57 protein-coding genes, 2 tRNA genes and 3 pseudogenes (1 of these 62 cut by a window edge) are annotated in these 56092 nt (G+C 59.5%); 39 read left to right on the top strand and 23 right to left on the bottom strand.

The genetic code is table 11. The features are described from left to right. On the top strand, positions 1-674 hold the 3' portion of the coding sequence (locus FBY04_RS33295) for a methyl-accepting chemotaxis protein (protein ID WP_371927835.1). It extends 169 nt beyond the left edge of the window; only the last 674 of its 843 coding nucleotides appear in the window; its start codon lies beyond the left edge, outside the window; its stop codon occupies positions 672-674. A gap of 97 nt (positions 675-771) precedes the next feature. On the opposite strand, the gene FBY04_RS20270 is transcribed toward FBY04_RS33295, so the two are convergent. From FBY04_RS20270 to FBY04_RS20260, 3 genes are read right to left on the bottom strand one after another with little or no spacing between them, the layout of a single operon-like run. Further along, positions 772-1395 (bottom strand): SOS response-associated peptidase, encoded by a 624-nt coding sequence (locus FBY04_RS20270; RefSeq protein ID WP_145316534.1) that lies wholly within the window; start codon positions 1393-1395, stop codon positions 772-774. A gap of 35 nt (positions 1396-1430) precedes the next feature. Further along, the gene (locus FBY04_RS20265; protein WP_084320444.1) at positions 1431-1694 is read right to left on the bottom strand and encodes a putative signal transducing protein; all 264 of its coding nucleotides are present in this window, start codon (positions 1692-1694) and stop codon (positions 1431-1433) included. An 8-nt stretch (positions 1695-1702) separates the two neighbouring features. Further along, positions 1703-1885 carry a CPXCG motif-containing cysteine-rich protein gene (locus tag FBY04_RS20260; protein WP_084320443.1) on the bottom strand — a complete coding sequence of 61 codons (183 nt, stop codon included), beginning with the start codon at positions 1883-1885 and terminating at the stop codon, positions 1703-1705. A gap of 142 nt (positions 1886-2027) precedes the next feature. Between FBY04_RS20260 and FBY04_RS20255 the strand changes: the two genes are divergently transcribed. Then, on the top strand, positions 2028-3191 hold the full coding sequence (locus FBY04_RS20255; protein ID WP_178118300.1) for a 1-acyl-sn-glycerol-3-phosphate acyltransferase: 1164 nt from the start codon (positions 2028-2030) through the stop codon (positions 3189-3191). A gap of 71 nt (positions 3192-3262) precedes the next feature. Here FBY04_RS20255 and FBY04_RS20250 read toward each other — a convergent pair whose 3' ends face one another. After that, positions 3263-3541 carry a hypothetical protein gene (locus FBY04_RS20250; RefSeq protein ID WP_084320441.1) on the bottom strand — a complete coding sequence of 93 codons (279 nt, stop codon included), beginning with the start codon at positions 3539-3541 and terminating at the stop codon, positions 3263-3265. A 195-nt stretch (positions 3542-3736) separates the two neighbouring features. On the opposite strand from FBY04_RS20250, the gene FBY04_RS20245 reads away from it, so the two are divergent. Next, positions 3737-3943: a hypothetical protein gene (locus FBY04_RS20245; RefSeq protein WP_084320502.1), complete on the top strand. Its 207-nt coding sequence runs from the start codon at positions 3737-3739 to the stop codon at positions 3941-3943. Positions 3944-4134: 191 nt separating this feature from the next. On the opposite strand, the gene FBY04_RS20240 is transcribed toward FBY04_RS20245, so the two are convergent. Further along, positions 4135-4719 (bottom strand): YajG family lipoprotein, encoded by a 585-nt coding sequence (locus FBY04_RS20240; protein WP_084320440.1) that lies wholly within the window; start codon positions 4717-4719, stop codon positions 4135-4137. Positions 4720-4925: 206 nt separating this feature from the next. Here FBY04_RS20240 and FBY04_RS20235 point away from each other — a divergent pair, with 206 nt between their 5' ends. Next, positions 4926-5159, top strand: a complete 234-nt coding sequence (locus FBY04_RS20235; protein WP_084320439.1) for a hypothetical protein — start codon at positions 4926-4928, stop codon at positions 5157-5159. Positions 5160-5896: 737 nt separating this feature from the next. Continuing rightward, positions 5897-7405: a malate dehydrogenase (quinone) gene (mqo, locus tag FBY04_RS20230; RefSeq protein ID WP_084320438.1), complete on the top strand. Its 1509-nt coding sequence runs from the start codon at positions 5897-5899 to the stop codon at positions 7403-7405. A 197-nt stretch (positions 7406-7602) separates the two neighbouring features. Here mqo and FBY04_RS20225 read toward each other — a convergent pair whose 3' ends face one another. Then, positions 7603-7890, bottom strand: coding sequence for a PA4642 family protein (locus FBY04_RS20225; protein ID WP_084320437.1), 288 nt, complete (start codon positions 7888-7890; stop codon positions 7603-7605). Positions 7891-7953: 63 nt separating this feature from the next. Then, positions 7954-8439, bottom strand: a complete 486-nt coding sequence (locus FBY04_RS20220; protein ID WP_145316530.1) for a hypothetical protein — start codon at positions 8437-8439, stop codon at positions 7954-7956. 150 nt (positions 8440-8589) lie between these two features. On the opposite strand from FBY04_RS20220, the gene dauA reads away from it, so the two are divergent. Then, the gene (dauA, locus tag FBY04_RS20215) at positions 8590-10311 is read left to right on the top strand and encodes a C4-dicarboxylic acid transporter DauA (RefSeq protein WP_145316528.1); all 1722 of its coding nucleotides are present in this window, start codon (positions 8590-8592) and stop codon (positions 10309-10311) included. Positions 10312-10318: 7 nt separating this feature from the next. On the opposite strand, the gene FBY04_RS20210 is transcribed toward dauA, so the two are convergent. Further along, the gene (locus tag FBY04_RS20210) at positions 10319-10792 is read right to left on the bottom strand and encodes a WbuC family cupin fold metalloprotein (protein ID WP_145316526.1); all 474 of its coding nucleotides are present in this window, start codon (positions 10790-10792) and stop codon (positions 10319-10321) included. A gap of 3 nt (positions 10793-10795) precedes the next feature. Continuing rightward, positions 10796-11353 carry a hypoxanthine-guanine phosphoribosyltransferase gene (locus FBY04_RS20205; protein ID WP_084320433.1) on the bottom strand — a complete coding sequence of 186 codons (558 nt, stop codon included), beginning with the start codon at positions 11351-11353 and terminating at the stop codon, positions 10796-10798. Between the two features lie 176 nt (positions 11354-11529). Here FBY04_RS20205 and upp point away from each other — a divergent pair, with 176 nt between their 5' ends. Both upp and FBY04_RS20195 read left to right on the top strand, forming a co-directional pair. Next, complete coding sequence (gene upp / locus FBY04_RS20200) at positions 11530-12168, top strand: uracil phosphoribosyltransferase (RefSeq protein WP_017340734.1); 639 nt, start codon at positions 11530-11532, stop codon at positions 12166-12168. Positions 12169-12170: 2 nt separating this feature from the next. After that, complete coding sequence (locus FBY04_RS20195; RefSeq protein ID WP_084320432.1) at positions 12171-13445, top strand: uracil-xanthine permease family protein; 1275 nt, start codon at positions 12171-12173, stop codon at positions 13443-13445. 122 nt (positions 13446-13567) lie between these two features. Here FBY04_RS20195 and hemH read toward each other — a convergent pair whose 3' ends face one another. Both hemH and FBY04_RS20185 read right to left on the bottom strand, forming a co-directional pair. Beyond that, a complete protein-coding gene (hemH, locus tag FBY04_RS20190) occupies positions 13568-14593 on the bottom strand; it encodes a ferrochelatase (protein ID WP_145316524.1) in 1026 nt (341 codons plus the stop codon). A gap of 13 nt (positions 14594-14606) precedes the next feature. Continuing rightward, positions 14607-15509: a TIGR01777 family oxidoreductase gene (locus FBY04_RS20185; RefSeq protein WP_145316522.1), complete on the bottom strand. Its 903-nt coding sequence runs from the start codon at positions 15507-15509 to the stop codon at positions 14607-14609. A gap of 196 nt (positions 15510-15705) precedes the next feature. On the opposite strand from FBY04_RS20185, the gene FBY04_RS20180 reads away from it, so the two are divergent. The 12 genes from FBY04_RS20180 to FBY04_RS20125 all read left to right on the top strand — a co-directional run bounded on the left by FBY04_RS20180 (position 15706) and on the right by FBY04_RS20125 (position 25852). Beyond that, positions 15706-16692 (top strand): NAD(P)/FAD-dependent oxidoreductase, encoded by a 987-nt coding sequence (locus FBY04_RS20180; RefSeq protein WP_145316520.1) that lies wholly within the window; start codon positions 15706-15708, stop codon positions 16690-16692. Further along, entirely contained in the window at positions 16689-16904 is a 216-nt protein-coding gene (locus tag FBY04_RS20175) for a TIGR02450 family Trp-rich protein (protein WP_084320428.1), read from the top strand. Before FBY04_RS20180 ends, FBY04_RS20175 begins: the two co-directional genes overlap by 4 nt. 217 nt (positions 16905-17121) lie before the next feature. Then, positions 17122-18081 carry a DUF523 and DUF1722 domain-containing protein gene (locus tag FBY04_RS20170; RefSeq protein ID WP_145316518.1) on the top strand — a complete coding sequence of 320 codons (960 nt, stop codon included), beginning with the start codon at positions 17122-17124 and terminating at the stop codon, positions 18079-18081. Further along, entirely contained in the window at positions 18081-19022 is a 942-nt protein-coding gene (locus FBY04_RS20165; protein ID WP_145316516.1) for a MerR family transcriptional regulator, read from the top strand. Before FBY04_RS20170 ends, FBY04_RS20165 begins: the two co-directional genes overlap by 1 nt. 18 nt (positions 19023-19040) lie before the next feature. Further along, positions 19041-20486, top strand: coding sequence for a deoxyribodipyrimidine photo-lyase (gene phrB / locus FBY04_RS20160; protein WP_178118299.1), 1446 nt, complete (start codon positions 19041-19043; stop codon positions 20484-20486). Continuing rightward, positions 20479-20901: a nuclear transport factor 2 family protein gene (locus FBY04_RS20155; RefSeq protein ID WP_145316512.1), complete on the top strand. Its 423-nt coding sequence runs from the start codon at positions 20479-20481 to the stop codon at positions 20899-20901. Before phrB ends, FBY04_RS20155 begins: the two co-directional genes overlap by 8 nt. Beyond that, complete coding sequence (locus tag FBY04_RS20150; protein WP_084320423.1) at positions 20898-21680, top strand: SDR family oxidoreductase; 783 nt, start codon at positions 20898-20900, stop codon at positions 21678-21680. The genes FBY04_RS20155 and FBY04_RS20150 overlap by 4 nt, the downstream gene beginning before the upstream one ends. Then, on the top strand, positions 21677-22924 hold the full coding sequence (locus tag FBY04_RS20145) for an NAD(P)/FAD-dependent oxidoreductase (protein WP_145316510.1): 1248 nt from the start codon (positions 21677-21679) through the stop codon (positions 22922-22924). The genes FBY04_RS20150 and FBY04_RS20145 overlap by 4 nt, the downstream gene beginning before the upstream one ends. Continuing rightward, positions 22921-23736, top strand: a complete 816-nt coding sequence (locus FBY04_RS20140; RefSeq protein ID WP_084320421.1) for a DUF1365 domain-containing protein — start codon at positions 22921-22923, stop codon at positions 23734-23736. The genes FBY04_RS20145 and FBY04_RS20140 overlap by 4 nt, the downstream gene beginning before the upstream one ends. Beyond that, positions 23723-24994, top strand: a complete 1272-nt coding sequence (locus FBY04_RS20135) for a cyclopropane-fatty-acyl-phospholipid synthase family protein (protein WP_145316508.1) — start codon at positions 23723-23725, stop codon at positions 24992-24994. The genes FBY04_RS20140 and FBY04_RS20135 overlap by 14 nt, the downstream gene beginning before the upstream one ends. Then, on the top strand, positions 24987-25493 hold the full coding sequence (locus tag FBY04_RS20130; protein ID WP_084320419.1) for a DUF2878 domain-containing protein: 507 nt from the start codon (positions 24987-24989) through the stop codon (positions 25491-25493). Before FBY04_RS20135 ends, FBY04_RS20130 begins: the two co-directional genes overlap by 8 nt. A 53-nt stretch (positions 25494-25546) precedes the next feature. Then, a complete protein-coding gene (locus FBY04_RS20125; RefSeq protein ID WP_084320418.1) occupies positions 25547-25852 on the top strand; it encodes a YkgJ family cysteine cluster protein in 306 nt (101 codons plus the stop codon). Positions 25853-25982: 130 nt separating this feature from the next. On the opposite strand, the gene FBY04_RS20120 is transcribed toward FBY04_RS20125, so the two are convergent. The 6 genes from FBY04_RS20120 to hemA form a co-directional block, all read right to left on the bottom strand. Further along, a complete protein-coding gene (locus FBY04_RS20120) occupies positions 25983-26501 on the bottom strand; it encodes an acyloxyacyl hydrolase (protein WP_145316506.1) in 519 nt (172 codons plus the stop codon). A gap of 113 nt (positions 26502-26614) precedes the next feature. Beyond that, positions 26615-27406 (bottom strand): glutamate racemase, encoded by a 792-nt coding sequence (murI, locus tag FBY04_RS20115; RefSeq protein WP_145316504.1) that lies wholly within the window; start codon positions 27404-27406, stop codon positions 26615-26617. Beyond that, complete coding sequence (locus tag FBY04_RS20110) at positions 27399-28154, bottom strand: molybdopterin-synthase adenylyltransferase MoeB (RefSeq protein WP_084320415.1); 756 nt, start codon at positions 28152-28154, stop codon at positions 27399-27401. Before FBY04_RS20110 ends, murI begins: the two co-directional genes overlap by 8 nt. Further along, entirely contained in the window at positions 28148-28978 is an 831-nt protein-coding gene (gene prmC, locus FBY04_RS20105) for a peptide chain release factor N(5)-glutamine methyltransferase (RefSeq protein ID WP_145316502.1), read from the bottom strand. The genes FBY04_RS20110 and prmC overlap by 7 nt, the downstream gene beginning before the upstream one ends. After that, positions 28975-30054 carry a peptide chain release factor 1 gene (gene prfA, locus FBY04_RS20100; protein ID WP_017340754.1) on the bottom strand — a complete coding sequence of 360 codons (1080 nt, stop codon included), beginning with the start codon at positions 30052-30054 and terminating at the stop codon, positions 28975-28977. The genes prmC and prfA overlap by 4 nt, the downstream gene beginning before the upstream one ends. Next, the gene (gene hemA, locus FBY04_RS20095) at positions 30051-31340 is read right to left on the bottom strand and encodes a glutamyl-tRNA reductase (protein ID WP_084320413.1); all 1290 of its coding nucleotides are present in this window, start codon (positions 31338-31340) and stop codon (positions 30051-30053) included. The genes prfA and hemA overlap by 4 nt, the downstream gene beginning before the upstream one ends. 326 nt (positions 31341-31666) lie before the next feature. On the opposite strand from hemA, the gene FBY04_RS20090 reads away from it, so the two are divergent. From FBY04_RS20090 to ychF, 8 genes are all read left to right on the top strand, one after another. Next, a complete protein-coding gene (locus tag FBY04_RS20090; RefSeq protein ID WP_145316501.1) occupies positions 31667-33391 on the top strand; it encodes a tetratricopeptide repeat protein in 1725 nt (574 codons plus the stop codon). A gap of 4 nt (positions 33392-33395) precedes the next feature. Further along, entirely contained in the window at positions 33396-34013 is a 618-nt protein-coding gene (gene lolB, locus FBY04_RS20085) for a lipoprotein insertase outer membrane protein LolB (RefSeq protein WP_084320410.1), read from the top strand. 1 nt (position 34014) lies between these two features. After that, complete coding sequence (ispE, locus tag FBY04_RS20080) at positions 34015-34866, top strand: 4-(cytidine 5'-diphospho)-2-C-methyl-D-erythritol kinase (RefSeq protein WP_145316499.1); 852 nt, start codon at positions 34015-34017, stop codon at positions 34864-34866. 36 nt (positions 34867-34902) lie between these two features. After that, a tRNA-Gln gene (locus FBY04_RS20075) sits at positions 34903-34977 on the top strand. Between the two features lie 46 nt (positions 34978-35023). Further along, entirely contained in the window at positions 35024-35965 is a 942-nt protein-coding gene (locus FBY04_RS20070; RefSeq protein ID WP_003171603.1) for a ribose-phosphate pyrophosphokinase, read from the top strand. Positions 35966-36106: 141 nt separating this feature from the next. Next, positions 36107-36709 carry a 50S ribosomal protein L25/general stress protein Ctc gene (locus tag FBY04_RS20065; protein ID WP_084320407.1) on the top strand — a complete coding sequence of 201 codons (603 nt, stop codon included), beginning with the start codon at positions 36107-36109 and terminating at the stop codon, positions 36707-36709. Between the two features lie 172 nt (positions 36710-36881). Next, a complete protein-coding gene (gene pth, locus FBY04_RS20060) occupies positions 36882-37466 on the top strand; it encodes an aminoacyl-tRNA hydrolase (protein ID WP_008037207.1) in 585 nt (194 codons plus the stop codon). A 23-nt stretch (positions 37467-37489) separates the two neighbouring features. Then, positions 37490-38590: a redox-regulated ATPase YchF gene (gene ychF, locus FBY04_RS20055; protein ID WP_017340760.1), complete on the top strand. Its 1101-nt coding sequence runs from the start codon at positions 37490-37492 to the stop codon at positions 38588-38590. Positions 38591-38755: 165 nt separating this feature from the next. On the opposite strand, the gene FBY04_RS20050 is transcribed toward ychF, so the two are convergent. Continuing rightward, the gene (locus FBY04_RS20050) at positions 38756-39973 is read right to left on the bottom strand and encodes an MFS transporter (RefSeq protein WP_084320406.1); all 1218 of its coding nucleotides are present in this window, start codon (positions 39971-39973) and stop codon (positions 38756-38758) included. Between the two features lie 441 nt (positions 39974-40414). Here FBY04_RS20050 and FBY04_RS33290 point away from each other — a divergent pair. The 3 genes and pseudogenes from FBY04_RS33290 to FBY04_RS32395 all read left to right on the top strand — a co-directional run. Next, positions 40415-41611 (top strand): annotated as a pseudogene (locus FBY04_RS33290) (methyl-accepting chemotaxis protein); the annotation flags it as partial. Next, positions 41609-42475 carry a methyl-accepting chemotaxis protein gene (locus FBY04_RS33285; protein ID WP_371927834.1) on the top strand — a complete coding sequence of 289 codons (867 nt, stop codon included), beginning with the start codon at positions 41609-41611 and terminating at the stop codon, positions 42473-42475. The pseudogene FBY04_RS33290 and the gene FBY04_RS33285, both read left to right, overlap by 3 nt. Then, positions 42468-42635, top strand: a complete 168-nt coding sequence (locus tag FBY04_RS32395) for a hypothetical protein (protein ID WP_178118298.1) — start codon at positions 42468-42470, stop codon at positions 42633-42635. Before FBY04_RS33285 ends, FBY04_RS32395 begins: the two co-directional genes overlap by 8 nt. 444 nt (positions 42636-43079) lie before the next feature. Here FBY04_RS32395 and FBY04_RS20035 read toward each other — a convergent pair whose 3' ends face one another. Then, positions 43080-43985, bottom strand: coding sequence for a LysR substrate-binding domain-containing protein (locus tag FBY04_RS20035; RefSeq protein ID WP_145316493.1), 906 nt, complete (start codon positions 43983-43985; stop codon positions 43080-43082). 227 nt (positions 43986-44212) lie between these two features. Here FBY04_RS20035 and FBY04_RS20030 point away from each other — a divergent pair, with 227 nt between their 5' ends. The 6 genes from FBY04_RS20030 (at position 44213) to FBY04_RS20005 (ending at position 49814) form a co-directional block, all read left to right on the top strand. Then, the gene (locus FBY04_RS20030; protein WP_145316491.1) at positions 44213-45331 is read left to right on the top strand and encodes an ABC transporter ATP-binding protein; all 1119 of its coding nucleotides are present in this window, start codon (positions 44213-44215) and stop codon (positions 45329-45331) included. A gap of 15 nt (positions 45332-45346) precedes the next feature. Next, positions 45347-46267 carry an ABC transporter permease gene (locus FBY04_RS20025; protein ID WP_145316489.1) on the top strand — a complete coding sequence of 307 codons (921 nt, stop codon included), beginning with the start codon at positions 45347-45349 and terminating at the stop codon, positions 46265-46267. Further along, complete coding sequence (locus tag FBY04_RS20020) at positions 46264-47073, top strand: ABC transporter permease (RefSeq protein ID WP_084320399.1); 810 nt, start codon at positions 46264-46266, stop codon at positions 47071-47073. Before FBY04_RS20025 ends, FBY04_RS20020 begins: the two co-directional genes overlap by 4 nt. A gap of 27 nt (positions 47074-47100) precedes the next feature. After that, complete coding sequence (locus FBY04_RS20015; protein WP_084320398.1) at positions 47101-48135, top strand: extracellular solute-binding protein; 1035 nt, start codon at positions 47101-47103, stop codon at positions 48133-48135. A 61-nt stretch (positions 48136-48196) separates the two neighbouring features. Beyond that, positions 48197-49657, top strand: a complete 1461-nt coding sequence (locus FBY04_RS20010; RefSeq protein ID WP_145316487.1) for an amidase — start codon at positions 48197-48199, stop codon at positions 49655-49657. Between the two features lie 80 nt (positions 49658-49737). Then, positions 49738-49814, top strand: a tRNA-Met gene (locus FBY04_RS20005). Positions 49815-50057: 243 nt separating this feature from the next. Here the strand turns inward: FBY04_RS20005 and FBY04_RS20000 are convergent. From FBY04_RS20000 to FBY04_RS19985, 4 genes and pseudogenes are all read right to left on the bottom strand, one after another. Beyond that, on the bottom strand, positions 50058-50381 hold the full coding sequence (locus tag FBY04_RS20000) for a hypothetical protein (RefSeq protein ID WP_084320395.1): 324 nt from the start codon (positions 50379-50381) through the stop codon (positions 50058-50060). Positions 50382-50873: 492 nt separating this feature from the next. Next, positions 50874-51284, bottom strand: coding sequence for a hypothetical protein (locus FBY04_RS19995; RefSeq protein WP_145316485.1), 411 nt, complete (start codon positions 51282-51284; stop codon positions 50874-50876). 44 nt (positions 51285-51328) lie between these two features. Next, positions 51329-51766, bottom strand: a pseudogene (locus FBY04_RS19990) (hypothetical protein); the annotation flags it as partial. Between the two features lie 278 nt (positions 51767-52044). Then, positions 52045-53154: a DUF2817 domain-containing protein gene (locus FBY04_RS19985; RefSeq protein ID WP_145316483.1), complete on the bottom strand. Its 1110-nt coding sequence runs from the start codon at positions 53152-53154 to the stop codon at positions 52045-52047. Between the two features lie 151 nt (positions 53155-53305). Here FBY04_RS19985 and ggt point away from each other — a divergent pair, with 151 nt between their 5' ends. Together ggt and FBY04_RS19975 are read left to right on the top strand one after the other, a co-directional pair. Continuing rightward, a complete protein-coding gene (gene ggt / locus FBY04_RS19980) occupies positions 53306-55138 on the top strand; it encodes a gamma-glutamyltransferase (RefSeq protein ID WP_145316481.1) in 1833 nt (610 codons plus the stop codon). A gap of 189 nt (positions 55139-55327) precedes the next feature. Then, a pseudogene (locus tag FBY04_RS19975) lies at positions 55328-56002 on the top strand (Fic family protein); the annotation flags it as partial. Between the last annotated feature and the right edge of the window lie 90 nt (positions 56003-56092).

Below are 56092 nucleotides of genomic sequence, written 5' to 3'. Positions count from 1 at the left end.
ACGCGACCCAGGCAGCGCAAGCGGCCAGCCATGCGGATCAGGCGGCGGCGCAGGGCAAACAGATCGTGCGCGACACCTCGAATTCGATCGGTGTGCTGGCGGTGGAAATCGGCAAGGCTGTGGGCGTGGTGCAAAACCTGGCCAAGGACAGCGAGAACATCAACGCGATCCTCACGGCCATTCGCGGGATTGCCGAGCAGACCAACCTGCTGGCCTTGAACGCGGCCATCGAAGCGGCACGCGCCGGCGAACAGGGCCGTGGCTTTGCAGTGGTGGCGGATGAAGTGCGCAACCTGGCGCAGAAAACCCAGCAGGCCACCGAAGAAATCCAGACCATGATCCAGCAGCTGCAACAAGGCACGCGCGATGTGGTGCGGGTGATGGAGGACAGCCAGAACCGTACCGATGAAAGCGTGCAACATGCGGCGAAAGCGGCTGAAGCGCTGGATGCGATCACTCAGGCGGTGTCGGTGATCAACGACATGAACACGCAGATTGCCAGCGCGGCCGAAGAGCAGAGCGCGGTGGCGGATGACATCAACCGTAACGTGATCAACATCGGACAGGTGGCCAATGAAGTGGCCGGTGGCGCGGATGAGTCCAGTGCGGCGAGTGCGGACCTGACCAAGCTGGCGGAACAGCAGCGGCGGTTGATCAATCAGTTCAAGGTGTGATCCAGAGGCCCCATCGCGAGCAAGCCCGCTCCCACAGTTGATCGCATTCGATTGTGGGAGCGGGCTTGCTCGCGAAGGGGCCGGTACAAACAACGCATCAACCGGGGGTCAAACACTCTGGCCCATTCAACTTCGGATCATTCACCAGATTCGCCAACACCCGCTCGCGCAACGCAGCGGGCTCACTGGCCAGCAACCCCTGCAACACATGCAAAGGCGTCTCGGGATCGAGCCATGCCTGCTGCCCCGCCGCATCCAGAATCAACGGCCGACGCTGACTCGCCGCCGGTTGCGTGATCACTGCCGTGCTCAACCACACCTGCTCCTGCACCGGATACGCTTCCCAGATCGCCGCAAAATACAGCGTCGAGCCCTCCCCCGGCGTCAGCCAGTAAGGCCGCTTGCGCGTCGTGCCGCGCCACTCGTAAAAACCGTTGGCCGGCAGCAGGCACCGGCGCTCGCGCAGGGCCTGACGGAACATCGGTTGCTCAGCCACGGTTTCGGCCCGGGCATGGGCCGGCGTGCGGGACAGATCGGTCAGCCACGGCGGCGTCAAACCCCAGCGCGCGCGGGCCAACTCTCGCTGGCTGTCGGCACCGGCACGCAGCATCAATACCGAATCGTTTGGGGAAATATTCCACTGGGCCTGCTGGTCGGCGGGAAAGCCAGGCAGGGCCGCGAAGGCGGGGTTCCAGCGAAACAGGGCATAACGTCCACACATGGGGCAACACGACTCTTGATAAAACGAACGTCAGCCTAACAGACCAGCGTGCCGGGAAAGCTGTCCGGTTGTTCATCGCCGGGCATTGGCAGCGCTGCATTGTACGCGGTGATCAACTCGCGGGCGTATTCGGCCTGGTCGTTATCCACCGCCAACCCGAGCAAGCCGAAAATCGGCAATTCGCCCGTGCCGCCCACCAGATCCCGGCCCACCAGATGCGCTTCGATGCCCTCGCTGGCCAGCATGCCTTGCAGCAACTCGCCCTCCATCAGGTTTTCCGGCTCGTAGATTCGCTGCATGGACGCCCTCACTCATTCTCGCTGAACACTTCGAGATGCCATTCCTCTCCATGAACCTGCAACACAAACGTAATGGGCCGACAACACACCTGACAGTCCTCGATATAGGTCTGATCGCCTGCCGATAAATCCACAGTCGTCTCGACCTCTTCACCACAATACGGACATTCGTAGCGCTCGGTTTCCAGCATCGCGGTCTCCCGGGTGACTTGTGCGTATAATCGCCGGTCTATTTGCAGGGCTATTTTTGTCTGGCTACCTTTTCAGACCGTGCCCCGTTGGTTTTCGATCAAAACCTTTACTTACCCTAGCCGTTTCTAACAAGAGAGCATGATGGGCGAATTCGATGCCATCCGACCTTACGACGACAGCGAAGTCCCAGCGGTACTGAACCGGCTGCTCGGCGACAAGGCGTTTCTAGATATCCTCATCCACTTCCGCTTCCCGCGTTATGCCGGTGCCTTCGGCTGGATGCTCAAACCCCTTATAGCCCATCGGCTGCGCCGTGAGTTCGCCGGTGTCCATTCGGTAGCGACGTTGCAGGACAAAGTCGAGGTGTACGTTGACCACACCATCGAGCGCGCCACGGACGGTGTGACGTACACCGGCGTCGAGCAATTCAAGTCCGGCAGCGCTTACCTGTTCATCGCCAACCACCGCGACATCGTGATGGACCCGGCCTTCGTCAACTATGCCGTGTACCACGCCGGCCTGCCGACACCGCGCATAGCGATTGGCGACAACCTGCTGCAGAAACCCTTCGTCAGCGACCTGATGCGCCTGAACAAGAGCTTCATCGTGCACCGCTCGATCACTGGTCGCCGGGAAAAAATGGCGGCATATCAACTGCTGTCCGCCTACATCAACCACTCGATCCGCAACGATTGCGCCTCGATCTGGATCGCTCAGGCCGAAGGCCGGGCCAAGGACGGCGACGACCGCACCGAGTCGGCGATCCTCAAGATGTTCCACATGAGCCGCAAGGATGAGCCGTTCGGCGAAGTCATCCGCTCGCTGAACGTCACCCCGGTTTCGATCAGCTACGAATATGATCCGTGCGACCAGGCCAAGGCGCGTGAGCTCTACATTCGCGCCACCACCGGCAGCTACACCAAAGTGCCGGGCGAGGACGATGTGAGCATCGCCAAGGGCATCACCGGCTACAAGGGCCGCGTCCACGTGAACTTCGCCGCGCCGATCACCGAGCTCTACGAAGACACCAAGCAATTGGCGATCGAAATTGACAGGCAGATCCTCGGCGGCTACCGCTTGTTCCCGGTGCACTATCTGGCATACGCACAGTGGAAGGACGCTGATCCGCAGTTGCAGGTGCCGAAAGCGGCTGAAGTGTTTGCGGCCGACGAACTGGCGAAGGCCCAGGAAGAATGGCAACGGCGTCTGGACGCTTGCCCGGAAGAACATCGCCCGTTCCTGGTGCTGCAATACGCCACGCCGGTGCGGAATCAGTACCGCGTGAAAGCCGGGTTGCCGCTGTAGGTTTTTACAGCAAGATCAAAAGATCGTCCGAAGGCTCGGGCCGCGTTCGGACGATTTTTTGCTTCAAGGGATCAAACGCGAGTGCTGATCCACGACACCAGCAACGCCACCCCCAGGCAGGCAAAACCGAAACGATAGAAAAACCGGTTCATGCGCAAGGTCGCCCAATCCAGCACGGGCTCTTCACTGGGACGGCTCTGACGCTGCGCTGCCAGACTGGCCTGCGCGCGTTGTTCGCGGCGACGCGTTGCATGCAGCAACCAACTGCCCGGGAAGGCAAACAGCAAGGCGAGCAGGTTGATCAATTTGGCGGGATGGGCGGTAAACAGCGTCATCAAATGCAGCGACATCACAAACCTCAGTCAAAACAGGTGTGGCGAACGCCGGACCGACGACCGCGGCGCGGATTCTACCGAAAGCCGTCCCTCCTGCCCGCCGTTTTACGACAAATAACTCGCCATCTGGCAGATTCCTGCCCTGCGTCACGGCTTCGTCATCTGAATGCGCCAGTCTCTCGGCCCATCGAAACCGACATGGAAACCGTCATGCTGCACGCCGAAAACCAGGATCGCCTCTACCTCATCGCTCAAAGCGACGAACAACAAGCCTTAGTCGGCAGCCTTGCCTTCAACGTTCAGGATCGCCATTGGCTGGTGTATTGCGCACTGGGCGGGCATCAACATGCGGATTTGCCGGAGACGGATTTGTTGACGGGCGTGAGTGTGCTGGATTTTTATTCGCAGGCCGCGTGACAACACCGCTGATCCGCTGTGGGAGCGGGCTTGCTCGCGAAAGCGGTGGGTCAGCTTCATTGATGTTGACTGACACTCCGCCTTCGCGAGCAAGCCCGCTCCCACAGGGGGATGGGTATATCCAAAAAATCAGCGGCACAAAAAAGCCCGGCGCCATCACTGGTGCCGGGCTTTTTGATGTCAGCGAAAACTTACTCGCCGAGAATCTGACCCACGGTCGGGTCCTTGAACAGACGCGTCAACGCGTCACTCAACACATCGCTGACCAGCTTGGTGTTGGTTTCCTGATTCGGCGCCATGCCGAAGCGCTGATCCAGCGACGCGCCGTAACGACCGCTGTAGCGGCGGTTGGCGTTCTGTACATCGGAGCGGAAGGTCGCGCCAATGGTCGCCTCGGTCACGTACATGCCTTCTTTCGGCGATTGATACTTCAGCTCGGCCAGTGTCACCGTCAGTTGCGGTGCGTTCATCGCATTGGATGTCGGGGTAAAGCCCAGCAAGCGCACGGCCGCTTCGGCCTGGGCCTGCAACTTCGGCAGGATCTGCGCGCCCTGGACCGTGATCGCACTGGTCTCCGGATACAGACCGCCACGGGTGCCCAGGGTTGGCGACGGACGACCGTCCACCACACGCACCACCACTGGCTGACCATGGCCGACCGGCGCCAGCTGAGCCGTCAGCTTCGGCTCCGGGTTCAGTTGTTGCGGGCTGTGGGCGCAGCCAACCAGGGTCAAACTGGTCACAGTGATCAAACCGAACAACAGGCGTTGCAACATGCTCTTCTCTCCAGAATCAGGCACAAACAGGCCGGCAGTATAGCGGTGGGCCACTGCGGGTAACCAGCGCCTCGCAGTGAATACTGAAATGTCTGACAAACCCTTGGGAAGCCGGTTCCTGTCACACAGATGTCACCGCCCATACACGTGCATGTCACGGCGCTCTGACAACCTTCTCGGCAGTCACCCCTTCAAGGTACTTTGCCATGCGCTACCTGATCTCGCTGTTCGCGCCACGCCCATTGCATCGCTGCTTCGCCCTGCTCGACCGCAATGGTCATTGCCAGGCATTCAAGCAGTGCAGCCTGCAGCCGATGGGCGATGGCTGGGTCGAAATCGAAGAAATCCGCCTCAACTGGCTGCACCATCCCCTGCCCGCCAGTGCCCGTGTCAGCCAGCACCGACCGCGTGCGCGGGCGCAGCAGCTGTTGGCCACCTGACCAGACGCCTAATAAAAGTCATTAAACACGTCCATTTCCCTGCGTTTCTTAGATACAATCTCCCCCCGATTATAAGGACGTCTCCTGATCGGGCCTCGCAGCATCGTCAATGCTTCGGTATTGGCACCCCCGCACCGCCCACAGAGAGCCGCCCACACAGATCGAGTGAAGCTGGCGCGCTTGCTGTTCCTTGAGCAAAACCCCCACTTTTCGCGAATCTGCAGAGCTGTCATTACGCTCGGTCACTGAGCTGTTTGCCCGTTTTGCCTGTCATGTATCCCATGACGGCAATCCATCCGGGCACGGTGCCAGGCTGGGGCAGCCCTTTTTTGAGGTTCACGTCTTCAAAAGAGCGTGAAAAAAACGGGTTTTCACAACTTCACAAGAGTGTGGCGAGCAAATGAATAGTTTTGCGTCTGAATATGCACCATTAGCGTCTGGAACAGCCCAACGACACAGGACCGAGTATTCCTCGAACACCGGAGCCTGAAGCCTGTCCGCTACGGATTTGGTTGCACAAACGGAAGTCTCGACCATAAGTCGAATTGCCAGTCGCGCGTTGAAATGAGTTCATAGACCTCATTCACCCGGTCGGTAGCCTCCGTCGAAGTTGCGATAAATTGCGAAGATTCGGACATGGCGATACTGCCATGGTTACCTTGGGCCCACTGATACGCCCCGGAACGCCTGGCAGCCATGCCGACAATTTGGTGCTGCAGATTTTGGAGACGCGTTAAATGGCGCATAACGAAGCAGTCGACGTAGTACTGGTTGGGGCCGGCATCATGAGTGCCACCCTCGCAGTACTGCTCAAAGAGCTCGACCCCGCGATCAAGCTGGAAGTCGTCGAGCTGATGGATTCCGGTGCTGCGGAGAGTTCGAACCCGTGGAACAACGCCGGTACCGGTCACGCCGGGCTGTGTGAGCTCAATTACACGCCGCAGGCTGCCGACGGCACCGTCGACATCAAGAAAGCCGTGCACATCAACACCCAGTTCGAGGTGTCGAAGCAGTTCTGGTCGTACCTGACCAAAAAAGGCACCTTCGGTTCGTGCAAGTCCTTCATCAGCCCGGTGCCGCACCTGAGCTTCGTGCAAGGTGACAGTGGCGTGTCCTTCCTCAAGGAGCGCTTCAAGGTGCTGAGCAAGCACCACGCCTTCTCCGATATGGAGTACACCGAAGACAAGGCAAAAATGGCGGACTGGATGCCATTGATGATGCCTGGTCGTCCGGCTGACGAAGTCATCGCTGCCACCCGCGTGATGAACGGCACCGACGTCAACTTCGGCGCGTTGACCAACCAATTGCTCAAGCACCTGACCAGCGCACCCGATGCCCAGGTCAAGTACTGCAAGCGCGTCACCGGCCTGAAGCGCAACAACGGCGGCTGGACCGTCAGCATCAAGGACGTCAACAGCGGCAACACCCGTGAAGTCGACGCCAAATTCGTCTTCCTCGGCGCGGGCGGCGCGGCATTGCCGCTGTTGCAGGCTTCGGGCATCGAAGAGAGCAAAGGCTTCGGCGGTTTCCCGATCAGTGGCCAATGGCTGCGTTGCGACAACCCGGAAGTGGTCAAACACCACCAGGCCAAGGTCTATAGCCAGGCCGCCGTGGGCTCGCCGCCGATGTCCGTGCCGCACCTGGACACCCGCGTCGTCGATGGCAAGAAGTCCCTGCTGTTCGGACCGTATGCCGGCTTCACCACCAAGTTCCTCAAGCACGGTTCCTTCATGGACCTGCCGATGTCGGTTCGCGCCGGCAACATCGGCCCGATGCTGGCCGTGGCGAAAAACAACATGGACCTGACCAAGTACCTGGTCAGCGAAGTGATGCAGTCGATGGAGCAGCGCCTGGAGTCCCTGCGTCGCTTCTACCCTGAGGCGAAAGCCGAAGACTGGCGCCTGGAAGTGGCCGGCCAACGGGTTCAAATCATCAAGAAAGACCCGAAAAAGGGCGGCGTCCTGCAGTTCGGTACCGAACTGGTCGCGGCCAAGGACGGTTCCCTTGCTGCACTGCTCGGCGCTTCGCCAGGCGCTTCGGTGACCGTTTCGATCATGCTGGAGCTGATCGAGAAATGCTTCCCGGCCAAAGCGTCCGGCGAGTGGGCGGCCAAACTGGCGGAAATCTTCCCGGCCCGTGAAAAGGTTCTGGAAACCGATGCTGCGCTGTATCGCAAGATCAACACGCAGAACAACATCGCGCTGGAACTGGTTGAAGAAAGCAGCGAGACCCCAAGCTACGCTTGATCGTCGCGCATAAAAAACGCCCCGTTCTCATTGAGAGCGGGGCGTTTTTTATGCCTGCTTCACGACGAATCCAATTTTGCAGGAGCCGGCTTGCTGGCGATGGCATCAATTCGGTATGTCAGATAACACCGAGGTGATGCCATCGCCAGCAAGCCGGCTCCTACAAAGGCGGCTTTTTTTCGTCGGATGAAAGGGCCTTAACCGCGAGCCTTGTCGATCAGCTCGATGTACTCGGCCGCGTTGCGCTGATCCTTGATCAGGGTCACAAAGTCATTGCCGTGCTCATCCTTGCCGTTCAAATCCAGGCCAGCTTCAACAAAGAACGTCAGAAACCGCTCGAAATCGTCGATGCGCAGGCCACGGTAAGCCTTGATCAGTTTGTGCAGGGACGGCGAAGTGGCGTCGACCGGTTCGAAATCGAGAAACAACTTGATCTGCTCATCGCCGATCTCGTCACCAATCACTTGCTTCTTATCTTTACGCATTGCCGACTCCAGCTCGCAGACATTTCACGGGGCGGGCAGTTTACCCCTCACTGGCCGCCGGGCTCAACGCGGACGAACGGCCCCGGTGTGCAGGTCAGCCCAGACATGACCATTGGCGTAGCTGAGGAACTGGCAATACACCGTCTCATTGCGCAACAAGTCGATCACCACGCGGTACTGCGCCATCGGATAAAACAGCGTCAGGGTTTTGCTCTTGTCGTCGTAGATCGGCTTTTTCAGGCTTTTGCTTTCGCCATCGAAGTTGACCAGCACCTGATTGATGCTCGCACCCTTGTTCAAGGGTTTGCCCTTGAGGCGGATCAGCAGCGGAGACGTTACCGGGATCGGCTGTTGGGTGGACTGGCGCTGACTGCCGACCACTACCGAATATTCGGTGACCTGCAGCAGTTGTTGCTGCTCGGGTTCGACATCACGCAGGGTCAGGTCGTCCGGCGGCAGAAACTGCGCATGCATCGGCGCCGGCGCGGCGGCCAGGGGCAGGCTGAAGGTCAGCAACAGGGCGGCGCAGCAGCGGATCAAACGGCTCATGACAGGCTCCCAGGGCGAAGCCGAGCACTCTAGCACGAGGATCAACCGTGCGAATTAGCGATATGGGTCAATACTTCGCGATACCAAGCTGGCCATACTGGAAGAGCTTTCAGCCGTCGATAACGGTGCACCGTCTACTGTGGAGTGCTTATGTCGTTCTCCGTTCCCCCGTTATTCGCCGCCTGGCGTCAAACCTGGCACGCCGGCTACACCCTCAGACGCTTGCGCGGCGACATCAGTGCCGGGGTGACGGTGGGGATTATCGCCATCCCATTGGCCATGGCCCTGGCGATTGCCGTCGGTGTACCGCCCCAGCAAGGGTTGTATACGGTACTGATCGCCGCGCCCCTGATCGCCCTGACCGGCGGTTCGCGTTTCAATGTCAGTGGGCCTACTGCCGCGTTCGTGGTCATTCTGCTGCCCATCACCCAACAATATGGATTGGGCGGCCTGCTCCTCTGCACCATGCTTGCCGGCGTCATCCTCATTGCCCTGGGGCTGATTCGAGCCGGGCGGTTGATTCAGTACATTCCGTATCCGGTCACCCTGGGCTTTACCGCCGGGATCGGCATTGTCATTGCCACCCTGCAATTGAAGGATTTGCTGGGCCTGAACACCGCCGGCCAGGCAGAACACTACATCGAGCAGCTGGGTGTACTGATTCTCGCGTTGCCCAGCGCTAATCTGGGGGACGGAATTATCGGCATCGCCTGCCTGGCCATTCTGATTGTCTGGCCACGGTGGGTGCCGAGGATTCCGGGGCATTTGGTGGCGCTGACCATCGGCGCACTCCTGGGGTTGGCGCTGGAGCACGGCGGGCTGGCGGTGGCGACATTGGGTGAGCGTTTCAGCTATATGGTCGAGGGCGTCAGCCATCCCGGCATTCCGCCGTTCCTGCCGAGCTTCGATTGGCCGTGGAATCTACCCGGCCCCGACGGCCAGCCGCTGCACCTGTCCTACGACTTGATCCGTCAATTAATGGCGCCAGCGTTCGCCATTGCCATGCTCGGCGCCATCGAATCCTTGTTGTGTGCGGTGGTGGCGGATGGCATGACCGGCAGCAAACACGAGCCCAACGCAGAACTGCTGGGCCAGGGCCTGGGCAATCTGATCGCACCGTTGTTCGGCGGCATTACCGCCACGGCGGCCATTGCCCGTAGTGCCACGAATGTGCGCAGCGGGGCCTTTTCGCCATTGGCGGCCATTATTCACAGCGCGGTGGTGCTGATGGCGATACTGGTCCTCGCACCGCTTTTCAGCTACCTGCCGATGGCTGCACTGGCAGCATTGCTGGTCATGGTGGCGTGGAACATGAGCGAAGCCCGGCACGTGCTGCATACCCTGCGCATCGCGCCCCGCAGCGATGTGCTGGTCTTGCTGACCTGCCTGAGCCTGACGGTGTTATTCGATATGGTGATGGCCGTCGGCGTCGGCCTGCTGCTGGCCGCCGGGTTATTTATCAAGCGCATGAGCGATCTGACGGATACCGCCGAACTGCCACGCGGCTACCATCAAGCCTTGCAGGAGATGCCGGAGCATGTTCGGTGCTATGCGATACGCGGGCCGCTGTTCTTCGGCGCGGCCGAAAAAGCCTTGGGGGTGCTGCGCAAATTCAGTCCGGAGGTCAAAGTAGTGATCGTCGAGATGAGCGCGGTGCCCATGCTGGACATGACGGCGCTGGCGGCCTTCGACAATATCCTGAGGGATTACCGCACGGACGGCATTGGCCTGATTCTGGTGGCGACCACCCCACGGGTGCGCCTGAAGCTCAGACGCGCGGGCATCCATCGTGAGCAGCGTCAGTTGGCCTACGTGAACAACCTGGAACAGGCTCGTCGCAAAAGCGAACGCTGGCTGGCCGGGAAAAACTGAGCGCGCCTCAGGCGAACTGAGCGCGCATCCAGGCTTGATACTCGGCGACACCCGGCTCGCCTTCACGCGGCGCCCAATCAGCCAGCTCACCTTCGCCAACTGGGCGATAAGGGCCGGCCTTGCACTCGAACATCAAGCTATCGGCTTCCAGCACCACCAAGCCATGGAACACACCGGTTGGCAGGTCGACACCCACACAGTCGCCACCGGCCTGCAGGATCTGCTTGCGCACCACCGCGCCGGCCTCATCGAAAATCAGCAGACCAAGCCGCCCTTTGAGGACCAACAAGGTTTCAGCCTTGTTGTCCCCCAGATGCCGGTGAGGCGGAATGTACGTGGACGGCTGCAGACCCACCGCCATGCGATGGCAAGCCTCTTCCATCTGATGGAAGTTGTGATGCTGACGTCCACGTGGATTTGCCGCCGCCTGGCCGGCCAATTCATTGAACAAGGCTTGATCAAGAAAGCTCGGCGCGCTCATTGCTTACATCCCTTTGACGGCAAAAATTCCGTTGGCATTACGCCAGTAGCCTTTGTAGTCCATGCCGTAACCGAAGATGTAACGGTCGATGCACGGCAGGCCGACGAAATCGGCTTTCAGGTCCGGGCGAGCCTTGCGGTCGTGGTCCTTGTCGATCAGCACGGCGGTGTGCACTTTGCGCGCGCCGGCGTGTTTGCAGAAGTCGATGATCGCGCCCAGGGTGTGACCTTCGTCGAGAATGTCGTCGATGATCAGCACGTCGCGGTCGATGAACGACACTTCAGGCTTGGCTTTCCAGAACAGGTCGCCGCCGCTGGTTTCGTTGCGATAGCGGGTGGCGTGCAGGTAGGACGCTTCCAGCGGGAAATGCAGGTGGGTGAGCAGCTTGCCGGCGAAAATCAGGCCACCGTTCATCACACAGAACACCACCGGATTTGTGTCAGCCAGTTGTTCGTTGATGTGTGCACCGACGCGGGCGATGGCCGCCTCGACTTCAGCTTCGGTGTACAGGCAGTCAGCCTCTCGCATGATTTGACGGATATGCTCGAGATCAGCGGACATGGCGCTCTCCAGGGGGATTTGAGGGGGAGGGACGGTTCAGGAAAAGCGGGCAAAGGTACGCATCAAGCGAGGCCAGATCAAGCGTTTGTGGACTAACGTACTCTATGTCTATAGGACAACACCCTCGGATAGATTAATCTAGGCCGGTTTTTTTGCCCGCCGCCGGAGCCTTTCCCATGCCCATCCTCGAGATCCGCCATCCGCTGATCCGCCACAAACTCGGCCTGATGCGCCGCGCAGACATCAGCACCAAGAATTTCCGCGAGCTCGCTCAGGAAGTCGGTGCCCTGCTGACCTATGAAGCCACTAAAGACCTGCCGCTGGAATCCTACGACATAGAAGGTTGGTGCGGCACTGTGTCGGTCGAAAAAATCGCCGGCAAGAAGATTACCGTGGTGCCGATCCTGCGTGCCGGCATCGGCATGCTCGAAGGCGTGCTCAGCCTGATCCCGGGCGCCAAGGTCAGCGCCGTGGGCGTGGCCCGCAACGAAGAAACGCTGCAGGCCCACACCTACCTGGAGAAACTGGTTCCGGAAATCAACGAACGCCTGGCGATGATCATCGACCCGATGCTCGCCACCGGCAGCTCCATGGTCGCCACCATCGACCTGCTGAAAAAGGCCGGTTGCCGCGACATCCGCGCCATGGTGCTGGTCGCCGCGCCGGAAGGCATCGCCGCCGTGGAGAAGGCTCACCCGGACGTGACCATCTACACCGCTTCCATTGACGAGAAACTGAACGAGCACGGTTACATAATCCCGGGCCTGGGCGATGCCGGCGACAAGATCTTCGGCACCAAGCAGAAGGACGCTTGAGCATGCAGCAAGAGTTCAACGATCCGCTCTGGCGCACGGTGCTGTCGGGTGCGCAGATGCTGTTCGTGGCCTTTGGCGCGCTGGTATTAATGCCGCTGATTACCGGCCTCGACCCGAACGTGGCGCTGTTCACGGCGGGTCTGGGGACGATTCTGTTCCAGATCGTCACCGGGCGTCAGGTGCCGGTGTTCCTGGCGTCGAGCTTCGCCTTCATCACCCCCATCATTCTCGCCAAAGGCCAGTTCGGTCTTGCGGCGACCATGGGCGGCGTGATGGCGGCCGGTTTCGTCTACACCTTCCTCGGCCTCGCCGTGAAGATCAAAGGCACCGGTTTCATCGACCGTTTGCTGCCACCGGTGGTGATTGGTCCGGTGATCATTTCCATCGGTCTGGCCATGGCGCCGATTGCCGCCAACATGGCGATGGGCAAGGCTGGCGACGGTAGCGAGCTGATTCATTACCAGACAGCCATGCTGATCTCGATGCCGGCGTTGCTGACGACACTGATCGTCGCGGTGTTCGGCAAAGGCATTTTCCGCCTGGTGCCGATCATCTCCGGCGTGCTGGTCGGATTTGCCATGGCGTTCTACTTCGGCGTGGTCGATACCGCGAAGATTGCCGCTGCACCGTGGTTCGCGATCCCGAACTTCACCGCGCCGGAATTCAACTGGCAGGCGATTCTGTTCATTGTTCCGGTGGCATTGGCCCCGGCCATCGAACACATCGGCGGCGTGATCGCCGTCGGTAGCGTGACCGGTCGCGACTACCTGAAAAAACCCGGCCTGCACCGCACGCTGCTCGGTGATGGCATCGCCACCACCGCCGCCGGTTTGTTCGGCGGTCCGCCCAACACCACGTACGCCGAAGTGACGGGCGCGGTGATGCTAACCAAGAACTACAACCCGAAAATCATGACCTGGGCGGCGATCTTCGCCATCAGCCTGGCGTTCATCGGCAAGTTCGGCGCGTTGCTGCAAAGTATTCCGGTGCCGGTGATGGGCGGGATTCTGTGCCTGTTGTTCGGTTCGATTGCTGCGGTGGGGATGAACACCCTGATTCGCCACAAGATCGACCTGGGCGAAGCGCGCAATCTGGTGATTGTCTCGGTGACGCTGGTGTTCGGGATTGGCGGTGTGCTGGTCGGCACCGGCACCGGTCCGGACGACTTCGGCCTCAAAGGCATCGCACTGTGCGCGGTGGTAGCGATTGCGCTGAACCTGTTGCTGCCGGGCAATGACAGCTGGAAGCACAAGAAGGCGAATGAGCCGCTGATATAAGCCAAGGGCTTTGTTGCTGCTTCAGACGCCATCGCCAGCAAGCCGGCGCCTACAGGTTTTATGTCGGTCACATGAATGTGGAACGACTCGATCCTGTCGGAGCCGGCTTGCTGGCGATGCTTTTACAGCGCCAACGGCGCTCGTTCGCACAATGTGGCTAACGCCTTGGCCCACTGCGGGTCATCGTTGAGGCATGGCACCAGCACCAACTCCTCGCCCCCCGCTTCGCGGAACTGCTCTTTGCCGCGATCACCAATCTCTTCCAGCGTCTCGATGCAATCGGCAACGAACGCCGGGCACATCACCAGCACCTTCCTGACGCCCATTCCCGCCAACTCATCAAGGCGCGCTTCGGTGTAGGGTTCGATCCATTTCGCCCGACCCAACCTCGACTGAAACGACACTGACCATTTGCCGTCCGGCAAGCCCATGCGTTTGGCAAACTCGGAAGCTGTGCGCAAACATTGGGCGCGGTAGCACGTGGCCAACACTTCGGGTGAAGCATTCTGGCAGCAATTTTCGCTTTGAAAACAATGGTGGCCCGTTGGATCGATCTTGGTCAGATGCCGCTCCGGCAAACCATGGAAGCTCAGCAGCAGGTGGTCATGATCCTGTTCAAGATAGGGTTTGGCGCTGGTCACCAACGCATCGAGGTACTCAGGCTGATCGTAGAACGGCTGGAGAATCGAAAACTGCACATCCAGCTGTTTCTCGCGGACCACCCGCCTGGCTTCCTCGATCACCGTAGTCACGGTGCTGTCGGCGAACTGTGGATAAAGCGGCGCGAGCGTGATTTTCTTGTGGCCCTGAGCAGCGAGCTGCACCAGTTTCGATTCAATCGACGGCTCGCCGTAACGCATGGCCAGCTCTACCGGCCCGTGTGTCCACTGTGTGGTCATGGCCTGCTGCAAGCGACGGCTGAGCACCACCAGCGGCGAGCCCTCCTCCCACCAGATCGAGGCGTAGGCGTGGGCCGACTGCTCCGGGCGCTTGATCAGAATCAGCGACACCAGCAAACGCCGCACCGGCCAGGGCAGGTCGATCACATACGGGTCCATCAGAAATTGATTGAGGTAACGGCGTACATCCGCCACCGACGTGGAGGCAGGTGAACCCAGATTGACCAGAAGCAACGCGTGATCGGTCATGCAACGTCCTATTTCAGAGGCGGCTGGACAAGTCGTCCAACGCCGCACGCAGGTCAGTGAACTGGAAGATGAAACCCGCTTCCAGCAAGCGCGCCGGCATAGCCTTCTGGCCACCCAGCAACAGCGATGACAACTCGCCCAGGCCCACCTTCAATGCCAGGGCCGGCATGGGCATGAACGCCGGACGGTGCAGCACGCTGCCCAGCGTCTTGGCAAATTCGCGATTGCGCACCGGTTTGGGCGCGCAGGCATTATAGGGACCACTGGCGTTTTTCTGATGCAGAAGAAAATCGATCAAGGCGATTTGATCCTTGATATGGATCCACGGCATCCACTGCCGACCACTGCCCAAAGGCCCGCCCAGCCCCAGTTTGAACGGCAGCAAGAGCCGCGACAAAAAGCCGCCCTCAGCCGACAACACCAGCCCGGTCCGAACGAAGATCACGCGCATGCCCAAGGCCTCGGCACGTTGCGCGGTTTCCTCCCAGGCAATGCATAACTGACTGGCGAAATCATCAATGACCGGTGCAGACTTTTCCGTCAATTCGCGCTCGCCGCCGTCACCGTACCAGCCAATGGCAGACCCCGAGATCAACACCTGCGGTTTCTGTTCACGGCTTTCCAGCCACGCCAACATCGTTTCGGTCAGTGTGATGCGACTGCTCCAGAGCAAGGCCTTGCGCCGGGACGTCCACAAGCGGTCGGCAATCGGCGCACCCGCGAGGTTGATAATCGCGTCCACCGGCTCTTGCCCGAGGTCTTCAAACAGGGCGATACCGCGGACCTGTGCACCGCAAATTTTTGCGACTTTTCCAGGTGACCGACTCAAGACCGTCAGGCGATATCCCTGGCTCAACCAGTGTCGGCAGAGTTGACGTCCTATCAAACCAGTACCGCCGGTCAGCAATATGTGCATGACATCTTCCTCGCGTGGCGTTTTACCCTGATCACTAGTCTATTTTTATAAGCAGGGATCTTTGATATCGGGCAGGCTCTGTGTTTAACAATAGGCCAAGCTGTCAGAACGAGAACGCTAAAAGTTATACCAAAAAACAATATTGTACAGGTTTCATCCACGGCGTAGTCTGTACAGAAAGGTAAACGAGGCCCCTATGACTGTACCTATCGCAATCATCGGCACCGGCATCGCCGGACTCTCAGCCGCCCAGGCCCTGACGGAAGCCGGGCATGTCGTTCAACTTTTCGATAAAAGCCGCGGCAGTGGCGGACGCATGTCGAGCAAGCGCAGCGATGCGGGTGCCCTGGACATGGGCGCGCAATATTTCACTGCGCGCGATCGCCGCTTCGTGACTGAAGTCCAGCGCTGGCAAGCCAACGGCTGGGTCGCCGAATGGGCACCACAGCTCTACACCTACCACGGCGGCCAGCTCAACCTGTCGCCGGACGAACAGACTCGCTGGGTCGGCACACCTCGCATGAGCGCCATCACCCGCGGCCTGCTCGGTGATCTGGAAGTGCATTTCGCCTGCCGCATTACCGAGGTCTATCGCGGTGAAGAGCATTGGCATCTGCAGGACGCAGAAGGTTTCACTCATGGTCCGTTTGGCCACGTGGTGATCGCCACGCCGGCACCTCAAGCGACGGCACTGCTGGCCTCCGCACCCAAACTCGCCGGGGCCGCCGCGGGGGTAAAAATGGATCCGACGTGGGCCGTCGCACTGGCGTTCGATACGCCATTGGACACACCCATGGAGGGTTGTTTCGTGCAGGACAGCCCACTCGACTGGCTGGCGCGCAACCGCAGCAAACCGGGGCGCGACAATACGCTGGACACTTGGGTGCTGCATGCCACCAGTACCTGGAGCCGGCAACACATCGACCTGCCCAAGGAGGCGGTGATCGAGCAATTGCACGGTGCATTTGCTGAACTGCTGCATGACTCAATGCCTGCCCCGACCTTCAGCCTCGCTCATCGCTGGCTCTACGCACGCCCGGCCAGCAGTCATGAATGGGGAGTTCTGGCCGACGCCGACCTGGGCCTGTATGTGTGTGGTGACTGGTGCCTGTCCGGTCGGGTCGAAGGTGCCTGGCTCAGCGGACAGGAAGCTGCCCGCCGCCTGCATGCGCACTTGCAGTGAACCGTATCAACCCGAGCAAATTGCTGCTGTCGAAGTGGACAGCAGCCCACCCGCAAAACCGCGAAAAACACTTTCTGGTGACCGAGTTGTTCCGAGACGAGGAAGGCACGGTGCTGGATGTCGAACTGCAGGCGGTGCTGACCCGGCGCAGCGAACGGCTCGACTGGCAAACGCTGAAAAACAGCGATGCCTGGAGCCCCGGCTGGAAATAGCCCCCTGTAGGAGCCCGCTTGCGGGCGATCCAAACGCCGCGATCTCTCAGGAATACCCCGTCATCATTCATCGCCAGCAAGCCGGCTCCTACAAAGAGCTCTTCAGCGCGGCATAAAACCTATACAAACAATTTGACTTGTACACCTTTGAATCTATGATGAAGTCCATGTTGTACAGAAACTCATCTCTGTACAGGTTTGGATTCGAGGTGTCCCGATGTCCCATGCCAGCGAAAAACCAAAAATAGCGATCAGCGCCTGCCTGATGGGTGCCAAGGTGCGCTTCAATGGCGGGCACAAGGAATCGCGGCTGTGCAGCCGTACCCTCACTGAGTATTTTGATTTCGTCCCGGTGTGCCCTGAGGTCGCCATCGGCCTGGGTATTCCTCGCCAGCCCATCCGGCTGGTCGGCGACGCTGAACATCCCGAAGCCATCGGCACTGTTCATCCCGAACTGAACGTCACCCGGCCGCTGGCCGATTACGCCCGAAAGATGGCCGCCGAGCTGGACGATATCTGCGGCTACATTTTCATGCAGAAATCGCCGTCTTGCGGACTGGATCGGGTCAAGGTCTACCACGCCAACGGCGCGCCGTTAGAAGGGGGTGGCCGAGGCATTTTTGCCCAGGCGTTCTGTGCACAGCACCCGGATTTGCCAGTGGAAGAAGACGGACGGCTCAACGACCCGGTGCTGCGGGAAAATTTCCTCACCCGCGTATTCGCCTACAGCGCCTGGCAACAATTGCTGCAAGCAGGCCTGACTCGTCGCGGGTTGACGGAATTTCACTCGCGCTACAAATACCTGCTGATGGCCCACAACCCGGTGCAGTACAAAACCCTGGGCAATCTGCTGGGCAACATGGGTCAGATCGACCCGAAAGAACTCGGCCCACGCTATTTCAGCGAACTGATGGCGGCCTTGAAGAAGTGCGCCACGCGCCGCACTCACTCCAACGTTCTGCAACACATCAGTGGCTACCTCAAGCAGGTCATCAGCACTGAAGACAAACAGGAAGTGCAACACGTCATTGGCCAGTATCGCCACGGCATCGTGCCGCTGGTGGTGCCGCTGACGCTGCTCAAACATCACTTTCGCCAACACCCGGACCCGTACATTGCGCAACAGGTTTACCTGCAACCGCACCCGGAAAACCTCAGCCTGCGAAACGCGATCTGATGAAAACCCCACTCGATACCAGTGCCCGGGAAGACCTCGGCGACGACTTTAAAAAAGCCCTCGACGAAGGCTGGCTGCCGATTCGCGAAGTGGCCCGGCAGACTGGCGTCAACGCCGTCACCTTGCGCGCCTGGGAACGGCGTTACGGTTTGATCGTGCCGCAGCGCACGCCGAAAGGGCACCGGCTGTTCAGCGCCGAACACGTGCAACGGATCCTGACGATCCTCACCTGGCTCAATCGCGGCGTAGCCGTCAGCCAGGTCAAGCAACTGCTCGATACTCCGCAAGCCTTTAGCGACGCGGTCGAAAACGATTGGCAGGTGCTGTGCAACACGCTGATCCAAGCGGTCACTCAGCTCAAGGAGCGCACCCTCGACGACACCGTCAATCAGGCGATCGCGCTCTACCCGCCGCGGACCTTGTGCGAACAACTGCTGATGCCGTTGCTGGCCGAGCTTGAACAACGCTGGCAGGGCCAGTTTGGTGCGCAGATGGAGCGCGTGTTTTTCCACTCCTGGCTACGTAGCAAATTCGGCGCGCGCATCTATCATAACAACCGTCAATTGCGGACCGCTCCGCTGCTGTTGATCAATCACTCCGACCTGCCGCTGGAACCGCATCTGTGGCTCACGGCGTGGTTGATCAGCAGTGCCGATTGCCCTGTGGAAGTGTTCGACTGGCCGCTGCCGGCGGGCGAACTCGCTCTGGCAGTCGATCACCTGCAAGCCCGCGGCGTCCTGCTGTATTCCAGCAAAGCCATGAACCTTTCGCAGCTGCCGAAACTTTTGAACGGCGTCAGTTGCCCAAAAATGATTGCAGGACCAACGGTGTGCATCCACTACGCCGAGTTGTCCGTAAAAACAGCAGAAATTGCCGAATTGTTCCTGGCCGAAGATCCGTTATCGGCGCATCAGGAGCTGGTACGGCGCGGGCTTGTATAAATGAAGACGGACACCTCCATGCAACTGATCTGGCTGCGCAGCGACTTGCGTCTACATGACAACACCGCTCTCTCGGCCGCCGCTTCCCGGGGACCGAGCGTGGCGGTGTACCTGCTGAGCCCGCAGCAATGGCGCGAGCACGACGACGCGCCGTGCAAAGTGGATTTCTGGCTGCGCAACCTGAGCGAGTTGAGCCAGGCACTGGATGAACTCAACATCCCGCTGCTGATCCGCAACGCCCCCCGCTGGGACGATGCGCCGAAGGTTTTGCTCGACATCTGTCAGCAACTGAAGATCAGTGCAGTGCACGCCAACGAGGAGTACGGCATTCACGAGAGCCGTCGTGACGACGTGGTGGCCGAAGCGCTGAAGCTCAACGGCATCGACTTCCATAGCTACCTCGATCAACTGCTGTTCAAACCCGGCAGCGTCTTGACCAAAACAGGTACGTATTTCCAGGTCTTCAGCCAGTTCCGCAAGGTTTGCTATGAGCGTCTGCACCGTTCATTGCCAACGCTGGTCAGCGCGCCCATGGCTCAAGCGAAGTTGAACATCGACAGCGACCAAATACCCTCAAGCGTTGAAGGCTTCGCAACACCCGGCGCAGCCTTGCGTGCGCTGTGGCCTGCCGGCGAGACCGAAGCCCGGCGCCGCCTCGATACTTTCGCCGATGCGCAAATCGACTACTACAAAAGTGAGCGTGACTTTCCGGCCAAACCCGGCACCAGTCAGCTCTCGGCCTATCTGGCAGCCGGGGTCATTTCCCCACGCCAGTGCTTGCACGCCGCCCTGCAAAGCAATCAAGGCGAGTTCGAAAGCGGCAAAGTCGGCGCCGTCACCTGGATCAACGAATTGCTCTGGCGCGAGTTCTACAAACACATTCTGGTGGGCTACCCGCGCGTCTCTCGTCACCGCGCCTTCCGCCCGGAAACCGAAGCCCTGGCCTGGCGCGATGCACCGCAAGAACTGGCCGCCTGGCAAGAAGCGCGCACCGGTCTGCCGATCATCGACGCAGCCATGCGCCAACTGCTCGAAACCGGCTGGATGCATAACCGTTTGCGCATGGTGGTGGCGATGTTCCTGACCAAGAATCTGCTGATCGACTGGCGTGAAGGCGAACGTTTTTTCATGCGGCACCTGATCGATGGCGACCTCGCCGCGAACAACGGCGGCTGGCAGTGGAGCTCATCCACCGGCACCGACTCGGCGCCCTACTTCCGGATTTTCAATCCGATCAGCCAATCGGAAAAATTCGACAGCGAAGGCCTGTTCATCAAGCACTGGCTGCCGGAACTGGCCGGGCTGAACAAGAAAGACGTGCACAACCCGGCGAACCTCGGCGGCTTGTTCGGGGTGGCAGATTATCCGTCGCCCATCGTCAATCTGAGTACATCCCGTACACGCGCGCTGGCGGCGTTCAAAAACCTGCCGTCGCGACAGAGCGCGGGTGGTGGTTATGAGTGATTTCCTGCGGCACTTCGCCCGGCAGTTTGCCGAGCTGAACAAAGACAACCTGCAGCGACTGAATGAACTGTACGCCACCGACGTGCACTTCACCGATCCGCTGCACGAAGTTCAGGGCATCGCGCATTTGCGCAGCTATTTCAGTGAGCTCTACGCCAACGTCAGCGAGCTGCGCTTCGATTTTTACGGCTTCGACCAGATTGGCGAAGGCGAAGGTTATCTGCGTTGGGTCATGAGTTACCGCCATCCGCGTCTGGCCGGCGGCCGCTTGATTCGGGTGGACGGCTGTTCGCACCTGCTCTGGCGTGAAAAGGTGTACCGCCACCGGGATTACTTCGATGCCGGGGCACTGCTTTACGAACATGTACCCGTGTTGGGTCGGGCAATCGCCTGGCTGAAAAGGAGAATGGGATGAGTCTTACACCTCCACGACGATATTGGCTGACCGGGGCCAGCAGCGGCATTGGCGCCGCGCTGGCTGAGGAAATTCTGAAAACCGGCGCCCATCTGGCGGTAAGTGCACGCTCGCTGGCGCCGCTGAAAGTCTTGTCGCAACGCTACCCCGGGCAAGTGCTGGTGGTGGCGGGCGATCTGACCAACAGCCAGACCGTACGCGAAATCGGCGAGCAAATCGCGCATGACTGGGGCTCGCTGGATACGGTGATTCTCAATGCCGGCACCTGCGAGTACGTCGACGCCCAGCAGTTTGATTCGTCGATCGTCGAGCACGTGGTGCGCACCAATCTGCTGGCCAGCAGTTACTGCATCGAAGCGGCGCTGCCGCTGTTGCGCAAAGGCACCGCGCCGCATTTGGTGGGCGTCGCGAGTTCGGTGACTTACCTGCCGCTGCCACGGGCGGAGGCGTATGGCGCGTCGAAGGCCGGGCTGCGTTATCTGTTCGAATCGTTGCGCATTGATCTGGCGCCTGAAGGCATAGAAGTCACCGTGGTCAGCCCGGGGTTCGTCGACACACCGCTGACGGCAAAGAACGATTTCCCGATGCCACTCAGTTGGCCGGTGGGCAAAGCAGCGCGACACATCTTTGCCAAGCTGAAGCATCGGCCACTTGAAATTGCATTCCCTGCACTGTTCATGGCGGCGCTCTGGCCACTGTCGAAAATGCCCAACCGGGTCAAGCTCGCCATCGGCAAACGCATGGTGCGCAGCAGTCCGCCAATCAAGGACATCCCGTGAACATCGCCATCATCGGCAGCGGTATCTCGGGGCTGACCAGCGCCTACCTGCTGAATCGCAACCACGAGATCACCCTGTTCGAGGCCGGCGACCGGGTCGGCGGTCATACCCACACGGTGGACGTGGAGGTCAATGGCCAGCGCTATGCCGTGGACACCGGCTTCATCGTGTTCAACGACTGGACGTACCCGAACTTCATTCGCCTGCTGGGTAAGATCGGCGTGGGCTTCAAAGCGACCGAGATGAGCTTCTCTGTCACCGATCCGGACAGCGGCCTGGAGTACAACGGCAACAACCTCAACAGCCTGTTCGCCCAGCGCCGAAATCTGCTGTCGCCGGGGTTCTGGGGCATGCTGCGCGACATTGTGCGCTTCAACAAACGCACTCAGCTGGACCTGTCCGAAGGCCGGATCGCGCAGGACACCACGCTCAACGAATACCTCAAGGCCGGCGGATACGGCGAGCGGTTCATCCTGCATTACATCGTGCCGATGGGTGCGGCGATCTGGTCGATGCCGATGGCCGAGATGCTGAATTTTCCGCTGCAATTCTTTGTGCGGTTTTTCAAGAATCACGGTTTGCTGTCGATCAACAATCGCCCGCAATGGCAAGTAATCGAGGGTGGTTCGAGTGCTTACATCGCCCCGTTGACCGCGACGTTCAAAAAAAGGATCCGCCTCAACTGTCCCGTGATGCGGGTCGAGCGCGATGCCGATGGCGTGGTTATCCACAGCAGCGCCGGCAGCGAACGCTTCGACAAAGTCGTGTTCGCCTGCCACAGCGATCAGGCGCTGAAACTGCTGGCCAAACCGAGCGAAGCCGAACAGTCGATCCTCGGCGCCCTGCCCTACGCGGACAACGAAGTGGTGCTGCACACCGACACGCGCCTGCTGCCTTCGCGCAAACTTGCCTGGGCCAGTTGGAATTATCGCCTCGGTGGGGCCGGCCATACGTTGGCCGCGGTCACCTACGACATGAACATCCTGCAAGGCATCCAGAGCGATGCCACGTTCTGCGTCAGCCTCAACCAAAGCGCCGGCATCACTCCGTCTCTGGTGCTCGGCCGATTTACCTATGCCCATCCGCAATACAGCCTGACGGCCGTGGCGGCGCAGGCTCGCTGGGAAGAATTGAACGGCGCCCAACACAGCTTTTATTGCGGTGCCTATTGGGCCAACGGTTTCCATGAAGATGGTGTGGTCAGCGCGTTGCGTGTGGCCCGCTCGTTCGGGGAAGTGCTGTGAACAGTGCCCTTTATAGCGGCTGGATCGCTCATCGGCGGTTTGCTCCGAAGCACCATGAATTCCGTTACCGGATCGGCCTGCTGTACCTTGATCTCGAAGAACAGGACGCCGTTCTCGGCTTATCGCCACTGTCGGGCAATGGCCGTTTTTCACCGTTTTCGTTTCGCGAAAGCGACTACCTCAAAGCCTTCACCGGTAACGGCACGCGCCTGATCGATGCGGTGCGCGAACAGGTTCGCCAGGCCATCGGTCATGCGCCACAAGGTTCGATCTGCCTGCTGACCCAGCCTCGCAGCTGGGGCCTGGCGTTCAACCCGGTGAGCTTTTTCTATTGTTACGAAGCCGACGGCCAACTGGCGGCGATTCTTGCCGAAGTCACCAACACCCCTTGGCGCGAACGTTTTCACTACGTGTTGCCGGCCAGGACGCCGCAAGACCTGCGCGACTTTCATCAGCATTTCGCCGTGGCCAAGGCCTTCCATGTGTCGCCGTTTCTGCCTCGGGATCTCGAACACCGCATGAGCTTCAGCCCGGTCGCCAATAAAATCGGCGTGCACATGGCCGACTGGCAAGGCGAACTGAAGCTGTTCGACGCCACGCTCAACCTGAAACGCGAAGCCCTGAGTCGCGCCAGCCTGCACCGTTACTTGTGGCGTTTTCCGTGGATGACCGCGAAAACCGGTTTGGCCATTTATTGGCAAGCCCTGCGCCTGCTGCTCAAACGCGCACCGATATTTGCTCATCAAGCTGCCGATGGCAGCTTTCAAACCGCCACCGTTCCACCCAAGGATCGCCGCCATGAAATCCACTAGCGTTTCAGCCAAAGGCTCCCTGTTCAGCACCAACAGCCTGACCGGGACAGTGCTGCGTCGCGGTGTGCTGCGGCAATTGGCGCAGCTGAAGCACGGGCAACTGGTGGTCGTCGAAGACGGCGAACGGCATGTATTCGGCACCGTTGGCAGCCATTTACTGGGGGAGATTCACGTCCTCGACGCCGCGACGTGGGGATTGGTGGCCAGCAACGGTTCAATCGGCGCGGGAGAGGCATTTATCCATGGTTATTGGAGTTCGCCGGACCTGACGGCGGTGGTTCGCGTGTTCGTCAGCAACCTTGAAGTGCTGGACGCGCTGGAAGGTGGCCTGGCGAAACTCGGCCGCCCCTTCGTTCACGGCCTGCACTGGCTCAACCGCAACACACGCAAAGGCTCACAGAAAAACATCGCCGCGCACTACGACCTGGGCAATGACCTGTTCGAGCAGTTTCTCGACCCGACCATGATGTATTCGGCTGCACAATTTCTGAGTCCCGAGGACAGCCTGGAGCAGGCGCAGTTGAACAAACTGGAGCGGATCTGCCAGAAGCTCGACCTCAAACCCAGCGATCACCTCCTGGAAATCGGCACGGGCTGGGGCAGCATGGCGCTGTACGCGGCGCAGAATTATGGCTGCAAAGTCACCACCACCACGCTGTCCAAAGAGCAACACGCCTTTACCGCACAACGGATCGAAGCGCTCGGACTGCAGGAGCAGGTCACCTTGCTGCTCAAGGATTACCGCGATCTCACCGGGCAGTACGACAAGTTGGTGTCGATCGAAATGATCGAAGCCGTGGGCCATCGTTTTCTGCCGACCTACTTCAAGCAATGTGCGCACCTGCTCAAGAGCAATGGCTTGATGCTATTGCAGGCGATCACCATCCGCGAGCAGCGCTACGAGCAAGCCAAGGGCAGCGTCGATTTCATTCAGCGCTACATCTTCCCCGGCGGCGCCCTGCCCTGCGTGCAGAAAATGCTCGAGATCGTCAGCCGCGACACCGACATGAACTTGCTGCACATGGAGGATTTCGGCCTGCATTACGCGCGAACCTTGCGTCTGTGGCATGAGAACTTTCGTCGCGCCCAAGGCCGCTTGAGCGAACTGGGTTACGACGATTACTTCCTGCGGCTGTGGGAGTTTTACCTGTGCTACTGCGAAGGTGGCTTCCTGGAGCGCACCATCGGCACTGCGCAGCTATTGCTGGCCAAACCTTCGGCGATCACCGCGCCGCTGCTTGGTCGTTTCGATGCTTGAACGCCTGGCCAACGCCGCGTTGTTTCAGCTCGGCTGGCTTGCCTGCGTAATCGGCGGCAACAGTTTGTGGTTACTGGTGGCGCTGGGCGCCTTGGTGATTCATCTGCTGTGGATAAGTCGCTGGGCTGAGGAGGGTCGGCTGATTCTCAGCGTTGTGCTGCTGGGCACGACCGTTGACAGTTCATTGCGCTGGCTGGGGGTGTTCGAGTTCAACGAGGTCGCGCCGCTGATTCCTCTGTGGCTGATGCTGTTGTGGGCACTGCTGGCAACAACCTTGCGTCATTGCCTGCAATGGACCGCAAAACCCTGGTGGGTGGGCAGCTTGCTCGGCGCCGTGGGTGGACCGTTATCGTATTACGCGGGAGGGCAACTGGCCGGGGTGCAATTCCCTTACGGCCCATTACCGACGCTGATCGGCATCGGATTACTCTGGGCGCTGCTGTTTCCCGCGCTGCATTTCATGGCCCGGCGGCTGGCGGCGTCCGACACTCACGGCTAAGCGTCCGTCAGGCCTTTTACACAGCGCCGACCGACTGACTTACACTGCGCGCCATGAAAACCATTCCCCACACGCAAATCGCCGAGCCTGCGGTCACGTGCTCGACCTGCGCGGCCTGCTGCTGCCAGCTCGAAGTGATGCTGATCACCGACACGGGCGTGCCTGAACGCTTTATCGATACCGATGACTGGGGTGGGGAAGTCATGCTGCGCCTGGACGACGGCTGGTGCGCCGCACTGGATCGCAACAGCATGATGTGCACGATCTACGAGAAACGCCCGCTGATCTGCCGGGAATTCGAGATGGGCGCACCAGAGTGCATCGATGAGCGCCAGGGGATTACCACGGCGTATCGGTGAAACTCTGCCAACTGAAGATCTGATGTGGGAGCGGGCTTGCTCGCGAAAGCGGTTTAACATTCAACAATGATGTTGACTGACCGTCCGCTTTCGCGAGCAAGCCCGCTCCCACATTTGTTTTACAGCGTTCTCAGAGCGGCATCGTGTAGTGCAGCGCGTAGCTTTCTACACCGTTGTTCGGGCTACTGAGCCCGGCGTTGGAGTAATGCGTCGCACGAATCCCGACTTCATGCCCGCCCGCAAAACGCAGGCCAAAGCCGAACCGGTCTTCGAACTGGAAGGCACTGCCAAGTTGATTGTTTTCAACTTCGGTATTGGCGAACAACGCCACGCCCACCCCGAGCTCTAAATAAGGTTTGACGTTCTGACCGGCAAACTCATAAACAAACACCGGCGAGAACGACAGGCTGTGGTTGCTGGAGGCTTCGTCGCCGTCCCAGTAGGTGTAGGCGCCACTCCAGTAACCGGTCAGGCGACCGACATCACTCTGCAGCCAGCTCTTGTCCCAATCGAATTGCATGCCCAGTCGATAGGTCATGGTCGATTCGCTGGTCTGGCCGACCCCGAACTCCACGCCTGCCGCTTGTGCGGTGAAACTATGCCCCATCAGTGCGGCCGCAATCGCGGCCAAGCAGAATAGTCGCTTCATTAGAAACATCCTTTTCCGAACGATTTCGTAAGGTTTTTTTTGTTGCTCACCGCTATAGAAGTCGACGCTTAATCAGAAGTTCACCCAATTATTCGTTCTCCCCAGGGTTTTGTTTATCCCTTGAAGCTTTGCACAACGCCAGCGGTATTCCACAGGATCGGCAAGATATTTGCGAAATGTTCCGGATCGGCACTGGTCCAGAATTGCGCGGCGCGCGCTGGCCCTTCAGCGAGCAACTCGCGCTCGGCCAACAAACGTTGAAGTTGACGTGCCACCGCGGCCCCTGTGTCGATCAGGCTGATGTCCTCTGGGATCATCTGCTTAAGCAACGGCTTAAGGAAGGGATAATGCGTGCAGCCAAGGATTATCGTGTCGCAGCCTGCCGCGAGCAGCGGCCCGACATACCGGGCAAGCAATTCACGCAGGGCGGGACTGTGCAGATCGCCGTTTTCAATCAACTCCACCAGCCCCGGGCACGGCTGAGTGATTACCCGTACATCCGTGGCGAAGCGGTCGAGTAACGCGGCGAACTTGGCACTCTGCAAGGTGCCGGTGGTGGCGAGCACACCGACCACACCGCTGCGGGTGGCGGCTGCAGCCGGCTTGACCGCAGGCTCCATGCCAACGATGGGCCACTCGGGATAATCGCGCCGCAAATCGGCAACACCGGCCACCGTTGCCGTGTTGCAGGCCAGCACCAGGGCCTTGGCGCCCTGCTGCTGAAAAAAATCAGCCATCACGCTGCAACGCTGCTGGATGAATTCCGGCGTCTTCTCGCCGTAGGGAATATTTCCACAATCGGCGACGTACAGCAGCGTTTCGTTGGGCAGCAATCGCTGGATCTCGGCCAGCACCGAGAGCCCACCGACGCCGGAGTCGAACACGCCAATCGGCGCTTCACGCATGTTTGGGCCCACAGACGCTGCAGCCCGGATCACGCTTGACCCGCAATTCACGGAAGCGCGAGCCCAAGGCATCAATCAACAACAAGCGCCCCACCAGCGGTTCGCCGAAACCCACCAACAGCTTCATCGCTTCCAGTGCCTGGAGGCTACCGACCAACCCAACCAACGGACCGACGACGCCAGCTTCACTGCACGTCAGTTCGGCTTCGCTGCCGTGCCCATATAAACAGTGGTAGCAAGGACTTTCCGGGCGACGCGGGTCGAACACCGACAATTGCCCTTCGAGGCGAATGGCTGCACCGCTGACCAACGGTTTGCCCGCGGCCACGCACGCGGCGTTGACCGCTTCACGGGTGGAAAAATTGTCGGAGCAATCCAGCACCAGGTCCACGGCGGCAACCGCTGCCGCCAAAGAATCTTCATCCAGCGCAGTGCGATGGGCGACTAACGTGATCTCGGGGTTGATTGCACTCAGGCGACGGATCGCCGAGTCGACCTTGGTCAGGCCAACGCTGTCGGTGTCGTGAACGATCTGGCGTTGCAGGTTGGTCAGGTCAACGGTGTCGAAGTCCGCCAGATGCAGCTCACCGACGCCAGCCGCGGCGAGGTAAAGCGCAACCGGTGAACCGAGACCGCCAAGACCGACGATCAATACGCGGCTTTCTTTCAGTCGCAACTGCCCGTCGATGTCGACGTGCTGCAACAGAATCTGCCGACTGTAGCGCAACAATTCCTGATCATTCAGCACGGCAGGCGCCCCAGGCTGATCCGTTGGTGGCCGCCCAGATCGGTGCGGCTGTGGACTGCTTCAAAGCCGCGGGTTTGTAGCAGATCGCGCACGGCTTCGGCTTGATCATAACCGTGTTCGAGCATCAACCAGCCACCCGCGTCCAGGTAATCCGGCGCCTGGTCGACGATCAGGCGCAAGTCGTCGAGCCCGTCGATACCGGCTACCAGAGCGCTCTCCGGTTCGAAACGCACATCGCCTTCCACCAGATGCGGATCGGTCGATGCAATATAAGGTGGATTACTGATGATCAGCTGAAAACGCTGACCTTCCAGCGCGCTGAACCAATGACTGCTCAGCACGGTGGCATTGTTAAGGTGCAGGCGCTGACGATTGCGCTCGGCCAGGGCCACGGCTTCAAGCACGCGATCCACGGCAGTGACGCTCCACGCCGGACGTTCACTGGCCAGGGCCAGGGCGATGGCGCCGCTGCCGGTGCCTAGATCGAGGACCTTGGCGGGCGTGGCGGGCAACAATTCCAGCGCGGCCTCCACCAGCAATTCGGTGTCCGGGCGCGGGATCAGCGTGTGCGGCGCGACTTCCAGGTCAAGTTTCCAGAAACCTTGCTGGCCGAGAATGTACGCCACCGGCTCGCCGCCACGACGGCGTTGCAGGTATTCGGCAAATTTCAGCGCGGCATCGCTCGGAACGATGCGCTCCGGCCAGGTGTGCAGAAAACTGCGGGACTTGCCCAATGCCGCGGCCAGCAACAATTCAGCATCCAGACGCGCCGTCGGCGAGTCGGGCAGATCAGCGGCGCGCAACAGACTGGCAATGATCGTCATTCGATGGCCGCCAGTTGGTCAGCCTGATATTCGGCCAGCAACGGTTCGATCACCGCATCGACACCGCCCGCGAGGATTTCGTCGAGGGAGTACAGCGTCAGGTTGACCCGGTGATCGGTAACCCGGCCCTGGGCAAAGTTGTAGGTACGGATCCGCTCCGAGCGATCTCCCGAACCCACCAGCAATTTACGCTCGCTGGCGATGGCATTCGCCGCAGCGCTGGTCTGCTGATCGTTGAGTTTTGCCGACAGCCAGGACATCGCCCGGGCGCGGTTCTTGTGCTGGGAACGTTCTTCCTGGCATTCGACGACGATACCGGACGGCAAGTGCGTGATGCGGATCGCCGAGTCGGTCTTGTTGACGTGCTGGCCGCCGGCGCCGGAGGAACGATAGGTGTCGACCCGCAAATCCGCCGGGTTGATCTCGATCGCTTCCTGTTCGTCCGGCTCGGGCAACACTGCCACGGTGCAGGCGGATGTGTGGATGCGCCCCTGGGATTCAGTGGCCGGAACCCGTTGCACGCGGTGCACGCCGGATTCGAATTTCAGCTTACCGTAGACGTTGTCGCCTTCAACCCGAGCGATGACTTCTTTATAGCCGCCATGCTCGCCGATGTTCTCCGAGAGAATTTCCACCCGCCAGCCACGCCGCTCGGCGTAACGCGAATACATGCGGAACAGGTCGCCGGAGAAAATCGCCGCCTCGTCGCCGCCGGTGCCGGCACGGATTTCGAGGAACACGTTGCGCCCGTCGTTCGGGTCCTTGGGGAGCAAAAGCCGTTGCAGGCTGGCTTCGATCTCGATCAGTTGCTCTTTGGCTTCGCGAACTTCTTCCACGGCCATTTCGCGCATGTCCGGGTCGCTGTCCTTGAGCAGGGCCTGGGCGCCTTCGAGGTCGCTTTGCACCTTGAGCAACTGTTTATAGGTGTCGACGATCGGCTCGACTTCCGCGTACTCCTTGGAATAGGCGCGGAATTTGGTCTGATCGGAAATGACTTCGCCATCGCCAAGCAAGGCGGTCAATTCCTCGAAACGGTCCTGGAGGATGTCCAGCTTATTGAGCAGTGACGCTTTCATTGCGGTTTTTTATCCGAAAAGCTATCCGATGAGCCCTCACCGAGGGCAAAGAGTTCCTGGGCCATGGCCAGTGCGTCGAGGCGACCTTCGGCAGAGAGCTTTTTCAACTGCACGCTCGGTGCGTGCAAGAGTTTGTTGGTCAAGCCACGCGCCAGTTGCACCAGCACGTCTTCGGCGCTGCTGCCGTTGGCCAGCATCCGCTGGGCCTTCTGCAATTCTTCGTCGCGCATGCGCTCGCTTTGTTGGCGATAGGCCTTGAGCACATCCACCGCCGCCAGTTCGCGCAGGCGGATCATGAAGTCTTCGGCGCCTACCGAAACCATCTCTTCCGCCGCTTGCGCAGCGCCCTGACGGCTCTTGAGGTTTTCGGCGACCACTTCGTGGAGATCGTCGACGCTATACAGGTAAACGTCATCCAACTCGCCGACTTCAGGCTCGATATCGCGTGGTACGGCGATGTCCACCATGAAGATCGGCTTGTGCTTGCGCAGCTTCAAGGCACTTTCCACAGCGCCCTTGCCGAGAATCGGCAACTGGCTGGCGGTGGAACTGATGACGATGTCGCTGCGCACCAGTTCAGCCGGGATGTCCGAAAGCAAGACAGCATGTGCGCCAAACTGCTCGGCCAGAATGCTCGCGCGTTCCAGGGTGCGGTTGGCGACGACAATGCGTTTCACACCCAGCTCATGCAGATGGCGGGCGACCAGAGTGATGGTCTCGCCGGCGCCGATCAGCAAGGCCTGGCTGCGTTGCAGGTCACTGAAAATCTGTTTCGCCAGGCTGACCGCAGCAAATGCCACGGACACCGGGTTTTCACCGATGGCAGTGTCGGTGCGCACTTGCTTGGCCGCATTGAACGTCGCCTGGAACAGACGCCCGAGCAGCGGACCGATGGTGCCAGCCTCACGGGCCACGGCGTAGCACGATTTCATCTGGCCGAGAATCTGCGGTTCGCCCAACACCAGCGAATCGAGCCCGGAGGCGACCCGCATCATGTGACGAACTGCCGCATCATCTTCGTGCACATAAGCGCTCGCGCGCAGTTCGTCGAGGCTCAAATGGTGATAATCGGCCAGCCAGCGCAGCACGATGTCAGCCGAAAGGTGATCCTGTTCTATATACAGTTCACTGCGATTGCAGGTGGAGAGGATCGCAGCTTCGCGGCTGTCGGTGAGTCGGCAGAGCTGCTGCAAAGCCTCCACCAGCTGCTCAGGGGTAAAGGCCACGCGCTCGCGGACGTCTACTGAAGCAGTCTTGTGGTTAATACCGAGTGCAAGGAAGGCCATTCAAGGTCGCTGATGGTGACGTGAAGCCGGCAATTGTCCTACTTCGTCTGATTCAGAACAACCACTCGATATCTATAGCTCTGGTAGATGACGCCCGAGCCTGCGAGCGGTTCTCGTTTACACCCGTTATGAGACGCACACCGCCCTTGCAGGAGCCGGCTTGCTGGCGATGGCCTTGCAGGCACCACGTCCGTTCCAGAATAAATGCGTCATCGTTCACGACCAGCGCCAGCAAGCCGGCTCCTACAATTGAGGTTCGGCGGTTATGTTTGGTCGAAGGCTTGTGTCATGATGATCCGACCGCAGGTTAGTCGTCCTCTTCCTATATGAATAGATCTTCCGCGTTGCTCCTCGCTTTTGTCTTCCTCAGCGGCTGCCAGGTCATGGCACCCGTTTCACCGGACGGTACGCCGCCGGCCGAAGACAGCACCCCGGCCCCTGAAAAGCCCAAGGTTTACAGCTCATTCAGTGAAGAAACCATCTTCAGTCTGTTGAGCGCCGAACTGGCTGGCCAACGCAATCGTTTCGACATTGCGCTGGACAACTACGTGACCCAGGCCATCAATACCCAGGATCCGGGCATCTCCGAGCGGGCGTTCCGCATCGCCGAGTACCTGGGCGCCGATCAGGCCGCCCTGGACACCGCGCTGATCTGGGCGAAAAACGCCCCGGACGACCTCGAGGCGCAACGGGCCGCAGCCGTACAGCTGGCTCGCGCCGGGCGCTATGACGACTCCATGGTCTATATGGAGAAAGTCCTGCAAGGCAAGGGCGACACGCATTTCGACTTCCTCGCCCTGTCCGCGGCCGATACCGACCAGGAAACCCGCAACGGCCTGATGAAAAGTTTTGACCGTTTGCTGCAGCGCCATCCGCAAAACAGCCAGCTGCTTTTCGGCAAGGCCTTGTTGATGCAACAGGACGGCGACAGCAAAGGTGCACTGGCCTTGCTGGAAGACAACCCGCCGGACGAAGGTGAAATCGCCCCGATTCTGCTGCGCGCACGCCTGCTGCAGACCCTCGATCGCGGCGATGAAGCCTTGCCGCTGTTGCAAAAAAGCATCAAGAAGTACCCGGACGACAAACGCCTGCGCCTGACTTACGCACGCATGCTGGTCGAACAGGACCGCATGGACGACGCCAAAGCCGAGTTCTCGAGCCTGGTTCAGCAATACCCGGAAGACGACGAACTGCGATATTCCCTGGCGCTGGTGTGCCTGGAGGCCAAGGCCTGGGACGAAGCCAAGGGCTACCTCGAAGACCTGATTGCCCGGGAAAGCCATGTCGACTCGGCGCACTTGAACCTCGGTCGCATCGCTGAAGAGCGCAACGATCCCCAGGGTGCATTGATCGAATATGCCCAGGTCGGCCCGGGCAACGATTACCTGCCGGCGCAGTTGCGTCAGGCCGATATCCTGATGAACAACGGCAAGACCGCCGAAGCGCAAAGCCGTCTGGCAAGCGAGCGCGATGAGCAGCCCGACTATGCGATTCAGTTGTATCTGATCGAAGCCGAAACACTGTCCGCCAACAAACAGCCGGACAAGGCCTGGAATGTTCTGCACAAAGCCTTGCAGCAATACCCGGACGACCTGAATCTGCTGTACACCCGCGCCATGCAGGCGGAAAAACGCAATGACCTGGCGCAGATGGAAAAAGACCTGCGCCTGATCATCAAGCGCGACCCGGACAACGCGATGGCGCTCAACGCCCTCGGCTACACCCTGTCCGACCGCACGACGCGTTACGCGGAAGCCAAGGCCCTTATCGAACAGGCGCATCAGATCACCCCGGAAGACCCGGCGGTACTCGACAGCCTCGGCTGGGTGAATTTCCGCCTGGGCAATCTCGATGAAGCCGAGCGGTATCTGCGCCAGGCACTGGATCGCTTCCCGGATCAGGAAGTCGCGGCTCACCTGGGTGAAGTCCTATGGGCCAACGGCAAGCAACGGGAAGCCAAGCAGATCTGGGGCAAATTCCTCAAGGCACAACCCGACAGCCCAATCCTGCGCGGCACCATCAAGCGCCTGACCGGATCAGAGACTCTTTAACATCATGTTCTTGCGCCACTTCATCGTTTTCAGTTTTATCGCCTTGCTCGCCGGTTGCGCGGGCTTCGGTGCCCGCGAATCGGTTCAGGGCCAGGGCGACGCCGGTCTATGGCGCGTTCACAAAGAACAACTGACCAGCCTCGATGGCTGGCAGATCAACGGCAAGATCGGCATCCGTGCGCCAAAAGACTCGGGCAGCGGCACGCTGTTCTGGCTGCAGCGCCAGTCGTATTACGATATTCGCCTGTCGGGCCCTCTGGGTCGCGGCGCCGCACGCCTGACCGGACACCCCGGAAATGTTTCGCTGGAAGTCGCCAACCAGGGGCGCTATGAAGCGCCGACGCCGGAAGTGCTGCTTGAAGAACAGCTCGGCTGGAAGCTGCCGGTGTCGCACCTGGCCTGGTGGGTCCGCGGGCTCCCGGCGCCGGACAGCAAAAGCCGCCTGACACTGGATGCCGACAGCCGCCTGGCCAACCTGGATCAGGATGGCTGGCAGGTCGAATACCTGAGTTATGCCGAGCAAAACGGCTTCTGGCTGCCCGAGCGGATCAAACTGCATGGCACCGACCTTGACGTCACGCTGGTGATCAAGGAATGGCAACCTCGCAAACTGGGGCAATGACATGACGGCCCCACGCTTGACGCTGCCCTCTCCTGCCAAACTCAATCTGATGCTGCACATCCTCGGCCGCCGCGACGACGGTTACCACGAGTTGCAGACGATTTTTCAGTTTCTCGACTACGGCGATGAAATCACCTTCGCTGTGCGCGACGACGGTGTGATCCGACTGCACACTGAATTCGATGGTGTTCCCCACGACAGCAATCTGATTGTTCGAGCCGCGAAAAAACTTCAGGAGCAATCCGGTTGTTCGCTCGGTATCGACATCTGGATCGAAAAAATTCTGCCCATGGGCGGTGGCATCGGTGGCGGCAGTTCAAATGCCGCGACGACTTTGCTTGGCCTCAATCATCTCTGGCAACTGGACTGGAACGAGGATCAGCTGGCCGCACTGGGCCTGACGCTGGGCGCCGACGTCCCGGTTTTCGTGCGCGGACACGCCGCTTTTGCCGAGGGCGTGGGGGAGAAACTCACCCCTGTAGACCCCGAAGAACCGTGGTATCTCGTGCTTGTGCCGCAAGTATCTGTAAGTACAGCAGAAATTTTTTCAGATCCACTGTTGACACGTAACTCTCCTCCCATTAAAGTGCGCCCCGTTCCCAAGGGAAACAGTCGAAATGACTGCTTACCGGTGGTAGCAAGGCGTTATCCAGATGTACGTAACGCATTGAATTTGTTAGGTAAATTTACCGAAGCAAAACTCACCGGAACTGGAAGTTGTGTGTTTGGGGGCTTCCCAAGCAAAGCTGAAGCTGATAAAGTCTCGGCCCTTCTTACAGAGACCCTTACAGGGTTTGTAGCAAAAGGAAGCAACGTTTCGATGTTGCATCGCAAGCTGCAAAGTCTGCTCTAAAGGAACCGAGTACTGGGTACTCGTTGCAACAGATACAGGGGCGTCGCCAAGCGGTAAGGCAGCAGGTTTTGATCCTGCCATGCGTTGGTTCGAATCCAGCCGCCCCTGCCATTTTCCTATACTCATCCAGGTTACCCTCAGCCTCTAGGTACTGCGCGTGTCCAAGATGATGGTCTTTACGGGGAACGCTAACCCCGATCTGGCTCGGCGTGTTGTACGTCAGCTGCATATCCCTCTCGGTGACATCTCTGTCGGTAAGTTTTCCGACGGCGAAATTACAGCCGAGATCAATGAAAACGTCCGCGGTAAAGACGTCTTCATTATTCAGCCGACTTGCGCTCCGACCAACGATAACCTGATGGAACTGGTAGTGATGGCTGATGCCTTCCGCCGCTCCTCGGCTACTCGTATCACTGCTGTTATTCCTTACTTTGGTTATGCCCGTCAGGATCGCCGTCCGCGTTCCGCACGTGTGGCTATCAGCGCGAAAGTCGTTGCTGACATGCTTACCGTAGTCGGCATCGACCGTGTTCTCACGGTTGATCTGCATGCTGACCAGATCCAGGGTTTCTTCGATATTCCGGTAGATAACATCTACGGCTCCCCAGTATTGGTGGATGACATTGAAGATCAGCGCTTCGAAAACCTGATGATCGTGTCCCCGGACATTGGTGGCGTCGTGCGTGCACGTGCTGTTGCCAAATCCCTGGGCGTGGACCTCGGGATCATCGACAAACGCCGTGAGAAAGCCAATCACTCTGAAGTGATGCATATCATCGGTGATGTCGAAGGGCGTACCTGTATTCTGGTCGATGACATGGTCGATACCGCCGGCACTCTGTGCCACGCGGCAAAGGCTTTGAAAGAGCATGGCGCTGCCAAGGTTTTCGCCTACTGCACGCACCCTGTGCTGTCGGGTCGGGCGATCGAAAACATTGAAAATTCCGTGCTGGACGAGCTGGTGGTGACCAACACCATCCCGCTGTCCGCTGCAGCACAAGCCTGTGCGCGTATCCGTCAACTGGATATCGCACCGGTTGTTGCCGAAGCGGTCCGCCGCATCAGCAATGAAGAATCGATCAGCGCGATGTTCCGTTAAGGGCCCTGCCCTTCTCGAACATCTCGTTGACGAAAAGCGCCCCGCCCCGGCATTCCTGTCGGGGCGGGGCTTTTTTGCCCATATCGCCTTTAGCGCTGGTCGCAAACGCTGGGGCGAATGTGGTTATTTTGGAGATACAACATGAACGAATTTACTCTGAATGCTGAAGTGCGTTCCGACCTGGGGAAAGGTGCGAGCCGCCGCCTGCGTCGTCTCGCAAGCCTGGTACCAGCTGTAGTTTACGGTGGCGAAAAAGCCCCTGAATCCATCAGCATGCTGGCCAAAGAAGTTGCCAAACTGCTCGAAAACGAAGCGGCTTACAGCCACATCATCGAGCTGAACGTTGGCGGCACCAAGCAAAACGTAATCATCAAGGCTCTGCAGCGTCACCCGGCCAAAGGCCACGTGATGCACGCTGACTTCGTACGCGTTGTAGCCGGCCAGAAACTGACCGCTATCGTGCCTGTACACTTTGTTGGTGAAGAAGCTCCGATCAAGAAAGGCGGCGAAGTTTCGCACGTTGTTTCGGAAATCGAAGTGACCTGCCTGCCGAAAGACCTGCCTGAATTCATCGAAGTCGACCTGGCTAACGCCGAAATCGGCTCGATCATTCACCTGTCCGACCTCAAAGCCCCTAAAGGCGTTGAGTTTGTTGCTCTGGCACACGGCGATGACAAGGCTGTTGCCAACGTCCACGCTCCACGTGTTGCTCCAGAAGCTACTGAAGAAGGCGCAGCAGAGTAATTTACTCTGTGATGCCGGAGTGACCCGGTAACATCGCGGACTGGAACGTAGCGAGAAAGCGGGCGAGAACGCGGAGTTTACATAATGGTAAATGAGCACTTGTCGTCCACTTTCGCCGCACACCCGGATTGCGACGATGTTATCCACCACTCCAAAAGGAAGGGCCCCTATCGTGACTGCCATCAAACTGATCGTTGGCCTGGGAAATCCAGGCGCTGAATACGAACAGACCCGGCATAACGCAGGGGCCCTTTTTGTTGAGCGCATCGCGAACGCACAAGGCGTGAACCTTGTGGCGGATCGCAAATATTTCGGCCTGACCGGACGCTATTCGCATCAGGGTCAGGATGTTCGCCTGCTGATACCCACCACGTACATGAACCGTAGCGGCCAGGCCGTAGCGGCACTTGCCGGCTTCTTTCGCATCAAGCCGGAAGAGATACTCGTGGCGCACGACGAACTCGACCTGCCTCCGGGCGTTGCCAAACTCAAACAGGGCGGCGGCCATGGCGGTCACAACGGATTGCGCGACATCATCGCGCAACTGGGTAATCAGAATACCTTCTACCGCTTGCGGCTTGGCATTGGCCACCCGGGCGTAGCCAGTATGGTTTCAAATTTCGTCCTGGGTCGTGCGCCACGCGCCGAACAGGAAAAACTCGATGCCAGCATCGACTTTGCCCTCGGCGTGCTGCCGGATATCCTCGCCGGGGAATGGAACCGCGCGATGAAAAACCTGCACAGCCAGAAGGCCTGACTCTACTCCTCGGGGAAAACACCATGGGATTCAATTGCGGCATCGTCGGCCTGCCTAACGTCGGCAAGTCCACCCTGTTCAACGCCCTGACCAAATCCGGGATCGCGGCCGAGAACTTCCCCTTCTGCACCATCGAACCGAACACCGGTATCGTGCCGATGCCGGATCCACGACTGGAAGCCCTGGCGGCCATCGTCAATCCAAAGCGCATCCTGCCGACCACCATGGAATTCGTCGACATCGCGGGCCTCGTTGCCGGCGCTTCGAAAGGTGAAGGCCTGGGTAACAAGTTCCTCGCCAACATCCGTGAGACCGATGCCATCGCTCACGTGGTCCGCTGCTTCGAAGACGAGAACGTGATTCACGTCTCCAACAGCGTCGACCCGAAACGCGACATCGAAATCATCGACCTGGAACTGATCTTCGCCGACCTCGACAGCTGCGAGAAGCAACTGCAGAAAGTCGCCCGTAACGCCAAGGGTGGTGACAAGGACGCCGTTGTCCAGAAGGGCCTTCTGGAGCAATTGATCGCTCACTTCACCCTCGGCAAGCCAGCGCGCACCCTGATGAAGAACATGGCGGCCGACGACAAGGCGGTGATCCGTGGCTTCCACCTGCTGACCACCAAGCCGGTCATGTACATCGCCAACGTTGCTGAAGACGGCTTCGAGAACAACCCGCTGCTGGACATCGTCAAAGCCATCGCCGAAGAAGAAGGCGCCATGGTGGTTCCTGTCTGCAACAAGATCGAAGCCGAAATCGCCGAGCTGGAAGACGGCGAAGAAAAAGACATGTTCCTCGAAGCCCTTGGCCTCGAAGAGCCTGGCCTGAACCGCGTGATCCGCGCCGGCTACGAAATGCTGCACCTGCAGACCTACTTCACCGCCGGTGTCGAAGAAGTCCGCGCATGGACCGTCCGCGTCGGTGCCACCGCACCGCAAGCCGCTGGCGTGATCCACACCGACTTCGAAAAAGGCTTCATCCGCGCCGAAGTCATCGCCTACGACGACTTCATCCAGTACAAGGGCGAAGCCGGTGCCAAAGAAGCCGGTAAATGGCGCCTGGAAGGCAAGGACTACATCGTTAAAGACGGCGACGTGATGCACTTCCGTTTCAACGTCTAGTTTTCAGGAAGCAGCAGCCACACAAGAAAAAGCCGCGTTTGATACGCGGCTTTTTTGTGCCTGAAATTTCGTTCATCGCAATCCTGTAGGAGCCGGCTTGCTGGCGATTTAACCGCGGGGCCTGAATCGCCAGCAAGCCGGCTCCTACATTCGATTTGTGTTGAGTCAGGCCTTTTTGGTTCTTGGCAGGAAGATCGCCAACACGCCCAGCAGCGGCAGGAACGAACACAGGAAGTACACGTATTCAATGCCGTGCACATCCGCCAGATGCCCCAGCAACGCCGCGCCAATCCCGCCGAAGCCAAACATCAGCCCGAAGAATACCCCGGCAATCATCCCGACATTTCCTGGTACCAATTCCTGCGCATACACCACGATGGCCGAGAACGCAGAGGCGAGGATGAAGCCGATCACCACACTGAGAATGCTGGTCCAGAACAGATCAACATGCGGCAGGATCAGCGTGAACGGCGCCACGCCCAGGATTGAAAACCAGATCACTGCCTTACGCCCGATCTTGTCGCCGATCGGCCCACCGAAGAATGTCCCCGCCGCCACCGCGCCCAGGAACAGGAACAAATGCAGCTGCGAACTGGCCACCGACAGGTCGAACTTCTCGATCAGGTAGAAGGTGAAGTAGCTGGTGAAACTGGCCATGTAGAAATACTTGGAGAACACCAGCAAACCGAGCACCACCAGCGCACTGATGACCCGGCCCTTCGACAAACCATGCGTCGCAGCCTGACCTTGCTTGAGCTTGAACAGGTTCAGGTGATTGGCGTACCAGCGACTGATCCGGTAGAGCACGAACAGCGCAAACACCGCGAACAAGCCAAACCACGCCACATGGCCCTGACCAAACGGAATGATGATCGCCGCCGCCAGCAATGGACCGAAAGCGGAGCCCGCGTTACCACCGACCTGGAAAGTCGATTGCGCCAGGCCAAATCGCCCGCCCGATGCCAGCCGCGCCACGCGGGACGCTTCCGGGTGAAAGGTCGACGAGCCAATGCCGATCAACCCCGCCGCCAGCAGAATCAATGGAAAGGTGCCGACCACCGACATCATCAAAATGCCGATCAACGTGCACACCGTCCCCGCCGGAAGCAGCCAGGGTTTGGGATGACGATCGGTGTGGTAACCGACCCACGGCTGCAACAGCGAGGCGGTCAGCTGGAAGGTCAGGGTGATCAGACCGACCTGAGTGAAGGTCAGGCCATAGCTGGCCTTGAGCATCGGATAGATCGAAGGCAGCACCGACTGAATCAGGTCGTTGATCAAATGCGCCAGCGCCACGGCGCCGATGATGCGCATGACCAGAGGGCTGCTTTGAGAAGTCGCGGATGCCGGCGTCGCGCCGGTCTGGGCATTGCTGATAGCCATGGGAATTTCCGTACAGCAGATGGGTGCACACGGGCAGGTGCGTCAATGTGCCATTTTTCAGTGCAGCAGCGCCATCCCCTTAGCCAGCTAACGAACTAAATGCCCCCCCCTTCCTTGCAGTAGCGAGCTTGCTCGCGATGATCGTCAATGATGATGCTGGGCGCCTGACACTCCTCGGCGTTCTTTCAATCATTGCGAGCAAGCTTGCTCCTACAGTCAAGTCCCAGTAATAGCGCAACGCCATGGTCTGAATCTTGCCTCCTTTATCCTCTTCAACGCGGTGCCTTACAAAGGACACCGAGAATGGGAAGTTTCGCTACAGAGTCGGCCTACAGAGCTGACGAGGGTGAACTTTCGAGGCCTTTAAAAAGGGCACGAGTCGCGGTCGCAACGATCTCGACGCACGCGATTGGTGCGTGGTGTCCATAGGAGTCATGGGGCATGCAGGCTTTTTTATCTCCGGGGATCGGGTTGCTGGGGCGTTTCGGCTTCGCCCGCAAGTTTCAGCTGTTGTTTCTGCTGTTTATCCTGCCACTCGCGGGCAGCCTGCTGATGATCGGCCAGGACTATCGCGCCAAACTGAACCTGATTTCCGGCGAGCGTGCCGGGGTCCGGCAACTGCTCGCGCTGGACGCGCTGGATAACCTGCTCGCCGCTCAGCGTGACCGCGCCGCGCGCTGGCGCGCCACCGAGACCAACCGGCAGCCGACACCCGCCACTCTCGCGGCGATGGCCGCGTTCGATGCGGTTCAGCCGGCAGTGGCCCAGGCCACTGCGGACCTTGGCAACGCGTTGCAAACCGAAGGCGCCGAGGGCGAAACACTGGCCCGCTATCAGGCGCTGCAAACCGCCCTCAATGGCCTCGACTCGAAAAGCCTGAGCAGCGTCGGCTGGTGGCCGGACGGTTACGACCGTTTCACCAATGCCTTGAGCGCTCTGCAAGCCTTGCGCGAACAGATCGCCATGGACAATCGCCTGACGCTCGCACCGTGGCTGGAAACCTACCTGCTGACGCAGATCTCCACGCAACACGCGCCGGACCTGATCGAACGCGTAGGCCGTCTGGCCAGCGTCGGCCAGGCGTCGGTGGTGTCCGGTCAGTTCACGCTGCAAAGCCGTCTGCAATTGCGCGACCTGCGCAGCCGCATCGGCGACGCCCGTGAACAGCTGATGAAAACCGCCACGCTGCTCGAAGCGCGCCTTCCCAGCGCCTTGCAGGCCTGGGCCGGGCAATACCATGACAGCCTCAAACACCTCGATGCCGAACTGAAAGTCCTTGATGACGGTGTGTTTGGCGGCAGCATCAAACTCAAGCCCGAGGAGTTCGAACGCAGCCTCGACAGCCTGCTCACCGACCTCGCTTCGCTGCGCCAGCAGTCGTTGGTCTCGCTGGATCAACGCCTGGATTACTACCACGGCTCGGCGATCCGCCAGTTCATTGTGGTGGCGGTGATCTTTGGTTGCCTGCTGCTGGCCGCGTTGTACCTGTTTATCTGCTTGCAGGCTTCGATTCGTCGCAGCGCCAACGGCATCACGCTGCTGGCCGAAGCCTTGCGCGACGGTAATCTGAGCCTGCAAGTGCCGGTTGAGGGTCGCGACGAACTGGCCGCGATCAGTACCGCGCTCAACGTCGCCGTGGTGCAACTGCGCAACAGCCTGCTGGGGGTCGATCACGAAACCCTGCAACTGAGCAACGCGGTGCGCACGCTCAACCATCATTCCAGTGATGCGTTGGGCGAGGTCGAAGCGCAGCAATTGCAGATCAGTCAGATCGCCGCGGCCGCAACGCAATTGGCCGCCACCTCCCAAGGCGTTGCCCAGAGTTGCGAACAGGCTTCCGGCAGCGCCCAGCACACCCAGCGCATTGCTGCCGACAGCAGCCGCGACAGTCAACGCACCACCGCGAGTATTCAGCAGCTCAACCAGCGTTTGAACGACACGGCGGCGGCACTCGGGCGGGTCAGTGAACAAGGCCAGCAGATTCAATTGGTGGTCGACACCATTCGCGGGGTCGCCGAGCAAACCAACCTGCTGGCGCTCAACGCCGCCATCGAAGCGGCTCGCGCCGGTGAACAGGGTCGAGGCTTTGCGGTGGTCGCCGATGAAGTGCGCAGCCTGTCGCAACGCACCCAATCGTCCACCGCGCAGATCGCCGGCACCGTCGACAGCTTGCGTAACACGGTGAATGAAGCCGTGAGCCTGATGGAAGCCGCCTGCGGCCAGGCGCAATCCGATGCGCAAGCGGTCACCGGCCTCGGCGAACGACTGGGGGAAATCGCCAGCGCCGTGCAGAGTGTCACCGACACCCTGGCGCAGATCGCCACGGCGGTCGATGAGCAAGCAACCACTGCCGACGAAGTCAGCGGCAACATCCAGCAAGTCGACCAGGCCGCCGTGCGCTTGCTCGAAGGCGCGCGGGCGGTGAATCAGGCAGCGGACACCTTGAGCCAGGGCAGCAAGGCCCTGAGCGCCAACACCGGACGTTTTCGTTTGAATGTCTAGTCCCGATTCTGTAGGAGCCGGCTTGCTGGCGATGAACGTTTACGCGGTTTGCCTGGTGAACCGCGGTGCCTGGATCGCCAGCAAGCCGGCTCCTGCAGTGCAGATCTATCGGCCTCAGGCGGCGATTACCGCTTCCGGAACACCGGGCGGTTTCGATTGAGTGTCTAGTCCCGGTTCTGTAGGAGCCGGCTTGCTGGCGATGAACGATTACGCGGTTTGCCTGGTGAACCGCGGTGCCTGGATCGCCAGCAAGCCGGCTCCTGCAGTGCAGATCTATCAGCCTCAGGGGCGATTACCGCTTCGGGAACACCGGGCGGTTTCGCTTGAATGTCTAGTTCTGTAGGAGCCGGCTTGCTGGCGATGAACGATTACGCGGTTTGCCTGGTGAACCGAGGTGCCTGGATCGCCAGCAAGCCGGCTCCTACAGTGCAGATCTATCGGCCTCAGGGGCGATTACCGCTTCGGGAACACCGGGCGGTTTCGTTTGAGTGTCTAGTTCTGTAGGAGCCGGCTTGCTGGCGATGAACGTTTACGCGGTTTCCCTGGCAAACCGCGGCGCCTGGATCGCCAGCAAGCCGGCTCCTACAGTGCAGATCTATCGGCCTCAGGCGGCGATTACCGCTTCCGGAAAGTCCTGCTCCAGCTCGGTCTTCAGCCACTGAATGAACCACGACACATCCGCCGAAAGTTCGGCGGATGGCGTCAACACACGATAGCTTTCCAGTTTGACTTCGGCGTCCAGCACCCGTACCAGCGCACCGCTTTTTAGTTCTTCACGCACCAGCACTTCGTTGGCCAATGCGATGCCCTGCCCGCTCTCGGCCACCGACAGCGCGTGGTCGTTGTTGACGTACAGCATGTCCGAGTTGAGGTGCACGTCCAGATCGTGGGCGGCGAACCACAGGTTCCACCACTCGCCGTCATCGACGTGAATCAGGTTGAGTTTCACCAGGTCGGCGGGCCCGTCGACGGGGTCGATGCTGGCCAGATATTCCGGCGTACAGATCGGGAATACACGCGGGCGGATCAGGCTGACGCGGGAATGCGCGTATTGCCCATCCACGCCGTAGACAATCCCGAGGTCGGCGCTCTTGCCATCCACATCGGTGAACGTCGAGTTGGGCTCGATGGCGAACTTCAGGCCCGGCCGCAAATGGCGCATGACTTCAATGCGCGGCATCAGCCAGCGCTTGGCAAAACCCGGCACCACCATGATGCGCAACCAGCGCTCGGCATCCTTGGGCCTAGCCTCCTTGCCAGCCTCGATCATCAGCTGCAAGGCAGCGGCAATCTTGCGGTGATATTTCTCCCCCGCCAACGTCAAGATCACACCACGAGACGTGCGCTCGAACAGCTGAATGCCCAGCCATTCCTCCAGCAATTTTACGTGCCGACCGATGGCAGGCTGGGTCACATGCAGCGCCTTCGAGGCCTCGACGTAGCTGCCCAGACGAGCCGCCGCATCAAAGGCACGCACCGCATTCAGTGGTGGTAAACGGTGGTCAGGCATGGGGTTGGCCGCCTTTTGCTATTAAATTATTTAACAGGTCGTATGTTAAAATTGAAGTTTCGCCCCCGCAACCCCTCACTGATAATCCAGGCACAGCACAACAAAAAAACAGCTGGCTCAAAACACCCGAACACATCTCGATCCTGCCCAAAAAAATAATATCCATGGCCCGACGGTGCTGCTGATATCAGCGTATTCGCAGGCGATGGGGGAATCGGAGGTAACGCATGAATGCCCTGCATTCGCTGCAAACACTGGCGGTGTCCATCCGCTCGGTGCGCAAAGTCTACGGTGATCCACAGACCGGTCCGGTCGCGCTGAAAAGCATCGACCTGGACATTCGCGACAACGAATTCTTCACCCTCCTCGGTCCTTCTGGCTGCGGCAAAACCACGCTCTTGCGGATGATCGCCGGGTTCGAGTTTCCGACCGAGGGCGAGATTCTGCTCTACGGCGAAAACATCGCCGACCGCCCACCTTTCGAACGTCCGGTCAACACGGTGTTTCAGCATTACGCGCTGTTCCCGCACATGACCATCGCCGAGAACCTGGCCTTCGGCCTTGAATCGCACCCGATGGGCAAGGTCATGAACAAGGCCCAGGTCGCCGAGCGTGTACGCGAAATGCTCGCGCTGGTGCAGATGGAACGTTTCGCCGCGCGCAAACCGGCGCAACTCTCCGGCGGCCAGCAACAGCGCGTTGCCCTGGCGCGGGCACTGGCACCCCATCCCAAAGTGTTGCTGCTCGACGAACCGCTGTCGGCCCTCGACCTCAAGCTGCGCCAGGCCATGCGCGAAGAGCTGAAAACCATCCAGGCCAAGACCGGCATCACCTTCATCTTCGTCACCCATGACCAGGAAGAAGCGCTGACCATGTCCGACCGCATCGCCGTGCTGTCCGAAGGCGAAGTGCAACAGGTCGGCCGCCCGGAAGACATCTACGAACGCCCGCGCAACCGTTTCGTGGCGGACTTTATCGGCGAAACCAACTTCATCGAAGGCACGGTCACTCGCGTCGAAAACGGCCAGGCCTGGTTTGCCGGTCCCGCCGGGCATCCGCTGCCGGCACAGCCCTGCAGCGACGTTCAGATCGGTGCCAACGTTGCGCTGTCGGTGCGCCCCGAGCGTCTGCACCTCGTGCCTGGCGACACCGGCGGCGCGCTGCCGTGCCGGATCGATGCGCAGATCTACCTCGGCACCGACCTGCAATATCAAGTCAGCCTGAGTGACGGTTCGCGCCTCACCGTGCGCACGCCCAACAGCGTCGATCGCAGTCTGCGCTTTGCCGTGGGCACCCAGGCCGGCCTGTTGTTCGACAGCTGCAGCGCCAGCGTCCTGCACGATTGAGCCCGAGGATTTGCCATGCACGCTTTACCGATCGCCAACACACTGGAGCGCCGGCGGGCCTTCCAGAGCTTTCTCGGGGTCAGCCCGGCGCTGATCGCCATCGGCCTGTTTCTGATCGTGCCGATCCTGATTGTCATCGGCTACTCGCTGATGGAAGCCAACCCCTATGGCGGGGTCAACAAAGTCTTCAGCACTGACGCCTACACTTCGCTGCTGTTCGAGCGGCAACTGGATGACAGTCTGGCCTTCGCCGATTCCTATCTGCTGATCGCCTTGCGCTCCATCGGCATTGCCGGGCTGACGACGATTATCACGTTGCTGATCGGCTTTCCGGTGGCGGTATGGCTGGCCATGCAACCGGCGCATCGGCGCGGCCTGCTGATCTTTCTGATCACCGTGCCGTTCTGGGCCAACCTGCTGATCCGCACCTACGCCTGGATTTTGCTTTTGCGTAACACCGGGGTGATCAACAACAGCCTGATGGGCCTCGGCGTTATCGACCAGCCGTTGCAATTGCTCTACACCGACGGCGCCGTGTTGCTGGGTCTGGTTTACACCTACGCGCCCTTCGTGGTGCTGCCGATTTACGCGACGCTGGAAAAGATGGACATCCGCCTGCTGGAAGCCGCGCAGGACCTTTACGCCGGACGCTGGCGCACTTTGCGCAAAGTGGTGCTGCCCATCGCCAGACCGGGGATTCTCGCCGGCGCCATCCTCACGTTCGTGCCGTGCCTGGGCGCGATGATCGCTCCGGAATTGCTGGGCGGCGGCACGCGGATGATGCTCGGCAACCTGATCTTCCGGCAGTTCAGCGATGCGCGTAACTGGCCTTTCGGCGCGGCGCTGTCGCTGGTACTGATGGCCGCCGTGATGCTGGTGCTGACGGTATATGCCTTGCGCGCCGAACGTCAGCGCATCGCCAAGGGAGGTGCATGATGCTGCGTCTATTCAAGCGAAACGGCCTGGGTGTGCAGGATTTTCCGGGCTTCGGTGGCTTCAGTTTCCTGTTCTACCTGTACCTCTACGCGCCGATCGTGGTGCTGGTGGTGTTCTCGTTCAACGCTAATCAGTCAGCGACGGTGTGGACCGGGTTCAGCCTGGACTGGTACCGCGCGGCCTTCGCCAATCAGGCGCTGCGCCAGGCGGCCGGCAACAGTCTGTTGATCGCCGTGTGCGCCAGCATGATCGCCACGGCCATTGCCACCCTCGCCGCCCTCGGTACCTCGCGCGGTGCCAGGTTCAAGGGCCTGCAACTGTCGATGGGGGCGATCATGCTGCCGCTGGTGTTGCCGGAAATCGTAGTCGGCGTCGCCACACTGGCACTGTTTTCCACCCTCGGTCTGTCCCTGGGTTACGGCAACCTGATCATCGCCCACACGGTGTTCTGCATTCCATTTGCCTACCTGCCGATTCGTGCGCGACTCAACGACATGGACCTGTCCCTGGAACAAGCCTCGGCCGACCTTTACGCCGGCCCGTGGCGGACTTTTCGCAAGGTCACCCTGCCGCTGCTGATGCCGGGGATTTTTTCCGGACTGATGCTGGCTTTCATCGTTTCGCTGGATAACTTCGTGATCTCAATGATGGTCTCCCAGGCCGGCACCACCACCTTGCCAATCTTTATCTTCGGCCTGTTGCGGATGGGCGTGACGCCCGACGTCAACGCTGTTTCGACCCTGATCCTGGGCGTCTCGGTGCTGTTCGTCAGCCTCTCGTACCTGTTGGGCAAAAAGAACACCTGAACCTTCTACGTACCGTGGGGAAATAGCATGAGCAAGTTGATTGCAAGCATCGGGACTTCGTTGTTAGTGACACTGGCCGGCAGCGTCCAGGCCGCAGAAAAGCTTAACGTAGTGAGCTGGAGTGGCTACTTTTCGCCGGAAATCCTCGCCAGGTTCCAGAAACAGACCGGCATCGAAGTCACCGTGGACTCCTACGATTCCAACGAAACCCTGCTGGCGAAACTGAAACAGGGCGGCGCGGGTTACGACGTGGCGATTCCGTCGCACCAGTTCGTGCCGATCCTGATCAAGGAACATCTGCTGGAACGCTTCGACCCGGTCAAAGAGCCCTACTACGCCAGCGTTGTGGATAACTTGAAAAAACCCACCTGGGACCCGGAAGGTGCCTATTCCGTGCCGTTCATCTGGGGCACCACCAGCGTGGTGCTGAACACCGAACGCTATAAAGGTCCGACCGACAGCTACAAGGTGCTTTACGAGCCGCCAGCCGAGTTGCAGGGACGGATCAACATGTTCGATTCGGTCAGCGAAGCCATCGACATGGCCAGCCTGTACCTGAACATCCCGCTGTGCAGCGAAGACCCCAAGCAGATGCAGCAAGTGCTGAGCTTGCTCAAGGCGCAGAAACCTTTCGTCAAGACCTACAGCTCCAAGGCCGGCTCGATTCGCGAGAACCTGGCCGCGGGTGAAATCGACATGTCGATGTTCTGGGGCGGTTCGTCGATGCGCGCCCGGGAAATGAAGCCCAGCCTGAAATACCTCTACCCGAAAGAAGGTGTGCTGGCCTGGGTCGATAACATGGTGATCCCGACCGGCAGCAAGAATCCGGCGAACGCCAAGGCGTTTATTGCGTTCCTCAGCCAGCCTGAAAATGCCGCCATGACCCAGAACTTCCTCAAGCACCAAAGCCCGATCAAGGGTGTGGAACCGTTCCTCGACGCCAGCCTCAAGGACGCCCCGGAGCTGCACATTCCCGAAGGCACCCAAGTGATGTTCAGCAAGACCTGCGGCGAAGGCGCGATTCGCCTGGCCGACCGTCTCTGGACCAGCCTGATGCGTTGATTTCAACCGCCCCGTCGCGGTGACGGGGTGTTCCTCCAGCCGTCCGAAAGGCAGCGTTGCAATGACTTCTAATAACATCAGCGAACTGGTCCTGCTGCAGGCCCACGAACTCGCCGAACGCATTCGCCTGCGCGAGGTTTCCTGCCGGGAAGTGATGCAGACTTACCTGGCCCATATCGATCGTTTCAACCTGAAGGTCAATGCGCTGATCAGCCTGCAGGCGCCGGAAGACTTGCTGGCCCAGGCCGACAGGCGCGACGCCGAACTGGCTCGGGGCGAGTACCGTGGCTGGATGCATGGCTTGCCCCATGCGGTCAAAGACCTGTCGCTGACCCGTGGCATCCGCACAACGCTGGGTTCGCCGCTGTACAAGGACTTTATTCCCGATCGCGACGGGATCATGGTGGAGCGGCTGAAAGCGGCCGGCGCAATCATCATCGGCAAGAGCAACACCCCGGAATTCGGCCTCGGCTCGCAAAGTTACAACCCGCTGTTCGGTGCCACCGGTTGCGCTTATGACCCGGGTAAAACGGCCGGCGGCAGCAGCGGTGGCGCAGCGGCGGCGCTGGCGATGCATCTGGTGCCGGTGGCCGATGGCAGCGACATGATGGGCTCGCTGCGTAACCCGGCCGCTTTCAACAACATCTTCGGTTTCCGCCCGTCCCAGGGCCGCGTGCCCTTCGATGACAGCGCCGACCTGTTCATCGATCAGCTCGGCTACGAAGGCCCCATGGGGCGCAGCGTGCGCGATGCCGCGTTGCTGCTGTCGGTACAGGCCGGCGCCGATGCCCGGGCGCCGCTGTCCATCGCCGAATCCGGCAGCGCCTTTGCGGCGCCGCTGGAGCGCGACTTCAAAGGCACGCGCCTGGGTTGGCTGGGAGATTTCAACGGCTATCTGCCAATGGAAAAAGGCATTCTCGACCTCTGCGAAAAAACTTTTGCCGACTTCGCAAGCCTCGGATGTCATATCGAAGCGGTGCAACCGCAGTTCGCTCCGCAACAGCTGTGGAGCAGTTGGCGAACCTTGCGTCATTGGATGGTCGCCGGCTCGCTGGGCGCGATTTACGCTGACACGCAAAAGCGCGCACAGTTGAAACCGGAAGCGTGCTGGGAGATCGAACACGGTTTGAAACTGTCCGCCAGCGAGGTGTTCAAGGCGTCCGTGGACCGCAGTAACTGGTACCGGGCGATCTCCCGACTGTTTGAAGAGTTCGATTACCTGCTGCTGCCCAGCGCTCAGGTGTTTCCGTTCGATAAAACCCAGCCATGGCCGACGTCTATTGAAGGCGTGAACATGGACACCTATCACCGCTGGATGGAGGTGGTGATCCCCGGCACCTTGTCCGGCTGTCCGGTGGCGAATGTGCAGGCAGGGTTCAATTCGAACGGTTTACCGATGGGGCTGCAAATCATCGGCAGGCACCAGGCCGACTTCGCCGTCCTGCAACTGGCCCACGCTTACGAACAGGCGAGTCGCTGGTTCCAGCGCTGCCCTTCGCCGCTGTTGAACGAGGGATTTTGATAAACGGTTGATAGCGTAGATAAATTTTTTAAAAAAGCGCTTGACGCATATTCGTTTCCCGCGAATAATGCGCGCCACTTGGCTACATAGCTCAGTTGGTTAGAGCATAGCATTCATAATGCTGGGGTCCGGGGTTCAAGTCCCTGTGTAGCCACCAAGTACTAAAAACGGCTTACCGAAAGGTAGGCCGTTTTTTTATGCCCGGAGAAAATGCGCAGGCCCCCACTTCCGACAAAAATCCTGTAGGAGCCCGGTTTACCGGCGATGAGGCCCTTAAGTCCTGCATCAATTTTGCGGCCGCCATCGCCAGCAAGTTACTCCTATAGGAGCTGCCGAAGGCTGCGATCTCTTGATCCTGATGGCGAGGGAGCTCGCTCCCGCGCCACAACAACGTCCGGCGCTACTCCGAACGCCGCGCTTTCAACCGCCGCCCCAACACATCCAGCACATCACACCCATCCCGCAACGGAATGGCGCAGAGCAATGCAAAGTCACTGAGGATGAAGGACTGACACTCGATCGAGCCACGCATCGACAGGTTTTCCATTACCTGGGTGACGGCGCAGATTCGATAGTGGGCCGCGTCGTATAAAACGTCGAGTGGTGCGAGGGTATCGACGAACAGGGTAGGCATGTCGTCGCAGTTGCTGGTCAGTGCCATGAAGCGGCTTTTGGGTGGAGGAACTGGTTTTTCGTAGGGTGGATCGGGGTGAAGATTTGTCATTTTTAAACCTCTGGTAAGAAGGGAAGCTACCATCTGCCTTCCTACAGGCTTGGGTGGCAGCTATACGCGGGGTAGGAATATCGAGACCAGAGAACTCGACCACACCGAAGCGTGCCCGCGCACAGCCGCCGCAACTGATCTTACGGACGCATGTTGATGGCCGCAATTCAAGTGTCGACGCCAAAGCGTCCTCTCTAGTTTTGAAGGGTTCCTACACCCCATCACTGAAATTTCAGTGACCACCAGAGACTATCGATGGAGCGCATTTCCCACCAGTTCATGGAAACCGCTACAACTTGAAGGAAACTTCCGACGACCTTACCCGGAAATTTCGCAGCCTGTAAGACCGCCTTCGCGGGCAAGCCTCGCTCCTACAGAGTCGTGGCACAACGCCAAAAAACCGGAACGCCCCCAATCCTGTAGGAGCGAGGCTTGCCCGCGAATTGAGCGCGAAGCGGTCAAAAAATCTTCCTGCCAAATAGATAACTGGTGTCACCAAGTGGATTGATCTTCAAGGCTGGCCCTATGAATGTCTTCCTTCCACTCAATTGCCGCCAAGCGAAAGATTTCTTCGAAAAAAGACCGTGGACAATTCATCTCGTCCCAACCATCGGGGAGAGACGAATACTCTTCAGGATCATGCTCAAGCAATGCTTGGAAGTCATAATTCTTATCCTGAAGACTTTCTCCCAAACACTTATAAAGAAGATACCTGTGGCGATATGATCTCTTCCGAGACAGACAATACTTGAGTATTAACTCTTCGCGATCAGCTGGATCGTTAGGGTCGTATTTCTCGAGCTCCTCCCCAAGCGTCTCTTCACGATCATAAATATCGAAACACCCCAGAAAATATGAGGGTGTAGGGATGTAAGGCTGTTCAGTGCCAGGGTCAATAAGCATCGCTTTTCCTACTTTATGGGGTACAGCGTGAAAGGCACGCCAGACTCGTCAAATTTCATTTCGAACCCATCACTCTGGACATGAACGCGGTAGAACTTCCCGGCCTTCCCCTCAAACTTTCCCTTACCGTTTTCATCCAGCGTGATCGTCGTCTGTTCACCGCCATCCATCGCGATGACATCAACCTGGATATTGCCCAGCGGAATGTCATAGACCGATTCGAACTTGCTCTCGATCAGTAGAATCCCGTTCTTCGGACACTGCGCGACGGTGGAGAAAAAGTCGTCATCACCACTGCTCACCGACTTGGTGGTGTCGCCGACTTTGATGAACCGCTCCATGCCTATCAGCGAAGGCTTGTCCAACGCCCGGCTGACCCGGTCGGCATTGCGACTCAACAAGTGCCCAAGCTGCAGGCGATACAAGCCCAGCGTGTCCTTGAAGCCGTCGAGTTCCTGCTCGATGCGCGCCACGGGCTCCATCAACGCACCCAACGGCGGGCAATGGCGTAAACAATCGGGTCGATCACAGGCAATCCCTCGCACAGAAAATGGCGCGCGAGACTGTGCGGGGGATAAGGAGAGAAAGAAGTCAGGAAAGTAAGAAGCGGATGTAGGGCAAATCGCTAATTAACGGTTTTGCAGGTGACGGCGTCTAAGGGATAGCTAAAAGCTTCGCCGGCAAGCCGGCTCCTACAGGGGGATATGTCGTGTGCAAAATCATTGGCCCACACAAAACCTGTATCGGCCACCTGCGCCTGTCACAACCGCATCACCGCCAACGCGGACAACCCCCGCTCCCATATCTGCCACGTCCGCAGCCACACCATTGCCTGCCAGTCGCTGTCGGCGGGATAGAACTGCTCCAGCAGATTCAGTTTGATTTCACGCCCTGGCGCATCACTCGGATTGCCGTACAGATGCAGCCAATGGTCGTCGCGCAAATGACGATGAACCTCTGCCCCCGGATAAGTCCCGCACTCGATCACGAAGGGCATCAATCGCACCTGCGGCAGTGCGTCGACCAGCGCCTGCGAGGTATAGCCGGTTGCTGTCGCCGCCACGCCGGTTTCGCTCAGCGTGTCGGCGCCGGTCAACAGCGTGTAGAGCCACGGTCCGTAGATCGCCTGCGCATCCGGCAACGCTGGATAAGCGGACTCGGTGATGGTCAGCAACATCGGATGGCCGTATTCCCCGGCGCCGGTGTGCAAATCGAAGCACATTGCGACTTCGGCGTGAGCGACATGTTTTTGAAGGATCCGGTGCAACGTGCGGTTCGACCAGCTCGGCGCCCGCCCGCCGTAAAACAGTCCGTCGGGATGACTGTGCTGGCCGCCCTCGACAATCGACATCACCGCCGGCCAACCGTGTTCCTGGATCTGCTGATCAAGCAGCGCATCGGCGCGATCACGCTCCGGGCCTGTCAGCTCAGTGCAGGCATAGATTTCATGCAGCGCGGCGTAGGCCTGATTGTCCGGCAGCGGATGTTCGAAATTCAGGTGATTGCGATTGAGGTCGATGTTGTCTTCGTTGACCCGACGCAGCCACGCCGTGCCCCAGGGATTGATCAGATGGACAAACACCACGGCGACATCGGCCGGCAATGAACGCTTGCCCAATTCCTGCATCCACTTGATCTGACAGCCCGAGCCATAGAAGCCTTCGACCCCGTGAGTGCCACTCAACGCGATCAGCAAGCGCTTGGCGCCCGGATCACCGAGCACCGCCACATCGGTGCTCAGAGGTTCACCGAACGGGCCTTTGAGCGGGTGTGGATACTCGGTCAATGTCGCACCGGCCGCATTCGCTGCTGCCAGAAACTGTTCACGCTGAGCGCCATAGCTCGGCTGTGCGGGGAAGTCGGTCTGCATGTCTGCCTCTTGTTGATCTTCTGACGCGTCTGCTGCCCTTGACCCTACAGAAAATCCGTCGACGGATGAAGGACAAAAACGCCTATGGTTTGCGTCACTGACTGTCGGCCGATAAAGTCCACTGACCTTTCCCACGGACGGAGTGCCCCGCGTGTTTACAGCCATTCACTGGAATCGCTATCGCCTGTCAGCCCTTTCGCTGATTGCCAGCACGTTGACTCTTGCAGCGTGCAACGCTCCGCCCGCTTCGACGTTACCCCTCGCACCGGAAACCGCCTCGGGCTATCGCACCGGCTTGCAGACCCGGCACGCCTCAAAGCATATGGCCGCAGCGGCGAATCCGCTTGCCGCCGAAGCCGGACGAGCGATGCTGCGTCAGGGGGGTTCGGCGATTGACGCCGCGATCGCAATGCAAGCCGTGCTGACGCTGGTCGAACCGCAATCCTCGGGTATCGGCGGTGGTGCGTTGATCGTGCTCTGGGACGGCAAAACCGTGCGCACCTACGACGGTCGTGAAACCGCGCCGGCCGGCGCCACCGAAAAGCTGTTCCTGCAAGCCGACGGCAAACCGATGCCGTTCACTCAGGCGCAGATTGGCGGTCGCTCCGTGGGCACTCCCGGCGTATTGCGGGCGCTGGAACTGGCCCATCGGAAACATGGCCGCCTGCCATGGGCGCAGCTGTTCGAGCCGGCGATCAGGCTCGCGGAGCAAGGTTTTCCCATCTCGCCGCGCCTGCATCAGTTGATCGCGTCGGACTCGTCCATGCAGCGTTCGCCAGACATGATGGCGTATTTCCGCAACGCCGATGGCAGCCCGAAAGCCGTCGGCACCCTACTGAAAAACCCGGCGCTGGCCGCCGCGTTCAAACGCATCGCCAAGGAAGGTCCCGATGCGTTGTACAAAGGCCCCATCGCCCAGGAAATCGTCGCCAAGGTTCAGGGCCACGCCAACCCCGGCAGCCTGTCGCTGAACGACCTCAACGGCTACACCGCCAAGGAACGCGCGCCGCTGTGCACCGACTACAAACGCTGGCAGGTCTGCGGCATGCCGCCGCCGTCGTCGGGCGGCATCGCCGTGGCACAGATCCTCGGCACCTTGCAGGCCCTGGAAACCCGCGACCCGCGTTATGCCCTGGCGCCACTGAAGCCGGTCAAAAGCACCCAGCCCGCCGGGACCGAACCAGCCCCTGAAGCCGTGCACCTGATCGCCGAAGCCGAGCGCCTCGCTTACGCCGACCGTGCACAGTACGTCGCCGACAGCGATTTCGTACCGGTCCCTGTCAAAGGTCTGGTGGACCCGACGTATCTGGCCAGCCGCGCCGCCCTGATCGGCGATCGCAGCATGGGCACAGCCAAGCCTGGCACACCACCGGGCATTCAGGTCGCCTATGCGCCGGACCGTTCACCGCTGCGCATTTCCACCTCGCAAGTGGTGGCGGTCGATGACCAGGGCGGTGCGGTGTCGATGACCACCACGGTCGAATCCGCATTCGGCTCGCACCTGATGGTTCAGGGCTTTCTGCTCAACAACCAGATGACCGACTTCTCGTTCATCCCCGAAGAAAACGGACAGAAAGTCGCCAACCGCGTCGAACCCGGCAAACGCCCGCGCTCGTCCATGGCGCCCACCCTGATCTTCGACCGCCAGAGCGGCGAACTCCTCGCCACCCTCGGCTCTCCTGGTGGCTCGCAGATCATTGAATACGTCGCCAAATCCACCGTTGGCCTGCTCGACTGGAACCTCGACCCGCAAACCGCCATCAACCTCCCCAACTTCGGCAGCCGCAACGGCCCGACCGAGCTGGAACAGGGGCAGTTCAGCGCGGAGACGATTCAGGCGTTGAAGGACAAGGGGCACACCGTAAGCGAGATCGACATGACCAGCGGCACTCAGGCGATTGTCCGGGTCAAGGATGCGCAGGGGAAAGCGTCGCTGGCGGGTGGGGCGGATCCGCGGCGGGAGGGGGAAGCGTTGGGGGATTGAGTCGTACGCAGCAAGGATAGGGCTTACCGGGAGGTAGGCCTTTTTTACTTATTCCGTTGCAGTTTTTAACTTCTCGCAGAGAGCGATTAGAGATAATTTTCACACCTCCGTCGAAAATAGCCCTATAAATAAGGGCTATTGAGGCCTTCATTAGAGATAACCTCCTGTAGCCTCAGAGATAAATTTCATATGCCTGAATTTTCCCATCATGAACTTCAGCTCCTGAATCCGACGTTCGACTCACCGTTGGTGGATGTCTTGAGTGAGTTGGAGCACCTACGACGACTGCGCCTGGAAGGCGATACTCCAGCCCCGGTGTTTTTCCAACTCAAGGCAATCTTCCATACGCTAGAAAGCCTAGGGTCAGCACGGATTGAGGGCAACCATACAACGCTTGCCGACTATCTCGACAGCAAAATCGAAGGTAAGGCAACGGACAGTGATCAGCTGCGTGAAATTGCCAACATCGAAAAAGCCATGAGCTATATCGAAGAAATCATGCGGCCTGGTGAACCATTGACAGAACGGACCATTCGCGAAATTCATGCGATGACTGTCGAGGAACTGAAGCGCGAAGGCGACCGAACTCCAGGCGCCTACCGTCAAACACCAGTACGTATCGCGCAGTCAGATCACCTTCCGCCTGAAGCTGTTCAGGTTCAGGGATACATGCAGGAACTGGTTGCGTTTGTGAATAACAACGACCTGCCGAAATACGATCTGATGAAGATCGCCTTGGCTCATCATAGATTCGGTTGGATTCACCCTTTTGGAAACGGCAATGGCCGTGTAGTGAGACTACTCACTTACGCACTCTTGATGAAATACGGGTTCAACGTAAATACAGGCGGTAGAGTGCTGGACTTGCCCCTACCAAACCGGACACCAACTCCCCGTTAAATTGATGTTCCCGCTAAGCGCCTGAACTCCCTCGGTGAACGATATTTCAAGGCG

This window comes from Pseudomonas sp. SJZ080 (genome assembly GCF_007828295.1).
Taxonomy (GTDB): domain Bacteria; phylum Pseudomonadota; class Gammaproteobacteria; order Pseudomonadales; family Pseudomonadaceae; genus Aquipseudomonas; species Aquipseudomonas migulae_A.
Note: the sequence above shows the minus strand (reverse complement) of the source record. Positions and strands in the feature narration are given on the sequence as shown.

Bases quoted from the DNA above. Each gene is read 5' to 3' on its own strand.
- FBY04_RS20270 (WP_145316534.1), bottom strand. From the start codon at position 1,395: ATGTGTGGACGTTATGCCCTGTTTCGCTGGAACCCCGCCTTCGCGGCC.
- FBY04_RS20265 (WP_084320444.1), bottom strand. From the start codon at position 1,694: ATGCAGCGAATCTACGAGCCGGAAAACCTGATGGAGGGCGAGTTGCTG.
- FBY04_RS20260 (WP_084320443.1), bottom strand. From the start codon at position 1,885: ATGCTGGAAACCGAGCGCTACGAATGTCCGTATTGTGGTGAAGAGGTC.
- FBY04_RS20255 (WP_178118300.1), top strand. From the start codon at position 2,028: ATGGGCGAATTCGATGCCATCCGACCTTACGACGACAGCGAAGTCCCA.
- FBY04_RS20250 (WP_084320441.1), bottom strand. From the start codon at position 3,541: ATGTCGCTGCATTTGATGACGCTGTTTACCGCCCATCCCGCCAAATTG.
- FBY04_RS20245 (WP_084320502.1), top strand. From the start codon at position 3,737: ATGCTGCACGCCGAAAACCAGGATCGCCTCTACCTCATCGCTCAAAGC.
- FBY04_RS20240 (WP_084320440.1), bottom strand. From the start codon at position 4,719: ATGTTGCAACGCCTGTTGTTCGGTTTGATCACTGTGACCAGTTTGACC.
- FBY04_RS20235 (WP_084320439.1), top strand. From the start codon at position 4,926: ATGCGCTACCTGATCTCGCTGTTCGCGCCACGCCCATTGCATCGCTGC.
- mqo (WP_084320438.1), top strand. From the start codon at position 5,897: ATGGCGCATAACGAAGCAGTCGACGTAGTACTGGTTGGGGCCGGCATC.
- FBY04_RS20225 (WP_084320437.1), bottom strand. From the start codon at position 7,890: ATGCGTAAAGATAAGAAGCAAGTGATTGGTGACGAGATCGGCGATGAG.
- FBY04_RS20220 (WP_145316530.1), bottom strand. From the start codon at position 8,439: ATGAGCCGTTTGATCCGCTGCTGCGCCGCCCTGTTGCTGACCTTCAGC.
- dauA (WP_145316528.1), top strand. From the start codon at position 8,590: ATGTCGTTCTCCGTTCCCCCGTTATTCGCCGCCTGGCGTCAAACCTGG.
- FBY04_RS20210 (WP_145316526.1), bottom strand. From the start codon at position 10,792: ATGAGCGCGCCGAGCTTTCTTGATCAAGCCTTGTTCAATGAATTGGCC.
- FBY04_RS20205 (WP_084320433.1), bottom strand. From the start codon at position 11,353: ATGTCCGCTGATCTCGAGCATATCCGTCAAATCATGCGAGAGGCTGAC.
- upp (WP_017340734.1), top strand. From the start codon at position 11,530: ATGCCCATCCTCGAGATCCGCCATCCGCTGATCCGCCACAAACTCGGC.
- FBY04_RS20195 (WP_084320432.1), top strand. From the start codon at position 12,171: ATGCAGCAAGAGTTCAACGATCCGCTCTGGCGCACGGTGCTGTCGGGT.
- hemH (WP_145316524.1), bottom strand. From the start codon at position 14,593: ATGACCGATCACGCGTTGCTTCTGGTCAATCTGGGTTCACCTGCCTCC.
- FBY04_RS20185 (WP_145316522.1), bottom strand. From the start codon at position 15,509: ATGCACATATTGCTGACCGGCGGTACTGGTTTGATAGGACGTCAACTC.
- FBY04_RS20180 (WP_145316520.1), top strand. From the start codon at position 15,706: ATGACTGTACCTATCGCAATCATCGGCACCGGCATCGCCGGACTCTCA.
- FBY04_RS20170 (WP_145316518.1), top strand. From the start codon at position 17,122: ATGTCCCATGCCAGCGAAAAACCAAAAATAGCGATCAGCGCCTGCCTG.
- FBY04_RS20165 (WP_145316516.1), top strand. From the start codon at position 18,081: ATGAAAACCCCACTCGATACCAGTGCCCGGGAAGACCTCGGCGACGAC.
- phrB (WP_178118299.1), top strand. From the start codon at position 19,041: ATGCAACTGATCTGGCTGCGCAGCGACTTGCGTCTACATGACAACACC.
- FBY04_RS20155 (WP_145316512.1), top strand. From the start codon at position 20,479: ATGAGTGATTTCCTGCGGCACTTCGCCCGGCAGTTTGCCGAGCTGAAC.
- FBY04_RS20150 (WP_084320423.1), top strand. From the start codon at position 20,898: ATGAGTCTTACACCTCCACGACGATATTGGCTGACCGGGGCCAGCAGC.
- FBY04_RS20135 (WP_145316508.1), top strand. From the start codon at position 23,723: ATGAAATCCACTAGCGTTTCAGCCAAAGGCTCCCTGTTCAGCACCAAC.
- FBY04_RS20130 (WP_084320419.1), top strand. From the start codon at position 24,987: ATGCTTGAACGCCTGGCCAACGCCGCGTTGTTTCAGCTCGGCTGGCTT.
- FBY04_RS20125 (WP_084320418.1), top strand. From the start codon at position 25,547: ATGAAAACCATTCCCCACACGCAAATCGCCGAGCCTGCGGTCACGTGC.
- FBY04_RS20120 (WP_145316506.1), bottom strand. From the start codon at position 26,501: ATGAAGCGACTATTCTGCTTGGCCGCGATTGCGGCCGCACTGATGGGG.
- murI (WP_145316504.1), bottom strand. From the start codon at position 27,406: ATGCGTGAAGCGCCGATTGGCGTGTTCGACTCCGGCGTCGGTGGGCTC.
- prmC (WP_145316502.1), bottom strand. From the start codon at position 28,978: ATGACGATCATTGCCAGTCTGTTGCGCGCCGCTGATCTGCCCGACTCG.
- prfA (WP_017340754.1), bottom strand. From the start codon at position 30,054: ATGAAAGCGTCACTGCTCAATAAGCTGGACATCCTCCAGGACCGTTTC.
- hemA (WP_084320413.1), bottom strand. From the start codon at position 31,340: ATGGCCTTCCTTGCACTCGGTATTAACCACAAGACTGCTTCAGTAGAC.
- FBY04_RS20090 (WP_145316501.1), top strand. From the start codon at position 31,667: ATGAATAGATCTTCCGCGTTGCTCCTCGCTTTTGTCTTCCTCAGCGGC.
- lolB (WP_084320410.1), top strand. From the start codon at position 33,396: ATGTTCTTGCGCCACTTCATCGTTTTCAGTTTTATCGCCTTGCTCGCC.
- ispE (WP_145316499.1), top strand. From the start codon at position 34,015: ATGACGGCCCCACGCTTGACGCTGCCCTCTCCTGCCAAACTCAATCTG.
- FBY04_RS20065 (WP_084320407.1), top strand. From the start codon at position 36,107: ATGAACGAATTTACTCTGAATGCTGAAGTGCGTTCCGACCTGGGGAAA.
- ychF (WP_017340760.1), top strand. From the start codon at position 37,490: ATGGGATTCAATTGCGGCATCGTCGGCCTGCCTAACGTCGGCAAGTCC.
- FBY04_RS20050 (WP_084320406.1), bottom strand. From the start codon at position 39,973: ATGGCTATCAGCAATGCCCAGACCGGCGCGACGCCGGCATCCGCGACT.
- FBY04_RS32395 (WP_178118298.1), top strand. From the start codon at position 42,468: ATGTCTAGTCCCGATTCTGTAGGAGCCGGCTTGCTGGCGATGAACGTT.
- FBY04_RS20035 (WP_145316493.1), bottom strand. From the start codon at position 43,985: ATGCCTGACCACCGTTTACCACCACTGAATGCGGTGCGTGCCTTTGAT.
- FBY04_RS20030 (WP_145316491.1), top strand. From the start codon at position 44,213: ATGAATGCCCTGCATTCGCTGCAAACACTGGCGGTGTCCATCCGCTCG.
- FBY04_RS20025 (WP_145316489.1), top strand. From the start codon at position 45,347: ATGCACGCTTTACCGATCGCCAACACACTGGAGCGCCGGCGGGCCTTC.
- FBY04_RS20020 (WP_084320399.1), top strand. From the start codon at position 46,264: ATGATGCTGCGTCTATTCAAGCGAAACGGCCTGGGTGTGCAGGATTTT.
- FBY04_RS20015 (WP_084320398.1), top strand. From the start codon at position 47,101: ATGAGCAAGTTGATTGCAAGCATCGGGACTTCGTTGTTAGTGACACTG.
- FBY04_RS20010 (WP_145316487.1), top strand. From the start codon at position 48,197: ATGACTTCTAATAACATCAGCGAACTGGTCCTGCTGCAGGCCCACGAA.
- FBY04_RS20000 (WP_084320395.1), bottom strand. From the start codon at position 50,381: ATGACAAATCTTCACCCCGATCCACCCTACGAAAAACCAGTTCCTCCA.
- FBY04_RS19995 (WP_145316485.1), bottom strand. From the start codon at position 51,284: ATGCTTATTGACCCTGGCACTGAACAGCCTTACATCCCTACACCCTCA.
- FBY04_RS19985 (WP_145316483.1), bottom strand. From the start codon at position 53,154: ATGCAGACCGACTTCCCCGCACAGCCGAGCTATGGCGCTCAGCGTGAA.